Annotated in this window: 58 protein-coding genes (2 of these 58 cut by a window edge); 36 read left to right on the forward strand and 22 right to left on the reverse strand. The window is 71.0% G+C overall.

Annotation, left to right across the window (positions count from 1 at the left end; all coding sequences use genetic code 11):
- Positions 1–885, forward strand: the 3' portion of a protein-coding gene (locus BLV39_RS20120; protein ID WP_090794693.1) for a hypothetical protein. 756 nt of this gene lie to the left of the window's left edge; the window shows 885 of its 1641 coding nt (coding positions 757–1641); the start codon falls outside the window, past its left edge; its stop codon occupies positions 883–885.
- Between the two features lie 303 nt (positions 886–1188).
- Here the strand turns inward: BLV39_RS20120 and lexA are convergent, their stop codons facing one another.
- Positions 1189–1977 carry a transcriptional repressor LexA gene (gene lexA, locus BLV39_RS20125; RefSeq protein ID WP_239083831.1) on the reverse strand — a complete coding sequence of 263 codons (789 nt, stop codon included), beginning with the start codon at positions 1975–1977 and terminating at the stop codon, positions 1189–1191.
- Positions 1978–2289: 312 nt separating this feature from the next.
- Here lexA and BLV39_RS20130 point away from each other — a divergent pair, with 312 nt between their 5' ends.
- The 4 genes from BLV39_RS20130 to BLV39_RS20145 all read left to right on the forward strand — a co-directional run bounded on the left by BLV39_RS20130 (position 2290) and on the right by BLV39_RS20145 (position 8800).
- Positions 2290–2535 carry a LysM peptidoglycan-binding domain-containing protein gene (locus tag BLV39_RS20130; RefSeq protein WP_204082857.1) on the forward strand — a complete coding sequence of 82 codons (246 nt, stop codon included), beginning with the start codon at positions 2290–2292 and terminating at the stop codon, positions 2533–2535.
- Between the two features lie 1008 nt (positions 2536–3543).
- The gene (nrdR, locus tag BLV39_RS20135; RefSeq protein ID WP_090794703.1) at positions 3544–4047 is read left to right on the forward strand and encodes a transcriptional regulator NrdR; all 504 of its coding nucleotides are present in this window, start codon (positions 3544–3546) and stop codon (positions 4045–4047) included.
- A 38-nt stretch (positions 4048–4085) separates the two neighbouring features.
- Positions 4086–6968 carry a vitamin B12-dependent ribonucleotide reductase gene (locus BLV39_RS20140; RefSeq protein ID WP_090797582.1) on the forward strand — a complete coding sequence of 961 codons (2883 nt, stop codon included), beginning with the start codon at positions 4086–4088 and terminating at the stop codon, positions 6966–6968.
- A 203-nt stretch (positions 6969–7171) separates the two neighbouring features.
- Complete coding sequence (locus tag BLV39_RS20145) at positions 7172–8800, forward strand: hypothetical protein (protein ID WP_090794706.1); 1629 nt, start codon at positions 7172–7174, stop codon at positions 8798–8800.
- Positions 8801–8807: 7 nt separating this feature from the next.
- Here the strand turns inward: BLV39_RS20145 and BLV39_RS20150 are convergent, their stop codons facing one another.
- Positions 8808–9092 carry a DUF6582 domain-containing protein gene (locus tag BLV39_RS20150; protein ID WP_090794709.1) on the reverse strand — a complete coding sequence of 95 codons (285 nt, stop codon included), beginning with the start codon at positions 9090–9092 and terminating at the stop codon, positions 8808–8810.
- Between the two features lie 29 nt (positions 9093–9121).
- Positions 9122–9421: a hypothetical protein gene (locus BLV39_RS20155; RefSeq protein WP_090794714.1), complete on the reverse strand. Its 300-nt coding sequence runs from the start codon at positions 9419–9421 to the stop codon at positions 9122–9124.
- 172 nt (positions 9422–9593) lie between these two features.
- Between BLV39_RS20155 and BLV39_RS20160 the strand changes: the two genes are divergently transcribed.
- The 3 genes from BLV39_RS20160 to BLV39_RS20170 all read left to right on the forward strand — a co-directional run bounded on the left by BLV39_RS20160 (position 9594) and on the right by BLV39_RS20170 (position 11691).
- Positions 9594–9773: a C1orf53 family protein gene (locus tag BLV39_RS20160; protein WP_090797584.1), complete on the forward strand. Its 180-nt coding sequence runs from the start codon at positions 9594–9596 to the stop codon at positions 9771–9773.
- A gap of 10 nt (positions 9774–9783) precedes the next feature.
- A complete protein-coding gene (gene lhgO, locus BLV39_RS20165) occupies positions 9784–10968 on the forward strand; it encodes an L-2-hydroxyglutarate oxidase (RefSeq protein WP_090794716.1) in 1185 nt (394 codons plus the stop codon).
- Positions 10969–11064: 96 nt separating this feature from the next.
- Positions 11065–11691 (forward strand): hypothetical protein, encoded by a 627-nt coding sequence (locus BLV39_RS20170; protein WP_090794718.1) that lies wholly within the window; start codon positions 11065–11067, stop codon positions 11689–11691.
- 167 nt (positions 11692–11858) lie between these two features.
- Here the strand turns inward: BLV39_RS20170 and BLV39_RS20175 are convergent, their stop codons facing one another.
- A complete protein-coding gene (locus BLV39_RS20175; protein ID WP_090794721.1) occupies positions 11859–12542 on the reverse strand; it encodes an iron-dependent transcriptional repressor DtxR in 684 nt (227 codons plus the stop codon).
- A 90-nt stretch (positions 12543–12632) separates the two neighbouring features.
- Here BLV39_RS20175 and BLV39_RS20180 point away from each other — a divergent pair, with 90 nt between their 5' ends.
- From BLV39_RS20180 to BLV39_RS20190, 3 genes are all read left to right on the forward strand, one after another.
- Entirely contained in the window at positions 12633–13466 is an 834-nt protein-coding gene (locus BLV39_RS20180; protein ID WP_176984990.1) for a sulfurtransferase, read from the forward strand.
- A 25-nt stretch (positions 13467–13491) separates the two neighbouring features.
- Positions 13492–14670: an acetoin utilization protein AcuC gene (locus BLV39_RS20185; protein ID WP_090794728.1), complete on the forward strand. Its 1179-nt coding sequence runs from the start codon at positions 13492–13494 to the stop codon at positions 14668–14670.
- A gap of 67 nt (positions 14671–14737) precedes the next feature.
- Entirely contained in the window at positions 14738–17281 is a 2544-nt protein-coding gene (locus BLV39_RS20190) for a bifunctional acetate--CoA ligase family protein/GNAT family N-acetyltransferase (RefSeq protein ID WP_090794730.1), read from the forward strand.
- A 3-nt stretch (positions 17282–17284) separates the two neighbouring features.
- On the opposite strand, the gene BLV39_RS20195 is transcribed toward BLV39_RS20190, so the two are convergent.
- Both BLV39_RS20195 and sigB read right to left on the reverse strand, forming a co-directional pair.
- Positions 17285–17566, reverse strand: a complete 282-nt coding sequence (locus BLV39_RS20195) for a hypothetical protein (protein ID WP_090794737.1) — start codon at positions 17564–17566, stop codon at positions 17285–17287.
- Between the two features lie 79 nt (positions 17567–17645).
- On the reverse strand, positions 17646–18602 hold the full coding sequence (gene sigB, locus BLV39_RS20200) for an RNA polymerase sigma factor SigB (RefSeq protein ID WP_090794739.1): 957 nt from the start codon (positions 18600–18602) through the stop codon (positions 17646–17648).
- A 200-nt stretch (positions 18603–18802) separates the two neighbouring features.
- Between sigB and BLV39_RS20205 the strand changes: the two genes are divergently transcribed.
- A complete protein-coding gene (locus tag BLV39_RS20205; protein ID WP_090794741.1) occupies positions 18803–19591 on the forward strand; it encodes a sporulation protein in 789 nt (262 codons plus the stop codon).
- On the opposite strand, the gene dtd is transcribed toward BLV39_RS20205, so the two are convergent.
- Positions 19588–20010: a D-aminoacyl-tRNA deacylase gene (dtd, locus tag BLV39_RS20210; RefSeq protein WP_090794743.1), complete on the reverse strand. Its 423-nt coding sequence runs from the start codon at positions 20008–20010 to the stop codon at positions 19588–19590. The genes BLV39_RS20205 and dtd overlap by 4 nt on opposite strands.
- Positions 20007–21467 (reverse strand): DUF7782 domain-containing protein, encoded by a 1461-nt coding sequence (locus tag BLV39_RS20215; protein ID WP_090797588.1) that lies wholly within the window; start codon positions 21465–21467, stop codon positions 20007–20009. Before BLV39_RS20215 ends, dtd begins: the two co-directional genes overlap by 4 nt.
- Positions 21468–21543: 76 nt before the next feature.
- Here BLV39_RS20215 and BLV39_RS20220 point away from each other — a divergent pair, with 76 nt between their 5' ends.
- Positions 21544–21912, forward strand: coding sequence for a VOC family protein (locus BLV39_RS20220; protein ID WP_090794747.1), 369 nt, complete (start codon positions 21544–21546; stop codon positions 21910–21912).
- 41 nt (positions 21913–21953) lie between these two features.
- Positions 21954–23090 (forward strand): Fic family protein, encoded by a 1137-nt coding sequence (locus BLV39_RS20225; RefSeq protein ID WP_090794748.1) that lies wholly within the window; start codon positions 21954–21956, stop codon positions 23088–23090.
- Between the two features lie 41 nt (positions 23091–23131).
- On the opposite strand, the gene BLV39_RS20230 is transcribed toward BLV39_RS20225, so the two are convergent.
- Together BLV39_RS20230 and BLV39_RS20235 are read right to left on the reverse strand one after the other, a co-directional pair.
- Positions 23132–24742 carry a M28 family peptidase gene (locus BLV39_RS20230; RefSeq protein WP_176984991.1) on the reverse strand — a complete coding sequence of 537 codons (1611 nt, stop codon included), beginning with the start codon at positions 24740–24742 and terminating at the stop codon, positions 23132–23134.
- A 112-nt stretch (positions 24743–24854) separates the two neighbouring features.
- The gene (locus tag BLV39_RS20235) at positions 24855–25283 is read right to left on the reverse strand and encodes a cupin domain-containing protein (protein ID WP_090794750.1); all 429 of its coding nucleotides are present in this window, start codon (positions 25281–25283) and stop codon (positions 24855–24857) included.
- A 58-nt stretch (positions 25284–25341) separates the two neighbouring features.
- Here BLV39_RS20235 and BLV39_RS20240 point away from each other — a divergent pair, with 58 nt between their 5' ends.
- From BLV39_RS20240 to BLV39_RS20255, 4 genes are all read left to right on the forward strand, one after another.
- Positions 25342–25983: a PadR family transcriptional regulator gene (locus BLV39_RS20240; protein ID WP_090794751.1), complete on the forward strand. Its 642-nt coding sequence runs from the start codon at positions 25342–25344 to the stop codon at positions 25981–25983.
- Positions 25983–26642 carry a class I SAM-dependent methyltransferase gene (locus tag BLV39_RS20245; protein ID WP_090794784.1) on the forward strand — a complete coding sequence of 220 codons (660 nt, stop codon included), beginning with the start codon at positions 25983–25985 and terminating at the stop codon, positions 26640–26642. Before BLV39_RS20240 ends, BLV39_RS20245 begins: the two co-directional genes overlap by 1 nt.
- A 95-nt stretch (positions 26643–26737) precedes the next feature.
- Complete coding sequence (locus BLV39_RS20250; protein WP_090794786.1) at positions 26738–27319, forward strand: HhH-GPD-type base excision DNA repair protein; 582 nt, start codon at positions 26738–26740, stop codon at positions 27317–27319.
- A gap of 311 nt (positions 27320–27630) precedes the next feature.
- A complete protein-coding gene (locus BLV39_RS20255) occupies positions 27631–27876 on the forward strand; it encodes a DUF7455 domain-containing protein (protein ID WP_089248483.1) in 246 nt (81 codons plus the stop codon).
- Between the two features lie 172 nt (positions 27877–28048).
- Here BLV39_RS20255 and BLV39_RS20260 read toward each other — a convergent pair whose 3' ends face one another.
- The 3 genes from BLV39_RS20260 to BLV39_RS20270 all read right to left on the reverse strand — a co-directional run bounded on the left by BLV39_RS20260 (position 28049) and on the right by BLV39_RS20270 (position 31229).
- Positions 28049–29737: a DEAD/DEAH box helicase gene (locus tag BLV39_RS20260; protein WP_373315394.1), complete on the reverse strand. Its 1689-nt coding sequence runs from the start codon at positions 29735–29737 to the stop codon at positions 28049–28051.
- Positions 29738–30309: 572 nt separating this feature from the next.
- Positions 30310–30942 (reverse strand): trimeric intracellular cation channel family protein, encoded by a 633-nt coding sequence (locus BLV39_RS20265; RefSeq protein ID WP_090794795.1) that lies wholly within the window; start codon positions 30940–30942, stop codon positions 30310–30312.
- Positions 30943–30956: 14 nt separating this feature from the next.
- Positions 30957–31229, reverse strand: coding sequence for a DUF3039 domain-containing protein (locus BLV39_RS20270; RefSeq protein WP_090794797.1), 273 nt, complete (start codon positions 31227–31229; stop codon positions 30957–30959).
- 58 nt (positions 31230–31287) lie between these two features.
- Between BLV39_RS20270 and BLV39_RS20275 the strand changes: the two genes are divergently transcribed.
- Both BLV39_RS20275 and BLV39_RS20280 read left to right on the forward strand, forming a co-directional pair.
- Positions 31288–32187: a pseudouridine-5'-phosphate glycosidase gene (locus tag BLV39_RS20275; RefSeq protein ID WP_239083820.1), complete on the forward strand. Its 900-nt coding sequence runs from the start codon at positions 31288–31290 to the stop codon at positions 32185–32187.
- Positions 32184–33101, forward strand: coding sequence for a carbohydrate kinase family protein (locus tag BLV39_RS20280; protein ID WP_090794805.1), 918 nt, complete (start codon positions 32184–32186; stop codon positions 33099–33101). Before BLV39_RS20275 ends, BLV39_RS20280 begins: the two co-directional genes overlap by 4 nt.
- A gap of 163 nt (positions 33102–33264) precedes the next feature.
- Here the strand turns inward: BLV39_RS20280 and BLV39_RS20285 are convergent, their stop codons facing one another.
- Genes BLV39_RS20285 through BLV39_RS20295 form a run of 3 tightly spaced genes read right to left on the reverse strand, consistent with a single transcriptional unit; the run spans position 33265 to position 34528 of the window.
- Positions 33265–33924, reverse strand: a complete 660-nt coding sequence (locus tag BLV39_RS20285) for an NAD-dependent epimerase/dehydratase family protein (protein WP_090794808.1) — start codon at positions 33922–33924, stop codon at positions 33265–33267.
- 5 nt (positions 33925–33929) lie between these two features.
- Entirely contained in the window at positions 33930–34241 is a 312-nt protein-coding gene (locus BLV39_RS20290; RefSeq protein WP_090794813.1) for a hypothetical protein, read from the reverse strand.
- 2 nt (positions 34242–34243) lie between these two features.
- Positions 34244–34528, reverse strand: a complete 285-nt coding sequence (locus tag BLV39_RS20295; RefSeq protein ID WP_239083819.1) for a hypothetical protein — start codon at positions 34526–34528, stop codon at positions 34244–34246.
- A 70-nt stretch (positions 34529–34598) separates the two neighbouring features.
- On the opposite strand from BLV39_RS20295, the gene BLV39_RS20300 reads away from it, so the two are divergent.
- Complete coding sequence (locus tag BLV39_RS20300) at positions 34599–34970, forward strand: DUF3099 domain-containing protein (protein ID WP_090794819.1); 372 nt, start codon at positions 34599–34601, stop codon at positions 34968–34970.
- A gap of 9 nt (positions 34971–34979) precedes the next feature.
- On the opposite strand, the gene BLV39_RS20305 is transcribed toward BLV39_RS20300, so the two are convergent.
- Positions 34980–36560: an RNA polymerase sigma factor gene (locus BLV39_RS20305; RefSeq protein WP_090794822.1), complete on the reverse strand. Its 1581-nt coding sequence runs from the start codon at positions 36558–36560 to the stop codon at positions 34980–34982.
- A gap of 269 nt (positions 36561–36829) precedes the next feature.
- On the opposite strand from BLV39_RS20305, the gene BLV39_RS20310 reads away from it, so the two are divergent.
- The gene (locus tag BLV39_RS20310; protein ID WP_090794824.1) at positions 36830–37651 is read left to right on the forward strand and encodes an inositol monophosphatase family protein; all 822 of its coding nucleotides are present in this window, start codon (positions 36830–36832) and stop codon (positions 37649–37651) included.
- Positions 37652–37680: 29 nt separating this feature from the next.
- Here BLV39_RS20310 and BLV39_RS20315 read toward each other — a convergent pair whose 3' ends face one another.
- On the reverse strand, positions 37681–38196 hold the full coding sequence (locus BLV39_RS20315; RefSeq protein ID WP_176984992.1) for a LytR C-terminal domain-containing protein: 516 nt from the start codon (positions 38194–38196) through the stop codon (positions 37681–37683).
- 403 nt (positions 38197–38599) lie between these two features.
- On the opposite strand from BLV39_RS20315, the gene BLV39_RS20320 reads away from it, so the two are divergent.
- Positions 38600–38896, forward strand: coding sequence for a DUF4193 domain-containing protein (locus BLV39_RS20320; RefSeq protein WP_089248459.1), 297 nt, complete (start codon positions 38600–38602; stop codon positions 38894–38896).
- A gap of 119 nt (positions 38897–39015) precedes the next feature.
- Positions 39016–39834 carry a hypothetical protein gene (locus BLV39_RS20325; RefSeq protein ID WP_090794831.1) on the forward strand — a complete coding sequence of 273 codons (819 nt, stop codon included), beginning with the start codon at positions 39016–39018 and terminating at the stop codon, positions 39832–39834.
- Here the strand turns inward: BLV39_RS20325 and BLV39_RS20330 are convergent.
- Positions 39812–40288, reverse strand: coding sequence for a DUF3093 domain-containing protein (locus tag BLV39_RS20330; RefSeq protein ID WP_373315385.1), 477 nt, complete (start codon positions 40286–40288; stop codon positions 39812–39814). The genes BLV39_RS20325 and BLV39_RS20330 overlap by 23 nt on opposite strands.
- Positions 40289–40373: 85 nt before the next feature.
- On the opposite strand from BLV39_RS20330, the gene dut reads away from it, so the two are divergent.
- The 4 genes from dut to BLV39_RS20350 all read left to right on the forward strand — a co-directional run bounded on the left by dut (position 40374) and on the right by BLV39_RS20350 (position 42784).
- Positions 40374–40862 (forward strand): dUTP diphosphatase, encoded by a 489-nt coding sequence (gene dut, locus BLV39_RS20335; RefSeq protein ID WP_239083817.1) that lies wholly within the window; start codon positions 40374–40376, stop codon positions 40860–40862.
- Positions 40862–41596 carry a DUF3710 domain-containing protein gene (locus BLV39_RS20340; RefSeq protein ID WP_373315384.1) on the forward strand — a complete coding sequence of 245 codons (735 nt, stop codon included), beginning with the start codon at positions 40862–40864 and terminating at the stop codon, positions 41594–41596. Before dut ends, BLV39_RS20340 begins: the two co-directional genes overlap by 1 nt.
- Before the next feature lie 124 nt (positions 41597–41720).
- Positions 41721–42101 (forward strand): OB-fold nucleic acid binding domain-containing protein, encoded by a 381-nt coding sequence (locus tag BLV39_RS20345; RefSeq protein ID WP_090794844.1) that lies wholly within the window; start codon positions 41721–41723, stop codon positions 42099–42101.
- Complete coding sequence (locus tag BLV39_RS20350; RefSeq protein ID WP_090794849.1) at positions 42098–42784, forward strand: DUF3159 domain-containing protein; 687 nt, start codon at positions 42098–42100, stop codon at positions 42782–42784. Before BLV39_RS20345 ends, BLV39_RS20350 begins: the two co-directional genes overlap by 4 nt.
- 7 nt (positions 42785–42791) lie before the next feature.
- Here the strand turns inward: BLV39_RS20350 and BLV39_RS20355 are convergent, their stop codons facing one another.
- A complete protein-coding gene (locus BLV39_RS20355) occupies positions 42792–43478 on the reverse strand; it encodes a potassium channel family protein (RefSeq protein ID WP_090794852.1) in 687 nt (228 codons plus the stop codon).
- A 1-nt stretch (position 43479) separates the two neighbouring features.
- Entirely contained in the window at positions 43480–44163 is a 684-nt protein-coding gene (locus tag BLV39_RS20360; RefSeq protein ID WP_342342465.1) for a potassium channel family protein, read from the reverse strand.
- Positions 44164–44263: 100 nt separating this feature from the next.
- Between BLV39_RS20360 and BLV39_RS20365 the strand changes: the two genes are divergently transcribed.
- Positions 44264–46369 (forward strand): APC family permease, encoded by a 2106-nt coding sequence (locus tag BLV39_RS20365; RefSeq protein ID WP_176984993.1) that lies wholly within the window; start codon positions 44264–44266, stop codon positions 46367–46369.
- Positions 46366–47586: a class I SAM-dependent RNA methyltransferase gene (locus BLV39_RS20370; protein ID WP_090794856.1), complete on the forward strand. Its 1221-nt coding sequence runs from the start codon at positions 46366–46368 to the stop codon at positions 47584–47586. The genes BLV39_RS20365 and BLV39_RS20370 overlap by 4 nt, the downstream gene beginning before the upstream one ends.
- Before the next feature lie 51 nt (positions 47587–47637).
- On the opposite strand, the gene BLV39_RS42405 is transcribed toward BLV39_RS20370, so the two are convergent.
- Positions 47638–47859, reverse strand: coding sequence for a hypothetical protein (locus BLV39_RS42405; RefSeq protein WP_143049819.1), 222 nt, complete (start codon positions 47857–47859; stop codon positions 47638–47640).
- 468 nt (positions 47860–48327) lie between these two features.
- On the opposite strand from BLV39_RS42405, the gene dxs reads away from it, so the two are divergent.
- From dxs to BLV39_RS43065, 6 genes are all read left to right on the forward strand, one after another.
- Complete coding sequence (gene dxs, locus BLV39_RS20375; RefSeq protein WP_090797597.1) at positions 48328–50289, forward strand: 1-deoxy-D-xylulose-5-phosphate synthase; 1962 nt, start codon at positions 48328–48330, stop codon at positions 50287–50289.
- An 11-nt stretch (positions 50290–50300) separates the two neighbouring features.
- Positions 50301–51554 (forward strand): outer membrane protein assembly factor BamB family protein, encoded by a 1254-nt coding sequence (locus tag BLV39_RS20380; protein ID WP_090794859.1) that lies wholly within the window; start codon positions 50301–50303, stop codon positions 51552–51554.
- 7 nt (positions 51555–51561) lie between these two features.
- Positions 51562–52947, forward strand: a complete 1386-nt coding sequence (locus tag BLV39_RS20385; RefSeq protein ID WP_090794861.1) for an outer membrane protein assembly factor BamB family protein — start codon at positions 51562–51564, stop codon at positions 52945–52947.
- A gap of 44 nt (positions 52948–52991) precedes the next feature.
- Positions 52992–53663, forward strand: coding sequence for a response regulator transcription factor (locus BLV39_RS20390; protein WP_090794865.1), 672 nt, complete (start codon positions 52992–52994; stop codon positions 53661–53663).
- A 73-nt stretch (positions 53664–53736) separates the two neighbouring features.
- Positions 53737–54948, forward strand: a complete 1212-nt coding sequence (locus tag BLV39_RS20395; RefSeq protein WP_090794868.1) for a HAMP domain-containing sensor histidine kinase — start codon at positions 53737–53739, stop codon at positions 54946–54948.
- A gap of 31 nt (positions 54949–54979) precedes the next feature.
- Positions 54980–55329, forward strand: partial view of a VOC family protein gene (locus tag BLV39_RS43065; RefSeq protein ID WP_090794872.1) — the 5' portion only. 31 nt of this gene lie beyond the right edge of the window; the window shows 350 of its 381 coding nt (coding positions 1–350); its start codon is at positions 54980–54982; its stop codon lies beyond the right edge, outside the window.

Below are 55329 nucleotides of genomic sequence, written 5' to 3' on the forward strand. Positions count from 1 at the left end.
GCGTTCGAGTGGGACGTTGCCGAGGGCGGCGACGTGGTGGCGGCCCTGACCGGTGGCACCGCGCCCCGGATCACGGGCCTGACCGACCCGTTCGGCGAGGCGATCTCGTACACCACCGATGGCAAGCAGTTCGTCACGGTCTCCGACGGCGGCCAACTCGGTGATGACCCGGACATCGACATCCTCAGCTACGTACCCGCTTCCCCGGCCCCACCCACCGGCGACACGAAGACCGACGGCGCGGCCGGCGGTGGCGGCGGGTCCTTCTTCGACAACCTGTCGCTGAAAGACATCACGAAGCTGATCGCGGCGATCGGTGTGATCGGCCTGATCCTGGTCGGCGCCGGCGTCGCCGGCATCATCGTGGCCCGCAAGAAGAAGGCCGCAGGCGTCGGTGCCGAGCCAGTGGGCACGGGCAACGCGCGGGTCGGCCGCCAGACAGCCCCAGAACAGGCGACCTGGGACAAGGACGGCAACAGCGGCAACGTGTACGGCGGCCAGCCCAACGGCGGTGTCTACGGCGGCCAGCCAGCCCCGGCGCAAGCCGGCGGTGTCTATGGCGGTCAGCCCGCAGCACCTGGTGTCTACGGCGGCCAGCCCGCGGCGCCGGGCGGCGGTGTCTACGGCGGTCCGCAGCGCGGCGGTGGTGGTGGCGGCGCTTATGGCGGCGGCGGTGGCGGCCAGCGCGGTTCCGGTGGCGTTTATGGCGGCGGGCCCGGCGGCCAGGGTGATGGGTACGGGCCGCCGCAGCAGGGCGGGTCGCGCGGAGCCGGCTATGGACGGCCGCGGAACGCGCCGGACGACTACGGCTACGGCCCCCAGGACCAGCACGGCCGGGACGGCTACGACGGCAACGGCTACGTCGGCTCCGGTTACCGGGGCTGAGCTTTACTTCCGCTAGCGTGCTTTCGCGGTAGGGCTGGGACGGGTTTCGTCTGGCGTCCCGTGCGGCTCTAACCCCGCGTGCAGCCTTGACTGATGTGCCACAGGCATGCCGTATGGGATGGCCGCGGGGCTTGGCTCAAAGGGCGACCGGCGGCGACATGCTTTCAAGGCTCCAACGCGAGCAGCCTGCGCAGGAGGCGGACACCGGCCAGGTGCGTGATGACCGCTGTCTCCGTCGACGTTCTTGCCGCCGCGCTGGCGGCTGGCCCGCCGGTCTGGACCGGCGGGCCGAGCGCTGTTTCGTTAGATGCGGCGGAGGATCGCCACAACGCGGCCCATGATGGTGGCCTCGTCGCCGTTGATCGGGTCGAACGCCGGGTTGCGCGGTAGCAGCCAGACGTGGCCCTCGCGGCGCTGGAACGTCTTGACCGTCGCCTCGCCGTCGAGCATCGCCGCCACGATCTCGCCGTTGTTGGCGGTGGGCTGCTGCCGGACGACCACCCAGTCGCCGTCGCAGATCGCGGCTTCGAGCATCGAGTCGCCCTTGACGTGGAGCATGAAGACGTCGCCTTCGCCGACGAGCTCGCGGGGGAGGGGGAAGACGTCCTCCACGGCCTGCTCGGCGAGGATCGGACCACCGGCGGCGATCTGACCCAGCATCGGCACGTAGGCGGGCTTGGGGCGTTGCGTCCGCGCGGCCTCGTCGTCGAGGTCGGCCGGCGGCCGCACGTCGACGGCGCGCGGCCGGTTGGGGTCGCGCCGCAGGAAGCCCTTCCGCTCAAGCTCCTTGAGCTGGTAGGCGACGCTCGACGGCGAGACCAGCCCGACCGCCTCGCCGATCTCCCGGACGCTTGGTGGGTAGCCGTATCGCTCCACCCAGTCCCTGATGAACTCGAGGATTCGTCGCTGCCGCGCGGTGAGCTCGGACGCGGTCACATCGGGGAAGCTGCTGACCACGGGTGTGACGGCTCTGACCTCCGGCGTCGCCGCGCGAGCCCGCGCGGCGCCTCGCTTGCGCGCACTTGGCGACGCGGCCTCGGACGCGATCTTCTGCGGTTGGTGCTGCCGGCTCGCCCGGTCGTCGGTCGACACGTCCGTCCTCCCTGGTCGGCTGTGATGCCCTAATTCGCGGTTGGGGTGACCATGACCGTATCGGTGGGTTGAGACAGTTTCAAACATCTGTACGAGATCCGTGTCCGGCGTGTCGCGCCTTCTGGGCTCGACATCCGAACGCCTGTTCTGATACACCATCGTACGTCCGTACTATCGAACTGGCGTTCGATCTTGGGGGTCGGGATGAGCGTGGTCAGCATTTCGGGTGGTGCCGAAGGCGGGATTTCCAGGCCTCCCGCGAGCAGACCGAAGCCACGCCTGCGTCTCACGCGGCGTGGCCGGCTGGTTCTGGTGGGTCTTTTCCTGGTCGCGGTCGGTCTGTTGGCCGCGATCCTGTCCCCGGCGTCCCGCGCCGCTGACCACGCCGAGCCACCACCGGTCGCGGTGGTCCAGCCCGGCGACACACTCTGGTCGGTGGTCGCCCGGCACCGACCGAGCAACGCGCCGTTCAAGGTGATCGACGAGATCCGCCGCCTGAACGACATGGACGACTTCACGATCCACGCGGGCCAGAAACTCGTCCTGCCACCAGACTGACCGCCAGCCACCGGGTGCCGGAGAGTTCGTGGGGTTGGGGGACCCTGCGGCGGAACGACACGTCGTGCCCGGACCGGATTCGCACGGGGCTGTCCGCGCCAACACCCTTCACCGTGACGCGGCAAACGACCCCGACGTGCCGGGCCGGGCTCAGCGATCCAGGTCGCGCGCCACGACGCGTGCTGTTGGGGTGCCCGGGCACGGTCTGGGGGGCGCGTCGGGCGGTGTTGACGTGCGGTCCGGCGGCGCCCTGTCCTCGGGCCTAGGTGCCTGCGCGGTCCGAGTCGTGTCCTTCGACGTGGGCGTGGCAAGCGGCGTACCGAGCCGGATCCACTGCTGTTCAAGCCTCGATCCAGGTCGCCTGGGCCGAAGGGAGGCGAAGGTCGCGGGGCGTGGCAGCGGCCCGCTTCGTTGCCGCGTCCTTGTCGGCCGGGCGGTGCTTGTTCCGTTGCCGCAAGGGCTGGGAAGGCGTTGTTCCGGGTGGTCGTTTCGTTGGATTGGGGGTCCGCGTCGCCGGATCGGGTGCTTCGGCCCGATGTTTGCGTCGGCCCTCGGCCGGGGCTCATGATGGGCGGCTTGCGGGCCTGCCGGGCGTCCCTCCGGCGGGCCGAGACGTCCGCTCCCACCAGCCGTCGGTGAGCCTGCCGGACCGCCCGTGTGGCTAGTCACAGGAGCCACACGAATCACGTTGAGACCGAAACGTGGCACCAGCGACACGCCCGTCCAACTTGACCCCGGGACGTGGGCGGCCTACGGTCGAACCCCTAGATGTAGTAGTTACAGGTATGTAAGTTGTCCACAGGTAGGGGTAGACTCGACAGAGTTACCCACACCTTTCCCACAAGTTGTGCACAGCGGCGAACCTCGGGGCGCAGCCACCGCAGGTCGTTTGCCGTTGTCCACAGGTGTGCGCGGAATCGGCCGCGGGCCGGCGCCTAGCGCCGCCAAGAGTGTCAGAGGGTCGCACTAGCGTGACCCGCGAGATCAGTTCAAGAGAGGAGGTCGGCGATGCGCTGTCCTTACTGCCGACACCCCGACTCGCGGGTCGTCGACTCGCGCGAGGCCGACGACGGCCAGCTGATCCGGCGGCGGCGCTCGTGCACCGAGTGCAGCAAGCGGTTCACCACCGTTGAGGAGGCCGTCCTCGCGGTGGTCAAGCGCAGCGGCGTGACCGAGCCGTTCAGCCGCACCAAGATCGTCACTGGCGTGCGCAAGGCCTGCCAGGGGCGTCCGGTCGATGAAGACTCCATCGCGCTGCTGGCCCAGAAGGTCGAAGAGACCGTTCGGGCCAAGGGGGCCGCCGAGATCCCCAGCCACGACGTGGGGCTTGCCATTCTCGGCCCGCTGCGCGACCTCGACGAGGTGGCCTACCTGCGCTTCGCCAGCGTCTACCGCTCGTTCGAGTCGCTGAGCGACTTCGAGCGCGAGATCGAGACGCTCCGCGCGGCCGCGGTCGCGCGACTAGAGGGCACCGCCATCGCGGCTGTCAACGCGGAAACGCGTACCAAGTAAAGCTTTTGATCGAGTTCGTAAACGAGGGGGCGGGTGACATGGCGGGCGACGTTGCCGCTGGCAAGAGTCGAGCACGGGCCGTGGGGGCGACCGGGCTCAAGGTCGAGCGGGTGTGGACGACCGAGGGTGTCCACCCTTACGACGAGGTGGCGTGGGAGCGCCGCGACGTGGTGATGACCAACTGGCGTGACGGCTCGATCAACTTCGAGCAGCGCGGCGTTGAGTTCCCGGAGTCGTGGAGCGTCAACGCGGCCAACATCGTCACGACCAAATACTTCCGTGGCGCAGTGGGCACCGCGGAGCGCGAGTGGTCGCTCAAGCAGCTCATCGACCGGGTCGTGAAGACCTACCGCAAGGCGGGCGAGGACAACGGCTACTTCGTCAACCCGGGTGACGCCGAGGTCTTCGAGCACGAGCTGACCTACATGCTTCTGCACCAGGTGTTCAGCTTCAACTCGCCGGTGTGGTTCAACGTCGGCACGCCGTCGCCGCAGCAGGTCAGTGCCTGTTTCATCCTGGCCGTCGACGACTCGATGGACTCGATCCTCGACTGGTACAAGGAAGAGGGTCTGATCTTCAAGGGCGGCTCCGGATCCGGGGTCAACCTGTCCCGCATCCGCTCGTCCAAGGAGCTGCTCTCCTCCGGCGGCACCGCTTCCGGGCCGGTCAGCTTCATGCGCGGCGCTGACGCGTCGGCGGGCACGATCAAGTCCGGTGGCGCCACCCGGCGGGCCGCCAAGATGGTCATCCTCGACGTCGACCACCCCGACATCGAAGAGTTCGTGCAGACCAAGGCCCGCGAGGAAAACAAGATCCGGGCGCTCCGCGACGCCGGCTTCGACATGGACCTCGGCGGCTCCGACATCGTCAGCGTGCAATACCAGAACGCCAACAACTCGGTGCGGGTCACCGACGAGTTCATGCGCGCGGTCGAGGAGAACGGCTCGTTCGACCTGAAGGGCCGGCTCGACGGCTCGGTGATCGAGTCGATCGACGCCGGCAAGCTGTTCCGCACGATCGCGCAGGCCGCGTGGGAGTGCGCCGACCCCGGTCTGCAATACGACGACACGATCAACGACTGGCACACCTCCCCCGAGACCGGTCGGATCACCGCGTCCAACCCGTGCTCCGAATACCTCCACCTCGACAACTCGTCCTGCAACCTGGCTTCGCTCAACCTGATGAAGTTCCTCCGCGCCGACGGTGGCTTCGAGGTCGAGCGGTTCGTCAAGTCGGTCGAGTTCGTCATCACGGCGATGGACATCTCGATCTGCTTCGCCGACTTCCCGACCGAGAAGATCGGCGAGACCACCCGCGCCTTCCGCCAGCTCGGCATCGGCTACGCCAACCTCGGCGCGCTGCTGATGGCGTCCGGCCTGCCCTACGACTCCGACGGCGGGCGCTCGCTGGCCGGGGCGATCACCTCGCTGATGACGGGCACCGCCTACCGGCGCTCGGCCGAGATGGCCGGTGTGGTCGGCGCCTTCGACGGCTACGCCCGCAACGCGGAGCCGCACAAGCGGGTCATGCGCAAGCACGCCGCGGCCAGTGACGACATCAAGCCGTCCGGCACGGTGGCGACCGCGATCGCCCGCGAGGCGTCGAAGCAGTGGCAGCAGGCCATCAAGATCGGTGAGAAGTCGGGCTGGCGCAACGCGCAGGCCTCGGTGCTCGCGCCGACCGGCACGATCGGCCTGATGATGGACTGCGACACCACCGGTGTCGAGCCCGACCTGGCGCTGGTCAAGTTCAAGAAGCTGGTCGGCGGCGGCTCGATGCAGATCGTCAACCAGACCGTTCCGCGTGCGCTGCGCAGCCTCGGCTACCCCGAGGAGCAGGTCGAGGCGATCGTCGAGCACATCGCCGACCACGGCCACGTCGTCGACGCGCCGGGGCTCAAGACCGAGCACTACGCGGTGTTCGACTGCGCGATGGGCGAGCGTTCGATCGCGCCGATGGGCCACGTGCGGATGATGGCGGCCGTGCAGCCGTTCATCTCGGGCGCGATCTCCAAGACGGTCAACATGCCGGAGGCGGCGACCGTCGAAGACGTCGAGAAGATCTACTTCGAGGGCTGGAAGCTCGGCCTCAAGGCGCTCGCGATCTACCGCGACAACTGCAAGGTTGGCCAGCCGCTGTCGGTGGCCAAGCCGAACAAGGTCGCGGCCGAGGTGCCGGCCGTGGTGGAGAAGACGGTCGAGAAGGTCGTCGAATACCGCCCGGTCCGCAAGCGCCTGCCCAAGAAGCGCCCGTCCGAGACGGTGTCGTTCTCGGTCGGTGGCGCCGAGGGCTACCTCACCGCGTCGTCCTACCCCGACGACGGCCTGGGTGAGGTCTTCCTCAAGATGTCGAAGCAGGGTTCGACCCTGGCCGGCGTCATGGACGCGTTCTCGGTGGCGATCTCGATCGGCCTGCAATACGGAGTGCCGCTCGAGACCTTTGTCGCCAAGTTCACCAACATGCGGTTCGAGCCGGCGGGCATGACCGACGACCCGGACATCCGCATGGCCGCGTCGGTGATGGACTACATCTTCCGCCGGCTGGCGCTCGACTTCCTGCCCTACGAGCGCCGCGCCGAGCTCGGCATCTTCACCGCCAAGGAGCGCGCGGCCCAGATCCGCGCCGAAGCGGAGGCCGAGGCCGCGATCGACCTGACCCAGATGGCGTCGTCCGCGCCGATCGAGGCCAAGCCGACCGAGGACAAGGCAACGGAAGAGAAGGCGCCGTCGGCCAAGGCCGCCGACATCCCGGTCCAGATCGCGGCGCCGTCGCCGCGGGCCGGCTCCTCGATCGAACTGCTCGAGTCCGTGATCGGCAAGGCCGCCGACGCGCCGCTCTGCTTCACCTGCGGCACGAAGATGCGCCCGGCCGGCAGCTGCTACGTCTGCGAAGGCTGCGGCTCGACCTCCGGCTGCAGCTGACCCGAGAAGACGGCTGCGGCTCGACCTCTGGGCTGCAGCCGGAGCCCGAAGGACGTCTGATCGCCCGGTGAGCGATCGAGTCTGAAACAGCGACCGCCCGGTCCCGCCAGGACCGGGCGGTCGCTGCCGTTCTGGCAGGGGACCGCCTGGCCCCGGACCCAAAACCCATGCCGTTGGTTGACAGCGGGCAGCATCATCAATGCGTGAACGAGAGTGGCGACTACGTGCGGCTCGAGCGCGTGCTGGGAGCCGGGCCGTTCCGCGAGATCGGTCAGCCGCGTGCGGTTGCCACCTCGCCGAGCAGTGGTTTCATCGTGGTCGGGGGCGAGCCGGTCCAGCCGCAGTGGCACGGCCACGACGTCTCCGAGCGGTCGCGACCGCACGCGGGCTGGAATCCGGTGGCGGTCTACAGGTCCGACGACCTGACCTGCGTTCATCAGATCACCACCCTCTGGCCGGTCAACGTGATCGCCTGCCACCCGACCCTCCCGTTGGCCGCGATCGGCACGGGCCAATACGACGGAGGCTGGTTCTACGGGGGCGAGCTCCTCATGTTGGACCTGACCGCGGGCACCGCCGTGTCGGTGCTCCGCGAGTCCCGAGAGGTCCGACAGATCGTCTGGCGCGACGCGCAGACGATCGACGTGGTGTTGGCCATCGAGTGCGACGAGGACGAGGACGAGTTCGGCACCACCTCCCTCGCGTGCTCCTTCAGCCGGGCCTACTGGGGTGGCGCCACCAAGGGGACGCTCAAACCTCCGTACCGGGAGACCCCTGTCCCGGACGGACCGGAGACCGACCCGACGGTGGCGGCGACAGCGGCCATCGAGGCACTCTGCGAAGAGCGCGGCGTGAGCTGGACGCGACGACGCGGCGTGTGGGCGGTCGAATCGCTCCCTGACGGCCGCATCCTGGCCGCTCTAGAGGACGTCACCCTGGAGTGCTGGTCGCCGGACGCGGCGGAACCGCTGTGGCGGCTGCCGGCGGAGGGCACCGGCTACCAGGTGAGGACTTCGCCGGACGGCCGGACGGCGGTGGCGTTGGCCCAGTCGCCGCGCAGATCCCGCGCCGCTGACGTGATAACCGACCCGAGCGTCGTGACCGAGGTCGACCTCGATGCGGGTGCGATCCGGGCGACACGCGACGCCACCTTCCCCGCCGTCCTGATGTCCCGCACCGACGGTTGGTGGGCGCTGCGAGACGCCGAGTTCGTGCGTGGAGCGGCGACCGGTGACGTCGTTCTGTACCACCCGGACGGCACCCGCGGGGCGAGGGCAGAACTCGGCCAGTACGACGCGCTGAACCACTTCTTCGCCATCAGGTACGCGCCTGACCTGCTGTTTCTTCAAGGTCGGCCCGACCGTCACTGGCTCGACAAATGGGTCGTCGCGGTGGACGCCCCCGAGGGCACGGCCCACCGCCTGTTCCCCCTCGCGTGGGACGGCACCCACCTCTTCGGCGGCCGCGGTGCGTACCTGGACGACAGGTCAGGGCCGTCGCTCGTCCACACCGGTGGGGCGGTCGGCGATGAAAGCCCGCTCCTCGGCGGCAGGAAGGCGTTCGTGGTTCGCCGCGCCTACCCGACCGGCGAGCCGCAATGGGTGTTCACCGCGGACGACCGGGCCACCGACCTCGACCTCGACGGCGACCTCGTCTACGTCACGTTCAACTCGGGTGAGTTGGTGGTGCTGCGGGCGGCGGACGGCACGGTGCACGCCCGGCAGAACCTTCGGGTCGACGGCCGTCCCGTCATCCCGCTGTCCCTCGCCCGGCTGGGCCCGGGCCGCCTGGCGATCGGCACCCAGGACGGACGCGTTCTGGTCTGGGGCTGACCAACCCTTACTGCGAGGGCTTGCCGAGCTGATGCCAGTCCGTCTCCGACATGTCGATGTCGAAGTGTTTGGCGGCCTTCCTCAGGTTGCCGAACGCCTGCTCCCGCTCCTTGTCACTGGCGCCCTTGACCTGGTCGAAGCGCGCGATCGCATTGCGCACGTGGTCGGCGTCGACCAGCGGCTCCTTGCGCGACTCGGGAAACGCGAACGCCGAATCCGGAAGGCTGCGCTTCTCGCCGCTCGACAGGGTGCCGCTCTCGTCCTCGTTCACAGGCTTCCAGGTGGTCTCCATAAGACGACCGTTACCCACCCAACCTGGGGCTATGCGGCGCAGGCGGTCCAGTCGACCAGCACCCGATCCGGACGTTGGGGGTCGATCCGGGCGGCGAAGGCCACGCCGTCCTGCGCACGGCCGAGGAAGGGCTCGGCGATCGGACCCAGATACATCGCCGGGTACGGCGGCCCGCCGTCCACCCGGCGCACCGACATCAGCACCTCGAGCACCGGCTCCCGGTCGACGAACGCGCCGGTCTCTCGCAGGTCGAACGGCTGGGCCTGGGCCGGCACGCCGATCCGTGCGAGGTCGGTCAGGTCGTCGCGCAGGAGCTCGGTGGTGGTCATGCCGGTGGCGCCCTCTCGTCGTGCGGATGATGCCTCTTGGGATATAACCGGCGAAGGTCATTCAGGCAGCGGACGACCGGTCCGATAGGTCCGATAGGGTACGGGTGGTGGCGTGGCGACAGCCGAGAGTGAGCGTGCACCGCGGCCGTTGAGTCAGCCGCACGTGGACCGGATGCCCGCCGATCCCGCGTACCAGGCGGAGATCATCAAGGCCCACGACGGCGCGCTCGCCGCCGGTTCGGCCGGATATCTTGACCCGCGGACCGGGTTGTTCGTCCTTTCGGCCGGGTTCCTCGCGGCGCGCGGCACGTGTTGCGGTCGCGGCTGCCGGCACTGTCCATATGTGAAATAGGGTTCGCGCCATGACTCGGTATGTCGTCATCGGGGCCGGCATCGTCGGCCTGGCCACCGCGCACCGGCTCACGTTGGATCACCCGGATGCGTCGGTCACGGTGATCGACAAGGAGCCGCGGGTCGCCGCGCACCAGACCGGGCACAACTCGGGCGTGATCCACGCGGGCGTCTACTACAAGCCGGGCAGTCTCAAGGCGCGGCTCTGCGCGGCCGGGCGGACGTCCATGGTCGACTTCTGTGCCACCCACGGCATCGCGCACGAGGTCTGCGGCAAGCTGATCGTGGCGGCCGACGAGTCCGAGGTGCCGCGCCTGCACGCGCTCCACGAGCGCGCGGTCGCCAACGGCCTGCCGGCCCGACTGGTCAGCGCCGCCGAGGCCAAGGAGTTCGAGCCCGAACTGCGCTGCGTCGAGGCGTTGCGGGTCGAGTCGACCGGGATCGTCGACTTCACCGCCGTCTGCACCACGCTCGCCGACCTGGCCGAGAAGGCGGGGGCCACGCTCCGGCTGGGCACCGCGGTGACCGGCATCGAGGCGCGCGGCAGCGAGCAGATCGTGCGGACAACAGCCGGCGAGGTGGTCGCCGACGTCCTGATCAACTGCGCGGGACTGCACGCCGACCGGGTAGCCCGCCTCGCGGGCGTCGAGCCGCCGGCGCGAATCGTACCCTTTAGAGGTGAATATTATGAACTGACGCCCGAGCGGCGCGGCCTGGTCCGCGGGCTGATCTACCCCGTGCCGGATCCGCAGTTCCCCTTCCTGGGCGTCCACCTGACCCGCATGATCGACAGCACCGTCCACGCCGGACCCAACGCCGTGCTCGCGCTGGCCCGCGAGGGCTACCGCTGGAGCAAGATCAACCCGAGGGACATCGCGGACTTCATGGCGTACGCGGGCCTGTGGCGCCTGGCCCGCCGGCATTTCCGGTACGGGCTGACCGAGGTGCGCCGCTCGCTCAGCCGCCGCCTGTTCGCCGAGAGCCTGGCCCGCCTCGTGCCCGCGGTCACCGAGGCCGACCTGGTGCCGGCCGGCGCCGGCGTCCGCGCCCAGGCGATCGGCCGCGACGGCGCCCTGGTCGACGACTTCCTGATCGTCGCCCGCGACCGCCAGGTGCACGTGCTCAACGCACCGTCACCCGCCGCGACCAGTTCGCTGGAGATCGCGAAGCACATCGTGGCCCAACTCCCCGCCTGACCGACGGACAACCCGGACTTCCGCCCGCCCCGGCGAAGCCGTATCTTTTCGGGCGGCGCACTCCGTGCTGATCCGAGCGTCGATCGAGGAGTTGTTGTGGTCCTGTCGCGTAGCCGCCACAGCGACCTGGCCGCCCGACCGTCCAGGGTGGATGGCCGCCGGGCGTCCCGGCTGGCCTGCCTCGGCGCGGTCCTGAGCCTCGCCTGCGGCGTCGCGGGCTGCGCCGACGAGCCCGCCTCGGAGCAGACCCTCCCACCGGTCCGCGCGGACTTCCCGGCCGCGACCGCCGGCGGCGCCTGCGTCTACTTCGACTACGAGGCGATCGAGAAGGCGATCGGCGTGCGGTTCGGCATCTCCGCCGCCAGCCACAGCGGGCAGACCACCACCTGCGTCGTCCAGCCGGAGCAGGGCGACCTGCCGGACCTCGCCCTGACGATCAGCAAGACCACCGCCGACGCCGCCGTATTCAAGGACGACGTCGTGCCTGACAAGGGCGCGACGGCGGTCAAGGGCCTGGGCCTGGCGGCGTACCAGGCGCCGGTCGCCGCCACGGAGAAGTCCGGCCCGGGGCTCGAGCTCTGCTGGCTCACCAAGGACAAACGCCTCATGTCGCTGCGCTTCACCGACCTCCTGGACGCCCCGCCGCCGGCCAAGGAGCTCGGCCCGCAAATGGTCGCCCTGGCCAAACACGTCGAAGCGGTAAAGCCACCCAAGAAGTCCTGACCGACGCGGTCGCAGGAGCCGACATCCGCAGCCCGATCCGGGCGCGCGACACCGAGCGCGGCCGGGCGGGTCCAGGGCGTCACTCGCGTCGGGCCCTCGGGTGCGAACTGACCAGCCAAACGGCGAAAGGCCGGCCCCGGAGGGCCGGCCTTTCGAAGATCTGGAGTTCAGTGTGCCGCGACGAACACCCGGGAGGCGACCTCGCGGGGCAGGCGGACCTGGTCACCCGATCGGTCGATCATGACGCCGTCACGCTCCTGGGCGACGGTCACCGTCGCGCCGGGGTCGACGCCGGCCGCGTGGAGTTGGCGCAGGACGTCGGCGTCCGTCTGGACGCTCTCGCAGATGCGGCGGACGATCACCTGGCCGGTGAGGCCCGGGAACGCGAGGTTGCGCTCCTTGTTGTCGAAGCCGTCGGCTTCGGCCGGGAGGTCGCCCAGGGCGTCGAGGCCCGGGATCGGGTTGCCGTAAGGGGAGCGGGTCGGCCGGTTGAGCAGGTCGTAGACCTTCTGCTCGACCGCGTCGCTCATCACGTGCTCCCAGCGGCACGCCTCTTCGTGGGCCTCTTCGTAGGGCATGCCGATCACGTTGACCAGCAAAAGCTCGGCGAGCCGGTGCTTGCGCATCACGGACACCGCCTGCTCGCGGCCGAGGCCGGTCAGGAGTAGATGGCGGTCGCCCTCGACGGTGAGTAGTCCGTCACGTTCCATGCGAGCCACGGTTTGGCTGACGGTCGGGCCGCTCTGGTGCAACCGCTCGGCAATGCGGGCGCGAAGCGCTGGCACACCTTCCTCTTCCAACTCGAGGATGGTGCGCAAATACATCTCGGTCGTGTCGACAAGGTGATTCACGGCAGAAGGCCCTCCTAGCTGTCGATATTACCTCGCCACACCGACAACCCGGCGCCACGAAAGGCGTCGGGCGGGTGTTCACTGGAGCGCGTGGTTTCCGCCGATGATCTCACGATCGACCCTGATGGGTTGCGCGCCGGCCTGCCCGGCATGACCGTGCTCGATGCCCGCTGGCGGCTCGCCGGCCGGCCGGGCCGCGAGGACTACGTCGAGGGTCACATTCCTGGCGCCGTCTTCATCGACCTCGACACTGAACTGGCCGGCGAACCGGGACCCAACGGCCGGCACCCGCTGCCCGATCCGGCCCGGCTCCAGGAACAGCTAAGAGCCAAGGGCGTCAGGAACGACAAACCAGTCGTCGTGTACGACGCCGGCGACGGCCAGGCGGCAGCAAGGGCGTGGTGGATCCTCCGCTGGGCCGGCCACCGCGACACGAGGGTCCTCGACGGCGGCATCGCGGCCTGGACCAAGCAAGGTCATCCGGTGACGACCGAGGAACCAAACACCACCGAAGGCGATATAGAGGTCAAACCCGGCAGCATGCCCAGCCTGACGGCCGACGAAGCCGCCGCGACAGCCAACGCAGGCACGCTGATCGACGCCCGCGTCGCACCGAGGTTCCGGGGCGAGGTCGAGCCGATCGATCCGGTCGCCGGCCACATCCCCGGTGCCGTCAACCGCCCGACCACCGAGAACGCAGGCGACGACGGCCGGCTAAGGACCGCCGAGGAGATCAGAGACGGCTTCGCCAAAGCGGGCGTCCAAGACGGCGTACCCGTCGGCGCGTACTGCGGCTCCGGCGTCACCGCCGCGCACACCGTGCTGGCCCTGCACCGCGCCGGGCGTACCGACGCCGCTCTGTATGTCGGTTCCTGGAGCGACTGGGTCACCGACCCGAACAGGCCGGTGGCGACCGGCGAATAGCAAGACCGCATGGCACGATGGCGCCATGCCGGACGGCGCCGTGGTGGTGTGGGACGAAGACCTGCTCGGGTACGACCTGGGTGATCATCCGTTGAACCCGGTCAGGGTCGAACTGACCATTGCATTGGCCCGTGAGCTGGGCATTCTCGACCGCGCCGGTGTCCGCACGGTCAAGCCGACCCCCGCCGACGACGCCGCGCTGGCCCGGGTGCACCGCGCCGACTACATCGAGGCCGTCAAGGTCGCCCCGCACGACCCGTTCTTCCGGGGGTACGGCTTCGGCACGCCGGACAACCCGGTCTTCGACCACATGCACGACGCCTCCGCCCTCGTCGCCGGCGCGACCATCGCGGCAGCGGAGGCGGTCTGGCGGGGTGAGGCCCGTCACGCCGTCAACGTGGCCGGTGGGCTGCACCACGCGATGCCGGGCCGGGCGTCGGGCTTCTGCGTCTACAACGACCCGGCCGTCGCCATCGCTGGGCTGCTCGACCAGGGCGCCGAGCGCATCGCGTACGTCGACATCGACGTCCACCACGGCGACGGTGTCCAGGCGATCTTCTACGACGACCCGCGGGTGCTCACCGTCTCGCTGCACGAGTCACCGCTGACGCTGTTCCCCGGCACCGGCTTCCCCTACGAGATCGGCGGCCCGGGAGCCGAGGGCAGTGCGGTCAACATCGCGTTGCCACCGGGTACGGACGACCGCGGCTGGCTGCGTGCCTTCCACGCCGTGGTGCCGAGCGTGCTGCGCGCGTTCCGCCCGCAACTGCTGTTCAGCCAGTGCGGCGCCGACAGCCACCGGCTCGACCCGCTCGCCGACCTGCGGCTGACCGTCGACGGCCAGCGGGCCGCACACCTCGCGATGCGCGACCTGGCCGAGGAACTGTGCGAGGGACGCTGGGTGGCCACGGGCGGCGGCGGGTACGCCCTGGTCGAGGTCGTCCCACGCACCTGGACCCACCTGCTGGCCACGGCCACCGGCGACCCGCTCGACCCGCTGCTGCCGACCCCGGCCGGCTGGCGCGCCCTGGCGGCGACCCGGCTGCCCGGCCGGGAGATCCCGCTGCGGCTCACCGACGACGGCGACACCTCGTTCGAGCCGTGGCAGCCGACCAGCGAGGACGCGGTCGACCGAGCGGTGACCCAGACCCGAACGGCGGTCTTCCCGCTGCTCGGCCTCGACCCGTTCGACCCGCGCGACTGAAGTTCGCAAGCCGAACAGGCCCAACCCATAGGGTGGGAAACGGGAGACCGAGTCAACCGGAGCCGACGTGACGGAAAGAGCGGCCGACGTCCTGCTGAGTGACGGCACCACCGTCCATGTGCGACAGATCGAGCCGACCGATGCGCCCGCGATCGTGGAGACGCATGCGCGTTTTTCCGAGCGGACCCGCTATCTGCGCTACTTCTCGCCGTACCCCCGGATCCCCGAACGTGACCTGCTCCGCTTCGTCACCGTCGACCATCGCGACCGCGAGGCCTTCGTGGTCGAGGTCGGCGGGCGGATCGCGGCGATCGGGCGTTACGACCGGCTCGGCCCCGACGCCGGTGACGCCGAGGTCGCGTTCGTCGTCGAGGACGCGTACCAGGGGAGGGGCATCGGTCCGCTGCTCATGGAGCACCTGGCCGCCGCCGCCCGGGATGCTGGCATCACCAGGTTCGTCGCTGAGGTGCTTCCCGCCAACGCGACCATGTTGCGGGTGTTCAGTGACTTCGGGTACGAGGTCGAGCGCAAGTACGCCGATGGTGTCGTGCACCTCGCGTTCCCGATCGCGCCGACCGAGAGCTCGCTCGAGGTGCAGTGGCGGCGGGAGCACCGCACCGAGGCTCGGTCGATCGCCCGGTTGCTCGCGCCGCGCGGTGTCGCCGTGTACGGGGCCAGCTCCAGCGGTCACGGCGTCGGTGCGGCCGTGCTCGGGCATCTGCGCGACGGCGGGTTCGCCGGGCCGGTGGTGCCGGTGCACCCGAGCGCCCAGCGGGTCGGTGGCCTCGCGGCCGTGAGCCGCGCGTCGGACGCCGGGGTGCCGCTGGACCTGGGCATCGTCACGGTGCCGCCGGAGAAGATCGACGAGGTCGTCGACGACGCGGCGAGGGCCGGGCTGCACGCACTGGTCGTGGTCAGCGCGGGCTTCGCCGAGGCGGATCCGGCCGGCGTGGCCGCGCAGGCGGAGCTGATCCGCCGGGCACACGCGGGCGGCATGCGGGTGGTCGGCCCGAACTGCCTCGGCATCGCCAACACCGACCCGGCCGTGCGGCTCAACGCCACGCTCGCGCCGCGGCTCCCGGCGCCGGGCCGGATCGGCTTCTTCAGTCAGTCCGGTGCGCTCGGGGTCGCGCTGCTGGCCGAGGCGGACCGGCGCGGGCTGGGTCTGTCGACGTTCGTCTCGGCGGGCAACCGCGCCGACGTGTCGGGCAACGACCTGCTCCAGTACTGGCGGGACGACCCCGGCACCGACCTGATCCTGTTGTACCTGGAGTCCTTCGGAAACCCGCGCAAGTTCGCCCGGCTGGCCCGCGGCATCGGCCGGGACAAGCCGATCGTGGCGGTCGCCTCGCCGGTGCGCCCACCGGGCAGCACCGAACGCGGCCTCGACCCGGCGTCGGTCCGCGCGCTGTTCGCCCGCTCGGGCGTGATCCGCGTCGACACCGTGGGCGAGCTCTTCGACGTCGGCGCGCTGCTGGCCACGCAGCCCCTGCCGGGCGGCCCCCGGGTCGGCATCGTCGGCAACTCGCCCGCGCTGACCACCCTGGCCGAGGCCGCCTGCGTGGCCAACGGGCTGGTGATCGCCGACGGCTACCCGCGCGACGTGGGTCCGGTGGCCGGCGCGCACGAGTTCGGCGACCGGCTGGCCGAGGCCGCCGTGGACCGGGGTGTCGATGCGCTCGCCGTGGTGCTCGCCCCGCCGCTGCCGGGCCAGCTCCGCGCCGACGACGGGGACTTCGCGGCGGCCATCGCGGGTGTGGCGCTGACCGGCGACAAGCCGGTGGTGGTCACCTCCCTTGTGGACCGGGTGCCGCCGGGTATCCCCGCGTACCCGTCGGTCGAGGAGGCGGCGCGGGCGCTCGGCCGGGTCGCCTACTACGCCGAGTGGCGCCGGCAGCCTCCCGGCACGGTGCCGCCGCTGTCCGGCGTGGACCTCGAGGCGGCGAGGGCCGCAGCGACGCACGACGATCGGGAGGGGCTGCTCGCCGCGTACGGCATCCGGCTCGTGCCCGACGCCCTGGTCGACGCGGCCCCGGAGGCGGTGGCCGCGGCGCACCGGCTCGGGCTGCCGGTCGCGCTGAAGGCCGCCGGCCTGTCGTTGCGCCACCGCATCGACCTCGGAGCGGTCCGCCTCGACCTGCGCGACGAGGAGGCGGTCCGGGTCGCGTACCGGGCGCTCGCCGAGTCCTTCGGTCCGCAGGTGCTGGTGCAGCCGATGGTCCCGGCCGGCGTGGCGTGCGTGGTCGAGATGATGGAAGACCCGGCGTTCGGCCCTGTGGTCGGCTTCGGCCTGGCCGGCGTGGCCACCGAACTGCTCGGCGACCGCGCCTGGCGCCCGGCCCCGCTCAGCGACCGGGCCGCCGCGGCGCTGGTCGACGAGCCCCGCGCGGCCCCCTTGCTGCGGGGTTACCGGGGTGCCGAGCCGGTGGACCGAGAAGCCCTGGTCGACCTGCTGCTGCGGGTCGGCCGGCTGGCCGACGAGCAGCCGCGGGTCCGGTCGCTGTCACTGCACCCGGTGCTCGCCCGCCCCGACGGCGTGTCGGTCCTGCACGCCACGATGACCTTCGGCGCCAGCGGCACCCGCCCCGACAGCGGGCCTCGCCATATTTGAGGGCTACAACAGGCAGCCGCAGGCCGGCAGGTACGACAGCAGCAGCGCCACCACGGCCGCCGCGACAACGCCGGCAAGGCCCAATCCGCCGAGCAGACGGGTGCCCCGCACCTCGCGCACGTAGGCGACAACCCCGTATGCGGCGAGAAGCAGGATGCCCGCGGCGACGGACACCGTCAGATAGGGGGCGGTGCGGAAGCCCCACCAGCCGAGGACGAGCAGACCGCACGCGGCCAGCGCGACGAGCAGTTCCCCGAGGAAGTCTTCGGCGAGATCCCGCAACATCAGCCGAGTATCGGAGGGGGCCACCACAAATAGAAAGGCCCCCCGCCACCGCGGTGACGAGGGGCCAGACAAAGCGGGATCAGCAGGCGTACGCCTCCAGGCGCTGTGCCCGCGACGGGTGGCGGAGCTTGAGTAGCGTGACCTTCTCGATCTGGCGGATCCGCTCGCGGGACAGGCCGAACTCGCGGCCGACCTCGTCGAGGGTGCGCTGCCGGCCGTCGTCGAGGCCGAACCGCAGGCGGATCACCGCCTGCTCCCGCGAGGAGAGGGTGGACAGCACGATCTCGACTTCGTTGCGCAGCATGCCGTTGGACACCTCGTCGGCCGGCTCCTGCCGGGCGTCGACACCGACGACGAAGTCGCCGAGGGCGCTCTCGCCGTCCTCACCGACCGCCTGGTCGAGGCTGACCGGCTCCCGGTCGTACGAGATGAGCTCGATGACCTGGAATTCCTGCATGCCCAGCGCCGCGGCGACCTCGGCCACGAACGGCTCCCGGCCGAGCGAGACGGCGAGGTCGCGGCGCGCCCGGACCATCCGGTTGACCTGCTCGACCATGTGCACCGGAATGCGGATCGTGCGCGACTGGTCGGCCATGGCCCGGGTGATCGCCTGCCGGATCCACCACGTCGCGTACGTGGAGAACTTGTAGCCCTTGGCGTAGTCGAACTTCTCGACGGCCCGGATCAGCCCGAGGTTGCCCTCCTGGATCAGGTCGAGAAAGGCCATCCCGCGGCCCGTGTAGCGCTTCGCGATGCTCACCACGAGCCGGAGGTTGGCCTCCAGCAGGTGGTCCTTCGCGGCGTGCCCCTCCAGCGCGATGATCTCCAGATCAGCCCGGAGGCCATCGGGTGCGTCCGCCCCGGCGAGCTTCTCCTCGGCGAACAACCCGGCCTCGATCCGCCGCGCCAGCTCGACCTCCTCGACGGCGGTCAGCAGCTTGGTGCGGCCGATACCGTTGAGGTACGCACGTACGAGGTCGGCGGAGACGCCCCGTTCATCGGTGGCGTCCAGGTCGATCTGGTCGTAGTCGTTCATTTCTCGCTACCCCGCTTCCCGGCGACCCTCCGTGTGGTGCCGTGCGAAGAGCTTCTCGCAAAGGGCGTGAAGCGGGAGTGAGGAGAATCGTCGGGTGGCATGAATCCGGGAGGGCCTTCGCCCGACTCGCCCCGTTTGCGAGCCAACCCGTTGCAGCCTGTCGCTAGTCTGCTCGCAACTCCACACCAGAAAGGCACGTCGTGGTCTTCAAGCGAATGATGCAGGCGTTGGGCGTCGGCGGCCCGTCCGTCGAGACGGTGCTCAGCAACCCCAACTGCCGTCCCGGCGGTGTCCTCGAGGGCCAGATCCACGTCGAGGGTGGCGACCACCCGGTCGACATCGAGTACGTGGCCCTCGGCATGGTCACCCGGGTCGAGGTGGAGAGCGGCGACTCCGAGTACGACTCGACCACCGAGTTCCACCGCCAGCGCGCGACCGGCGCCTTCCGCCTGGAGGCGAAGCAGCGCTACGACATCCCGTTCCGCTTCGACGTGCCGTGGGAAACCCCGATCACCGAGGTGTACGGGCAGCACCTGCACGGCATGACGATGGCCCTGCGCACGGAGCTGGAAGTGGCCCGCGCGGTCGACAAGGGCGACCTGGACGCGGTGGCCGTGCACCCGCTGCCGGCCCAGGAGCGCATCCTGGAGGGCCTGCTCCGGCTCGGCTTCCGGTTCGCCCGCGCCGACGTCGAGAGCGGCCGGCTCTACGGGGTGCAGCAGAGCCTGCCGTTCTACCAGGAGATCGAGTTCCACCCGTCGCCCCAGTTCGCCTCGGCGATCAACCAGCTCGAGCTGACCTTCGCGGCGACTCCGCAGCACCTGCAGGTGGTCCTGGAGCTCGACAAGCGCGGCGGCGTGTTCACCGAGGGGCGCGACGCCTTCGGCCACTTCAACGTCGACTACGCCTCGGCCGAGCAGACCGACTGGGCCGCGCAGTTGCACGGCTGGCTGGAGCAGTCCCTCCGCAAGCGCGGCCTGTTCCGCTAAAGCTCCAGCAATACGGTTCGCGGGCCCACGTTCACGCTCTCCACGAGCATGTGGGCCCGGAACTTGCCAGTCTCGACATGCGCGCCACGGGTACGCAGGGCGTCGGCGAAAGCGGTCACCAGCGGTTCGGCCACCTCGGCCGGCGCCGCCGCTGACCAGCTTGGCCGGCGCCCTTTGCGCGCGTCCGCGTACAACGTGAACTGGCTGACCACCAAGATCGGCGCACCGACGTCGCTGGCCGACTTCTCGTCGTCCAGGATCCGCAGCTCCCAGACCTTGCGGGCGAGGGTGTCCGCCAGCGCGGCGGTGTCGGTGTGGGTCACGCCCAGCAGCACCAGCAGCCCGTCCGAGATCTCGCCCACGACGGTGTCGTCGACGGTCACCGAGGCGCGGGAGACCGTCTGGACCAGCGCCCTCACGCGACCGGCTCCACGATGCCGCGCTCGACCAGGTGCGCGACGATCGGCCCGGCGGCGTCGGCGAGATCCTCCTCAGCGACCTCGTGCGCGGCGGCCAGCAGGGCGAGCTGGTCGCGCAGCGGCACCTGCCCGTCCGCGCCGCTGACCAGGGCCAACACGAGCGGGTCGACCTCTTCGCTCCAGCGCAACCCTTCCGGCATTACGAGCACCTGGCGATCGACCGCCCACCCGTCGTCGCCGAGGGTCGCCTCCTGCTGGAGCTGGAGGCCCGGCGCGGTGCGATAGCGGGCGGCCAGCAGGTCGGCGTCCCGCACGAAGTCCTGCCGGCCGAACCACGCGGCGATCTGCTCGCCGAGCGGCTGCTGGACCTGTTGGCGCAGGTCCTCGACGCGTACCACCGGATCGTCGTGCCCGCCACGACGCAGCGTCACCAGACCGAAACCGATCGCGGCGACGTCGTTGGCGTCGAACCAGTCGAGCCAGGCGGCGGCCCGGGCCGGGTCGCCGTCCTCGTTGGCGTCGGCCAGCCAGAGACCGACGTACGACATCGGGTCGGCGACCTCGCGCTGGATCACCCAGGCGTCCAGTCCGGTGCCCTCGAACCAGCCCGCGACCCGATCGCCCCAGTCCTCGCCGGCGACGTGCTCCCAGTTGGCCAGGAACTGCATCACGCCGCCCTCGTTGAGCAGGCCCGGCGCGGCCGCGGCGAGCTCAGCGCAGACGGCGTCGCCGGCCCGGCCCGAGTCCCGGTACGTGTGCGTGGTGGTGCCCGGCCCGATCACGAACGGCGGGTTGCTGACCACCAGGTCGAACCGCCGGTTCTTGACGGGCGCGACGAGATCGCCGTGCAGCATCTCCCAGTCCTGGCCACTCAGCGCGGCGGTGGTGGCGGCGAACCGCAACGCACGCTCGGAGAGGTCGGTCGCGGTGACCGAGTCGGCGTGGGTGGCGAGGTGCAGCGCCTGTACGCCACAGCCGGTGCCGAGGTCGAGCGCGGTGGCCACGGGCCGCCGGATCGTGGCGCCGACCAGGGTCGACGAGGCGCCACCGATGCCGAGCACATGGTCGGGCCGAAGCGGCTGGTCGGGCCGCGCCGACGAGGGTACGTCGGAGAGCACCCACCAGGTGTCCCCGTACGGTTCGAGGTCGACCCCCTGCCGCACCAGGCCGCCCGGCGCCGCCTCGACCAGCCCGGCGTCGAACGCCTCGGCGAACTCGAGCGGTGCGAACGCGGCCGCGACCGCCTCGACCTCCTCGCTCTGCGCGCAGACGAACAGCCGGATCAACGTGGCGAGCGGATCCCGGTCCTCGGTGATCCGCAGCGCGGCACGAAAGTCGTTGCGGGCGACCGCGGCGGTGGCCGCCGGCCCGAGCCGTTCGGCGATCCCCGCCGAGGTGAAACCGGCGGCACCGAGCGCGTCCCGCAACCGCGCGACACCATCGGGGGAGAGGAGCATGTCGGACACGTACGGCATCCTGCCATGGCGCTCTCGCCACCCGGTGATCATGGTGCCCCGGTGTCACGCTGGCGGCATGGTGAGCCGCTTCGCGCAATGGACCCTGGACGTGCGCAACCCGACCCGAATGGCGGCGTTCTGGTCGGCCGCCCTCGGCTACGAGATCGACGCGGACGGCGAGCACCTGCGGCCGCCACGCGACGCCCCACCCGGCTCGCTGACCGTCTGGCTCCAACCGACGGCCGAGATCAAGCAGGACAAGAACCGCACGCACCCGGACCTGTACGCCCCAGCGGGTGACGTGTCCGGGGAGGTCGACCGCCTGCTCACCCTGGGAGCCATCCGCACGGACATCGGCCAGACGGGAGACGAGGGCTTCACAGTCCTGGCAGACCCGGAAGGCAACGAGTTCTGCCTGATCCACCACCCCTGGCACCGCACCTGAATCTGGTTGCTCCGATGCTACGATCGTCGTAGCATCAAGGCATGTTGTACGCCACTCCCGCGCTTGACCGCGATGACCAGCGGGTGCTCGCCGAGATCGACACCTTCTACACCGCGTTCGTCCAGTCGACCGGTGGTGCCAAGGCGGGCGAGTGGGTCGGCGGTGTCCGTAAGCGGCTGTTCGCCAACGCGATCCGCGGCTCCAACACCATCGAGGGCTATACCGTCTCGCCGAGCGCCGCCTCGGCGATCGTCGACCACGCGGCTGTCCCGGCCGACGTGCCAGAGGACACCCGGGAAGCTGTCCGCGGCTACCGCGACGCGCTCACCTGGGTCACCCAGACAGCAGACATGGACTCGTTCGCCTACAGCGAGGCCGTCCTGTCGGCGCTGCACTTCATGATGATGCGGTTCTGGCCAGGCCGGTCGCCCGGCCGCTATCGCACTCGCGGCATCGTCGTGACCGGCAGCGACCCGCTGGTCCCGGCGTACGTTGGTCCGGATGCCGACCAGATCCCATTGTTGATGGGCGAGTTGGTCGAGTGGCTCAACGGTGGCGACCTGTCGGCCCCGCTGCTTGTGCGGGCCGCGATGGCCCACCTCAACCTGGTACGGGTGCACTCTTGGCGTGACGGCAACGGCCGGATGTCCCGCTCCCTGCAAACCATGGTGATCGCACGCGGCGGTCGCCTGGCGCCGGAGTTCTGCTCGATCGAGGAGTGGCTCGGTTTCGAGATCAACACCCTCGACTACTACCGCGCCCTCAGGGAGACCGGCGGCACCTACGAGCCGGCCACCGACGTACACGGCTGGGTCCGGTTCTGCCTGCGTGCCCATCACTTGCAGGCACAGGTCGTCGACCGGCGGCTGAGCTACGGACGCGAGGTCTGGACCGCGCTTGCCGGCCTCGTGAGCGATGGCGGGTTCCACGAACGGTCGGTCGCCGCGCTCTACGCGTCCGCCACTGACCAACTGCGCCGCGAGGTGTACGCGACCGAGGAAGGACTGTCCCGCGACCAGTCCGTGCGCGATGTCCGCGCGCTGGAACGGGCCGGTCTGCTGACGCCGGTCGGCTACGGCGCGACCCTGGCGTACGAAGCCGCCGGCGCCGCACGGGAGATCGCAAACGAGGTCGCCGCCAGGTTGACCGCGCCGGCTCGGGAGCCGTACCCGAGCTGAAGGCCCCGTCCGACGTGGACGGGGCCCTCAGTCGGTTGGTGCTAGATCGAGCCTTCCTTGCCGATGTAGCTCGGACCCGCGCCGCGCGCTGTCGCTGCCGCCGTGCGGGCCGGGAGTGACGACGTGTCGAGGGCGAACGTGAGGACTGCCGTCGCGATGGCGTCGGAGTTCACGTCCAGGGCCTCGAGGTTGAGGTTGCCGAACATGTCGTACTGCCGGTCGAGTTCGCGGTACAGGGCCGCGTCCGCGCCGTTGCGCACCGGGAACAGGCTGTCGCACGGCTCGTGGTAGCACGGGTCGTACTGAGCGCCTTCCACGCCGCCGTAGTCGGCCACGTCCTGTGCCGTCTTCGGGACCTCCGCGCCGGTGAAGAGACCGCCGGACGGGATGCCGACGCCGGCCGCGATGAACGGGCCGTAGTCGGACCGGCCGCTGAAGTCGGCCGCCCGGGTGGGCAGGCCACGGTCGGCGAAGAAGTCCTGGAAGACCGCCTCGATCTCGGTCGATCCCGGCGGACCCGCGGGGGAGCCCTCGGCGGCCGAGTCGTCGCCGTCGTAGACGCCGAGGATGTAGTTCGGCGACGCGATCATGTCGAAGTTGAGGTAGAGGGCGATGTCGGCCCGCTGCTCGGGAGTCAGCGAGTTGACGTAGAACGTCGAGCCGATCAGGTTGGCCTCCTCGGCGCCCCACCAGGCGAACCTGGTCTTGTTGGGCGTCTTGGTCTTGGCCATTTGCAGCGCGACCTCCAGCAGCGCGGCCGAGCCGCTGCCGTTGTCGTTGATGCCGACGGTGTCGGGTTCCGCGTCGAGGTGCGCACCGGCCATGACGACGCTGCGCGCGTTGCCCTTCTTGGACTCGGCGATCACGTTCTCGGTCTGGCGTACCTCCGACGTGGTGTCGGCGGTGATCCGGACCGTCAGCCCGGCCGTGTTGGCGAAGGCCTCACCGGTCGCGTACGAGACACCGACCGACGGGATGCCGACCGGCGCGCCGAGCGTGCCCAGCAGCAGGTTGTAGCGGTCGATGTTGGCCACCGGGTCGCCGTTGCCCTGGTTCATCACGATGGCGCCGATCGCGCCGGCCGCCTCGGCGTTGATCACCTTGGTGCCGAACGGGCAGGTGCCGCGCTGCAACAGCGCGATCTTGCCCGCGACCAGGCCGCCCGCGAAGTCCTCGGCCTCGCAGCCCGACGTCGACGCCCGCGGCGGGGTCAGCGCCAGGTCGACGGGCACCACGAGCGCGGTCACGTCGCCCGCGCCGGAGTAGTCCATCAGGTCGTAGTCGGTGCCGCTCACGTACGTCGTCGGTGTCGGCGCCGTCTGGGCGAACGACGAGCCGAACTCTTCGAAGAAGTTGAACGGGAACGGTTGGCGGGTCACCTGGTAACCAGCCAGTCGCAGCAGCGTCGCCACGTAGTCGGCGCTGCGGTCATGGCCGGCCAGACCCGAGCCCCGGTTGCCGCCGCTCAGGCTGCCGATGGCCTGGAAGGCGATCTCGTGCCGGAGCACGCCGCCGACCGTGACCGCCTTGGTGAGCTTGCGGACGGAGTTGTTGTTTCCGGTGGCCTGTGCCGGGTTGGCCAATGCCAGGGCACCCACCAGGCTGGCCGCGCCTATCACAGCCAGGGTTTTGCGGACGGTGCGGAACACCACGATGTGAACTCTCCTCGCCGTTCGCCACGCCCGGCCTCCTTGCCCCCGTGCCGGGCGCCCCGACCATCGCATAGACGGGCGATGATCGACACGGACCGTTCGGTCGAGCGGATCACACCATTCTGAAATCGGCGAAGTCGAATCCGGGAGCTACTACGCAACTGACCAGGACCGGGTCATCGGTCGATGGCTTCGCTGACTGCCACACCCCACCGGGTACGCGCACCTGCGGCCGCGCCCCGCCGGCCAGGTCCGGGCCGAGCACCGTGGACTCCACGGTCGCCGCGGGCTCGTCGCCATCGCCGCCCAGGTGCAGGGCCAGCGGGCCGCCGGCGTGCCAGAGCCAGAGCTCGTCGGAGCGGACCACGTGCCAGGCGGACTCCTCGCCGGGGAACAGCGCGAAGTAGATGCCGGTGGCGGCCGATCGCGGGCCGGCGTACCCGGTGGGCGTGAAGGTGTGCGCGGACCGCCAGGTCTCGGCGAACCAGCCGCCCTCGGGGTGGGGCTGCAGGTCGAGCGCGGTGATCCAGGGATGCGTCATGCTTCCATATTATTTACTCGCGTGCGTATACTCGCATGCGAGTAAAGGAGCACCCGCCATGCCGCCACGCAAGATCTCCAACCTGCTCGCCCTCGCCGTCCTGGCCACGCTGATCGAGCGACCGATGCATCCCTACGAGATGGCGTCGCTGATGAAGGCCCGCGGCAAAGAGCAGGACATGGAGATCAAGTGGGGCTCGCTCTACCGGGTCGTCGAGAACCTGGTCAAGCACGGCTTCGTCGAGCCCGTGCAGAGCGAGCGGCAGGGTGGGCGGCCCGAGCGCACCGTCTATCGGATAACCGACGCCGGCCGCGCCGAGCTCGTCGACTGGACCCGGGATCTCGTCGCGGTCCCGGACCGCAAGCCCGGCCCGTTCACCGCGGGCCTGTCCGTGCTGGGCGTGCTGGCCCCGGACGACGTGGCCGTGCTGCTCGGCCGGCGGGCCGACCTTCTGGCCTCCGAGATCTCCGCGGCCGAGCGCGCACTGGCCGGCTACGAGATCCCTCGGCTGTTCCTGGTCGAAGGGGAGTACGAGCTGGCCATGCGCCGGGCCGAGCTGGCCTGGGTGCGCGCGTTCCGGGCCGAGCTCACGGACGGAACGCTGCCCGGCGTCGCCGACTGGCGCGCCTACCACGAAACCGGCGAGCCGCCGCCCGACATCGCGGAGCTGGCCGCCCGAGGCAAGGAGGAATCCCGGTGATGGAGACCAAGAGGCGCAAGCTGATCCCGGAGATGGAAGGGCCGATGGCCCGCTGGTACGCGAAGCAGCGCGGCTCCGAGCCCCCGTTGGCGGCGTGGCGCCGGCAGGCGGCCGACCTCGCCGCCGGCCTCGCGCCCGGCGCGGCCGTGCTGGAGGTCGCGCCCGGCCCCGGCTACCTGAGCATCGAGCTGGCCCGGCTCGGGTTCGCGGTGACCGGCCTGGACATCAGCCACACGTTCGTCGCGCTGGCCGCTTCCCGCGGCCGGGCCGAGGGTGTCGCGGTCGACTTCCGCCACGGCGACGTGGCCGACCTGCCGTTCCCGGACGACAGTTTCAACATGGTGGTGTGCCAGGCCGCGTTCAAGAACTTCAGCAGCCCGGTGACCGCTCTCGACCAGATCCACCGGGTGCTGCGCCCGGGCGGAGAGGCCGTGATCCTCGACATGAACCGCGGCGCGACCGACGACGACATCCGGGCCGACGTGTCCGGCATGCGGCTCAACACGTTCAACAGCTCGGTCACCCGGTTGACGCTCGGCTGGCTGCGCAGCCGCGCCTACACGGCCGCCGACTTCGAGCGGGTCGCCGCCGAGAGCGCGTTCCACGGCAGCGCCGCACACGCCGATGGGATGACCTTGGAAGTTCGCCTGACCAAATAGGCGTGCTTCGCGGATCAGGCCGGCAGCCGCCCTGGCGACGCCGCGTGGCCGGCCAGCCGTGGGCGGGTCCGACGAGATCGTGGGGGTGGGCCAAGATGGAACGCATGACGTTCTCGCTGCCCATCGCTCCGGAGGCCAACGCGCTGCTCGACCGCGACCCGTTGGCGCTGCTCGTCGGCATGGTGCTGGATCAACAGATTCCGCTGGAAAAGGCGTTTTCGTCCCCTTACGTGCTGACGCAGCGGTTGGGGCACGAGCCGACCGCGCAGGAGCTCGCCGAGTTCGATCCCGAGGAACTGTTGAAGATCTTCGCGACGCCGCCGGCGTTGCATCGGTTCCCCAAGGCGATGGCCGCCCGCACGCAGGAGGTCTGCCGCCAGATCGTGGCCCGCTACGACGGCGACACCGCGCGGCTGTGGAGTGAGGCGACCGACGGCCGGGAGTTGTTCCGGCGGGTCGCCGAGCTTCCCGGGTTCGGCCGGCAGAAGTCGCAGATCTTCGTGGCCCTGCTGGGCAAGCAGTACGGGGTGCGGCCGGAGGGTTGGCGCGCGGCGGCTGGGGCCTACGGCGACGAAGGATCCCACATGTCGGTCGCGGATATCGTTGACGAGGCGAGCCTGACCAAGGTGCGCGACTACAAGAAATCGGTGAAGGCGGCCGCGAAGTCTGTCGGGTAACCGCCGGATCCCTCGTTTGGGCGTGTCTGGCCGGTGCCACACAGGCGCTGTCAGGATACCGTGGCAAGGGCGCCTGACCCAACGCTGAGTCATCTTTTCGACACGTAGCGTCAATAGATCCACGTCAGAAGCGGGTTGTCCGACCGAGATCATTGACGCGGACCCCTTGGATGCCGGCACACTGTCATCAACCAAGGTGTGACCTGGGTCCCCCGGGGGCACAGTGGGAAGGCCGCAGCACCTAAGGGTGTTGCACGATAGGTGAGCAAAGACCGAAGAAGGATGTTCATCGGTGACGAAGGAGGAAGGCGATGACCCCCACTCTCACGCCGCCGCCTGGCACGGTGGTTCCCCCAGCAACCGATGAACGGTGCGATCGGTGCAACGCGGCCGGCAAGCTCCGCATCACGATGGCTGGCGGGGGCGAGCTCGTGTTCTGCGGGCACCACGCGAACAAGTACGCCGACGACCTGGTGAAGATCACCGTTCAGTTCGCGGCGGACCCGGACTTCGAGTGGCGCGGCGCCGACCTTATGGCGTCGAACTCGTCCAACTGATCCGACTCTTGGCTAGACCGGCCGGAACCCCTCAGGGGGCTCCGGCCGGTTCCGTCTCCCCACAAGCGCCGGTCGGAACCTCCCAGTTCCGGCCACCGCGGGTCGGAACCTCCCAGTTCCGGCCACCGCCGGCCAGGAACCTCCCAAGAGGGCCGGGCCGGCTCTTTCGTGCTCAGAGCGTCTGACAGGTGGCGATCCGCTCCTCGAGCTGCTCGATCGTGGCCTGTGCGCTGGGCGGACCCCCGCAGATTCGCCGCAGCTCCGCGTGGATCTTGCCGTGGGGTTGTCCGGTGCGGTGATGGTGCGCGGCGACCAGAGCGTTGAGCTGACGGCGCAGGACGACCCTTCGTTCGCCGGCCGACACCGGTGCCGGCGGCGCCGCGGTCATCCCCGCCACCCGTGCCCCACCGGCCCCGTCCGCCTGGGCGGTCGCCACCGACCGGCGCTTCTGCGCCGCGAGTTGGTCCGCCTGACGCTTGTTGAGCAGCGTGGCCACCTGGTCGGCCGTGAGTAGGCCGGGCAGGCCGAGGTATTCCTCCTCCTCGGGCGTGCCGGCCAGCGCGCCGGTGCCGAACGAGGCGCCGTCGAAGATCACCTGGTCCAGCTCGGCGGTCGCCGAGAGCATCTCGTGCCGCTTGAGTAGCTCGCCGCTGGCGTCCTCGGTCTGCTGCGCCTTCTCGAGCAGCGTGTCGTCGAGGCCGTCGTCCTCCTTGGGCGCACCGAGCACGTGGTTGCGCTCGGCCTCCATCTCGCTGGCCAGCCCGAGCAGGTGCGGCACGCTGGGCAGGAACACGCTGGCGGTCTCGCCGGGGCGGCGGGCGCGGACGAACCGGCCGATCGCCTGCGCGAAGTAGAGCGGGGTCGAAGCGCTGGTCGCGTAGACGCCGACGGACAGCCGCGGGATGTCGACACCCTCGGAGACCATCCGCACCGCGACCATCCACCGCTGGTCGGACGTCGCGAACGCGGCGATCCGGTCGGACGCGCCGGCGTCGTCGGAGAGCACCACGACCGCCTTCTCGCCGGTCACGCGCTCGATCAGCTTCGCGTACGACCGAGCGTTCTGCTGGTCGGTCGCGATCACCAGGCCGGCCGCATCGGGCATCCCGCCCGCACGCTTGACCTGGAGCCGGGCGTCAGCGGCCCGGAGCACCTGGACCATCCAGTCGCCGGTCGGGTCCAGCGCGGTGCGCCAGGCCTGCGCCACCAGGTCCTGCGTCATCGGCTCGCCGAGCCGGGCGGCCAGCTCGTCACCGGCGCTGGTGCGCCAGCGGGTCTCGCCCGAGTACGCCAGGAAGATCACGGGGCGCACGACACCGTCGCGCAGCGCGTCCGCGTAGCCGTAGACCGAGTCGGCCCGGGACCGCTGAAGCCCGTCGTCGCCCCGCTCGTAGTTGACGAAGGGGATCGGGTTGTCGTCGGAGCGGAACGGCGTGCCGGTCAGCATCAGCCGCCGGGTCGCGTTCTCGAACGAGGCCTTGACCCCGTCGCCCCAGGTCCGCGAGTCGCCAGCGTGGTGGATCTCGTCGAGGATGACGAACGTGCGCCGGGTCATGGTCCGCCGCCGGTGCACCTGAGGTGCCATGCCGACCTGGGCGTACGTCACCACAGCGCCGTGGAAGTCGGCCGACGAGTGCAGGTCGGCGTTGCGGAACGCGGCGTCGAGCTGGATGCCGACCCGGGCCGCCGCCTGCGCCCACTGCGTCTTGAGGTGCTCGGTCGGCGCGACCACGGTCACAGCGTCAACCGTGCCGGCAACGAGCAGTTCCGCGGCGATCCGCAGGGCGAACGTGGTCTTGCCGGCGCCCGGCGTCGCGACCGCCATGTAGTCCTCGGAGGGGCGCCGCAGATAGCCGACCATCGCCTTGCGCTGCCACGACCGCAGCGGCGGAAACGCCTCGAGCGACGGCTTCGCCACCAACCTTGTCGCCCCCCTCGTGTCACGAAAAACGCCCTCGCGGCGAGGCGAAGGCGGCTCTCAGCATAACCACGCGCGGACCGTGATCCCCAGCAGACACAAGGGTGATGCTTCTCTTGCCCTGAGCCGATCAACCCGCGATCAAACCCGATCAAATCTGTCTACTCGGGTCCGCGGTGGTCCGGACCGTTCCTCCCGCGAGAGACCGCTCCGCTTCGCTCCGCTGCCAGATCCGCGGTGGGTGCAGCAACGATCAGACCCCTTCACGGCCGCAACGCGCGCCGTCGCGCGCTGCCTCCGCGGGGGACAGCCCAGGCGGTTAGTAAGCGCTCACCAGCCATGTGGATGGGTGAGCGCTTACTAACCGCGCGGGTGGTGGGCGCTCATTAACCGCGCGGGTGGTGGGCGCTCACTAACCGCGCGGGTGGTGGGCGCTCACTAACCGCGCGGGTGGTGGGCGCTTACTAACCGGGTTGGATGGGTGAGCGCTTACTAACCGCGCAGATGGCCGGCGCTCACGCGGGGAGGTCGTGGCGTTCGTCTGGTCTCGGGGCGGCGTTCCAGTTGCGGCGCAGTGCGACCAGTCGGATCGCGAAGACCAGCACGCCCGCGCCGACCATCGGCCAGCCGGTCAGGCCCGCGCGGTGCAGGGCCATTACGAGGACCGCGCCCGCCAGTGCGGCGACCGCGTAGATCTCCCGGCGCAGGACGATCGGGATCTCGCCCAGCAGTAGGTCCCGGGCGACGCCGCCGCCGATCGCGGCGATCATGCCGAGCAGGCAGGCGCCGACCGGTGGTACCCCGGCGCGCAGGGCGACCAGGGTGCCGGTGACGGTGAACAGCGCCAGCCCGGCCGCGTCGAGGACGACCACGACGCGGCGAAGCCGGGCGAGGTGTGGGTGGAAGAAGAAGACCGCGACCGCTGTGAGAGCTGCCACAACCGCGTAGCGCCAGTCGTCGAAGGCCAGGGGAGGCGCTTGGTTGACGACGAGGTCACGGACGATGCCGCCGCCGAGAGCCGCCACAAACCCGACAAAGCACACACCGAACAGGTCCAGGCGCTTGACCACTGCGGCGGATGCGCCGGATGCGGCGAAGACGGCGACACCGAGGAGATCGGCGAACAGGAGTGCGGCGGTGGCTGACACCGCCGAACTCTAGATCACGCCTCGGGCTTGGGGTCCTTGTCGTAGAACCGGTGGTCGTCTTCGAAGATCTCTTTGCACTCGGGGCAGACGGGGAAGCGGCTCGGGTCACGCGAGGGGACCCAGACCTTGCCACACAGTGCCTTGATCGGGGTGCCGAGGATCATGGCCTCGGTGATCTTGTCACGGTCGGCGTAGTGCGAGAACCGCTCGTGGTCGCCCTGCTCGAACGGCACCTCAACGGGACGCTCGAGAATCGTGCCGCTGGTTTCGGGGCTAGGACTGGTCACCAATCAAGTCTGCCAGGTAGGTGCGGTTGTCGCACCTGGCCACCCGTACGGTGACAACGTGAACGACTTGGTATTAGCGCCGGAAGTGGCGGAAGCGCTCGCCGCTGGAAACCCCGTGGTCGCGCTGGAGAGCACGATCATCGCGCATGGGCTGCCCCGCCCCGAGAACCTCAAGGTCGCCCGCGAGATCGAGGCGACGGTACGGGCGGCCGGCGCGGTCCCGGCGACCATCGCGGTGCTCGGCGGCCGCGTGCACGTCGGCCTCGACAACGGCCAGCTGACCCGGCTCGCGGAGGCCGACGGGGTGGCCAAGCTGTCAGCGCGGGACCTCGCCGTGGCCGCCGCGAAGGGCGTCGACGGCGCCACCACGGTCGCCGCGACCAGCGCGGTGGCGGCGGCGGCCGGCATCCGGGTGTTCGCCACGGGCGGGCTCGGCGGCGTGCACCGCGACGCGCCCTACGACGAGTCGGCCGACCTGGTCACGCTGGCCCGTACACCGATCGCCGTGGTCTGTGCCGGGGTCAAGTCCATCCTCGACGTCGGCGCCACGCTGGAACGCCTGGAGACCCTTGGCGTCGCGGTCGCCGGCTACCGCACGCTGCGCTTCCCCGGGTTCTACCTGACCGACAGCGGCTTCCCGGTGGACTGGTCGCTGGACTCGCCCGAGGAGGCCGCCCGCGCGGTCACCGCCCGGGCCGCCCAGGGCGTGCACAAGGGCGCGCTGGTGCTGGCCAACCCGCTGCCCGTGGACGAGCAGCTCGACCCGGCCCTGCACGACCGCACGCTGGTCGAAGGGTTGGCCGCGCTGGAGGAGCAGGGGGTGACCGGCAAGGCGGTCACGCCGTTCCTGCTGGGCTGGTTCCACGAGCACACCGGCGGGGCCAGCCTGGAGGTCAACGTCCGGATCATCCTGCGCAACGCCGACCTGGCCGCCCGGATCGCCGCCGCGGCCGCATGAGAAAAGGGCCCGTCCGGGTCGCCGTGGCCGGCGACGCTGTCACCGACGTGGTCGCCGTGCTGGCCGGCCCGCCCGTGCCGGACACCGACACCGCGGCCGCGATCCGGTTCACCGGAGGCGGGCAGGCGGCCAACACCGCGGCCTGGCTGGCCTGGCACGGCGTGCCGGTCACGCTGCTCGCGACCGTCGGCGCTGACGAGGCGGGCGCGGCCCGGCTGGCCGAGCTACGTGCGGCCGGCGTGGACTGCCCGCTGCCGCCGCGCAGGGACGCACCGACCGGCACGGTGATCGTGCTCGCCGAGGGCGGGCGGCGGACCATGATCACGGATCGCGGCGCCAGCCTGCTGCTCGACCCGGACGAGGTGGCGCTGGCACTGGCCGCGGCGGGTGCGGGCCACCTGCACCTGTCGGGCTACCCGCTGCTCGACGACCGGTCCCGCCCGGCCGGGCTGCGCGCGCTCGCGACGGCCCGCGACCTCGGGCTGACGATCAGCGTCGACGCGGCGTCCGCGGCCCCGCTGCGGCAGGTCGGCGGTCCGGCGTTCCGCTCCTGGGTACGCGGCGTCGACCTACTGCTGGCCAACGCCGACGAAGCGGCGGTGCTGGCGGAGGACAGCGGCGCGGACCCGGTCGACCAGGCGCGCGCCCTCGCGGCCGACCTGAGCGCGGCGGTGGTGGTCAAGCTCGGCGGCGCGGGTGCGGTCTGGGCGGACCCGGACGGCACGGTGGCGACGGCGCCGGCTGTGACCGCTCTGGTGGTCGACCCGACCGGAGCCGGCGACGCGTTCGCCGCCGGCCTGCTGGCGACCCTGTTGGCGGGCGGCGACCCGGAGTCCTGCCTGAAAGCCGCAGCCGCGGCGGGTGCCCGCGCTGTGGTCGCGGTGGGCGCACGCCCTGTTGGGTCTTCTGTTTGAGGGTCAGACGCGAAGGCATGCGCACCCGCTCTCATCGAGGTCAGTAAGCGCTCACTAGCCCGTGGGGTGGTGAGCGCTTACTAACCGGTCGGGCAGTGAGCGCTCACTAACCAATCGGACGGACCGCGGCGGGTGCCCGCCCCAGGACGGCGCCGGACGGCGCCTAGGCGCGGGCCAGCGCGGCGATGTCAGGGTTGTTGAGGATGTGCTTGGGTGCGCCGGCGCGGGCCACCGCCAGCATCGCCAGGCCGATCTCCTCGGTCGTGACCACCTGGTTCGGCGCGAAGCGCCGATACAGCGGGATCAGGAAGCCGCCGACGGTCAGCATGATGCGGTAGGCCCGGCCCGACGGGCGGATGCCGTGCAGCGGCTCGATGAAGCCCGGCCGGAACATGTAGCCCTTGGGAAAGCGTTCCAACAGCTCGCGCTCGGTGCGGCCCTTGACCTGGGCCCAGCGCTGCCGGGACGTCTCCGAGGTGCCGGCACCGGAGACGTAGACGAAGGTCGGGTCAGGGGAGTGCGCGGCCAGCGCGTCGGCGACACCCATCGTCAGGTCATGGGTCAGCCGGAAGTACGTCTCGGCGCTCATCCCGACCGACGACACGCCCAGGCAGAAGAAGCAGGCGTCGATGTCGGCCAGCGCGTCCGAAGCGCCGTCGAGGTCGAAGAGGTCCGTCACGACGATGGAGCGGAGCTTCGGGTGGTCGGTGTTCAGTGGGGAGCGGCCCAGCGAGACCACTTCGGACACGTCCGGAGCGAGCAGGCACTCGCGCAGCACCCCTTGGCCGACCATGCCGGTCGTGCCGGTGAGCAGGACGCGCATGGCGGTCAGGCCGCGTTGTTGCGGGGCAGGGTGGCCAGCGCGCGGCGCAGGTCGGCCAGCGACACCGTCGCCGAGTCGTCGAGGTCGGCCAGGCCGGCCTCGATCCACTGGCGCATCAGCGTGGTGACGCCGATGCCGCGTGCGTCGGCCGCGGCCCGGACCCGTTCGTACGTGTGCAGCGGCAGTCGCACCGACCGGCTGACCATCGGTTGCTCGGTGTCGGGCACCGGCAGGTCAGCGGGTGTGCCCTCGCTGATCAGGTCGGCGAAGTCGTCGCCGCCTTCGTGGAACCGCTTGATGGCCTGGTCTCTGTCCACGGCTATCGCCTCCACCCGCGAAGCACCTCTTCGTAGCGTTTCACTTCGCTGTCGCTCATGTCGCGCGCCGAGAGGATGTCGAAGTCGTGATCGTCGTGGGCCGGCTCGGCGAGCAGGACCACGAGCCGCCGGCCGCGCCGGCTGACGGCGTAGACCACGGTGAGCTCGCCGAGGTGCCGGATGACCCGCCGGGAACCGTGCAGGGCCTCCCAGACCTCGCCGGGCGTCACGTCGTAGACCGCGAGATTGCTCAACGCGTCGTCGGTGAAGCTGTACCGGCGGCCCACACCAGGAAAGTACCACGCACGTAACACGGACCGTGCCGTCGTGCTCACCTCCGCCTGGTGAAAGGATGGGATGGTGAAGCGTTCGGCGGATCGACCCGTTCTGATCACCGACGCCGCGCGCAGCCAGGACGACCAGTTGCGGAGCAGGACTCGCCGCTACGTGCTGATGATGTTGATCCGGGCCGTGTGCGTGGTGGCCTTCGCCGTGCTCATCACGACCCGCCCACCACTGCTGTGGCTCTGGCTCGTGCTCTGTGGCGCCGGCGCGGTGGTGATCCCGTGGTTGGCCGTCATCCTGGCCAACGATCGCCCGCCGAAGGAAAAATATCGGCACCTGCACAAGAACAAGGGTGCCGACAAGAGCGGGCCGCCGAGCCTGCCGACTCAGCCGATGCCGGATGGTTCGGCGCCGCCGCACAAGACAATCGACGCCGAACCGTAACCTGACCGATCAGTCGAGGTAGTCGCGCAGCACCTGGGACCGCGACGGGTGGCGCAGCTTCGACATGGTCTTGGACTCGATCTGGCGGATCCGCTCGCGGGTCACGCCGTAGACCTGGCCGATCTCGTCGAGCGTGCGCGGCTGGCCGTCGGTCAGGCCGAACCGCAGCCGGACCACGCCGGCCTCGCGCTCGGAGAGCGTCTGCAGCACCTGCTGGAGCTGGTCCTGGAGCAGCGAGAACGAGACCGCGTCGACGGCCACGACGGCCTCGGAGTCTTCGATGAAGTCACCGAGCTGGCTGTCGCCCTCGTCGCCGATGGTCTGGTCGAGCGAGATCGGCTCCCGTGCGTACTGCTGGATCTCGAGGACCTTCTCCGGCGTGATGTCCATTTCCTTGGCGAGCTCTTCGGGGGTGGGCTCGCGGCCCAGGTCCTGGAGCAGCTCACGCTGGATGCGGCCGAGCTTGTTGATGACCTCGACCATGTGCACCGGGATGCGGATGGTGCGCGCCTGGTCGGCCATGGCCCGGGTGATCGCCTGCCGGATCCACCACGTCGCGTACGTCGAGAACTTGTAGCCCTTGGTGTAGTCGAACTTCTCGACGGCGCGGATCAGACCCAGGTTGCCTTCCTGGATCAGGTCGAGGAAGGCCATGCCGCGGCCGGTGTAGCGCTTGGCCAGCGAGACGACCAGCCGGAGGTTGGCCTCCAGCAGGTGGTTCTTGGCGCGCTCGCCGTCGCGGGAGATCCAGCCCAGATCGCGGTGCATCTGGATGGGCAGCTTCTCGTCGCGCTCGTCGGCGGCCCGCAACTGCTCGGAGGCGTAGAGGCCGGCCTCGATCCGCTTGGCGAGCTCGACCTCCTGCTCGGCGTTGAGCAGCGGGACCTTGCCGATCTGCTTGAGGTAGGCGCGGACGGAGTCGGCCGAAGCGGTCAGCTCCGCGTCGCGGCGCGCCTGCTTGAGCGCCTCGGACTCTTCGTCGTCCCACTCGAAGTCGTTGTCGGTCGCGACCGAGGCGGCGTCGGTGGCGGCGGCGCGGGCCAGCTCGACCGGCTCCTCGACCACCACGTCCTCGATCTCGGCGGCGAGTGCCTCGGGATCGATCTCTTCGCCGTCGGGGCCCTCACCGGGCTCAGCGGCACCTGGCTCACCCGGCTTGCCGGGTGCCTTGGTCGCCTTCACCGCGGTCTTGGCGCGGGTCGCCTTGGCCGGGGCGCCCGGCCGGGCCGCGCCCGCTGCCACAGGGGTGCCGTTGGCCCCAGGCGCCTCGTCGGCGGCCGGTGCCTGCTTGGGGGGTGCGGCCTTCTTGGCCGCGGTGGCCTTCGCCGTGGTCGCCCGCGAGGCCGGCGTGGTCGAGCGTGCCGCTGTGACCTTGCGCCGGGTGCTCGCCGAGCCGTCGACCACCACGGTGATGCCGGCATCGACGATCGCGCGGATGATCTTCTTGGCCTGGGCCGGGGTCACATCGGCCGACTCGACCGTGCGCTGGACCTCCGCAGACGTGATGTGGCCGCCTCCGCGCTGGGCGTGGGCGATCAAAATCTCGGTGATCGAGCGTACGTCTGCGCCGGTTTGGCGTGGCTCTGTCACGAATGACCTTCCGGAGGCGATCGAGCGGGCATAGCCGGCAAAAAACCAGCGATGCGGTGGGCCAGGTTTCAAAGGTAGTGGGCCCCCGAGCCACGAACCGGCCTGCGCGGGAAGTTCGTGACAGGTGGGCAGGCGTGAATTGTAACGCCGTCGGCGGCGAAACATCGCGCGGCGCACGCCGCCTGACGGCCTGGCCGCTCGTGGCGGCTGCCGGAGGGAAGCAAACGATGGACTTTGTCAGAATCGTAACCGGAGAGAAGGGGGACCAAATGACCGACACGACGCCGGATTTTGGGGCTCAGCCGGCAGAGCTCTTGGCCATCGCCGTGACCGTTGCCCGCGAGGCCGCCGACACGGCCCGCAGCATGCGAGCGGAGGGCGTCTCCGGTGTCACGACGAAGTCGACCGACACCGACGTCGTCACCGCCGCGGACCGTGCGGTGGAGCGTCAGGTGGTCGCCGCGCTGGGCGCGCTGCGGCCCGGCGACACGGTCCTGGGCGAGGAGTACGGAGGAACCGACGGTGACGGGGCGGTCCGCTGGGTGGTGGACCCCATCGACGGGACGGTCAACTACCTTTACGGGCTCCCGCAGTACGCCGTCTCGCTGGCCGCCGAGGTCGACGGGGTGGCGGTGGCCGCCGTGGTGCGCAACGCGGCGACCGGGGACGAGTGGACCGCCACCCTGGGCGGCGGCGCGTTCCGCGGAAAGAAGCGGCTGAGCGCCTCGGTGCAGACCGAGCTCGGGCAGGCGCTGGTGGCCACCGGCTTCGGCTACGACGCGAAACGCCGTGCCCACCAGGCAGAAGTGCTCACCCGGCTGATCACCCGGGTGCGCGACATTCGCCGGTTCGGCGCGGCGTCGCTCGACCTCTGCCTGGCGGCCGAGGGCGGCGTCGACGCGTACTTCGAGAAGGGGCTCAACCCCTGGGACCACGCGGCCGGCGGCCTGATCGCGGCCGAGGCGGGGCTGCTGGTCGGCGGCCTGAACGGCCGACCGGCAGGCCCCGACATGCTCGTCGCGGCACCGCCGGCCATCTTCGGCCCGCTGGCCGAGCTCCTTGCCGAGTTCGACGCCGCGGGCGGCCCGTAGGCGACCCGCGGCGACGGCCCGGTGCCCGTCTAGGGCGCCGGGCAGGTCTGCGGCGGCAGCTTCGGCTCGCCGAGCGAGGCGAGCTCCACAAGCGACTGGTTGACCTCGGTCGTGGTGGCCAGTTGCTTGAACTGGTCGCCGATGACGACGTCGACGATGTCGTCGGTGCGGGCCGGGTCGTACTCCGTCTTGGCCTCGTCGAGGAAGTAGGCCCGGATCACGTGGGCACCGGCGACCGCCTTGGGCCCGAAGCGGATCAGCGCCACCCCGTCGACCGCGTTCTTCGAGTTGCCCTTTTTGAGCACCTGGAACTTGCGGTTGGCGAAGTCGCTGCCGACCGACTCGGCGCGGCCCACGGCGTCGGTCGCGTTGAAGACATTGATCTTGATGTCTTCGGACTTCTTGAGTGTCAGATCGACGACCGGCCAACCCGCCGGACACTGGGCCGCGAGCGTGCGACCCTTCTGTGAGTCGTCGACCAGCGCGTAGACCACAAAGGCCACGGCCAGCACCGCGAGCGCGCTCACGACAACGAGCGCTCGCACCCGCGCAAAGGTCATAATTCGGCTCCCGTGCTGGTGACGGCGGAGGTGCACGGTTGGCATGCCGTCTGGCGTGGCCTCGGTCACCCGGTCTGCGACCGAGGTTAACGGTTGTCCGCTCGGCGCGCGGAAACACCCGTGACATCCCCGGCGCGCCGAACGTGATCGACGGCGTCAGACACCTATCTTCGTGTCGCCTGAGTCACATCGGGAACAACTTCGGGCCAAAGAGCGTCTTAGTGGGCCACGAGGGCGGTATACATGCCTCCCGCAGGGGCAGGTAAGGTACCGCGCTCGCGGGCGCCCGTCGTGCCCGCGCCCGAATGTTTCGCGGCCGACCGGGAACCGAAACACCGTCGTCTGGCGTTACACCTAGGCGACTTATCGATACGGGAGAGTGAGACCGATGGCCACCGACTACGACGCCCCGCGTCGCGACGAGGTCGACCTCGGCGAGGACAGCCTGGAAGAGCTCAAGGCCCGGCGGACCGACGCACAGTCGGGCGCTGTTGACGTCGACGAGGCCGAAGTGGCCGAGAGCTTCGAGCTGCCCGGCGCCGACCTCGCCGACGAGGAGCTGACGGTCAAGGTGCTGCCGATGCAGCAGGACGAGTTCCGCTGTGCGCGCTGTTTCCTTGTCCACCACCGCAGCCAGCTCGCGTTCGAGCGCAATGGCGATCTGATCTGCCGGGAATGTGCCTGACCGGCGATCGATGACCCCAAGGCGGCGGCCCGACCGGGTCGCCGCCGCCGACTTCGACCTGCGGGCGTGGCCATGACCTGCTTGACTCGTGTAATCGACACGAGGCTGGAGGGGCACAGATGAGCCACGCCGACCGGTCCGCGGGCGAGTCGGACTCCGCGGCCCCGCCGGAGTCCGTCCCCGAGGGCCAACCCAGCAATTCCGAGCTAGGTGACACTGTCGCCAAGCTCACCGCCGAAGACCTCGAGCCGGGCCAGCGCAACCGTCTGCTGGGCCGGCTGGTGGCGCAGGTCCGCGCCCGTGGCGTCGGCGACCTGTTCAAACCCCGTGCGGCGGTGAAGTGGATCGCCGACGCGGTCGGCGACATCGCGCCCTACGTGCCCGTGCGTGACCTCGAGACGCTGCGCCGGCACCACCCCGGCCTCGAAGGCGACCGGCTCGCCGAACGCCTGGTGCGCAACGCCAGTCGGGCTTCCGCCGGGGTCGGTGCTGCCGGTGGTGGCGTCGCGGCGATCGAATGGGCCGCCACACCCACCCTGCTGTCGGCGCCGGTGCTCCTGGCCGCCGAGACTGTCACCGTTGTGGCCATCGAGATCAAGCTGATCGGTGAACTGCACGAGGTGTACGGCCAGCCCGTGCCCGGCACCGGCGCGCAACGCGCGATCCCGCTCGTGATGGCGTGGTCACAGCAGCGCGGGGTGAACCCGATGGTGCCCGGCGTCGGCATCGGCGCGGTGCTCGGCACCGCCGCCCGCCGGGAGATGCGCGACCGGCTGCTGCGCCGGCTGGGCCGCAACCTGACCACCCTGGGCCCGTTCCTGACCGGTGCCGCCGTCGCCAGCTATCTCAACCGGCGCGCCACGAAGTCGATCGGCGAACAGGTGATCGACGACCTCAAGAAGCGTCAGCGCAAGGTCATCGAGGGTGAGGCGCGTTGACCGGCACCCGGGTGGCGATGGCCGCGGCCAGCTTCACCGGGTCGCGGGTGCTGACGACCCAGTAGGGCGTCGGGTCCGCCGGGTCGTCGATGACCACCTGCACCGCGCCGGAGATCCACGGCCGCTGCACCACGAAGGCCAGCTCGTGACTGCCGACGCCGAGCAGCTCACGCTTGCCGGCCGCGTCCAGCGGCACCGCGTCGGTGACGAACGAGAGCGGGATGTGCGCGTCGTCGACGGTCAGCTCGCCACCGCCGACCGCGACCCGGATCCGGCCGGCCCGCCACAGCCCCACCAGGGTGAGCGGGATCAGCACCACGAACGGGAGCCACGCGCGTACGCCGTCGGCGCCCATCCACACCTCGAGGGCCAGCAGCGTCGCGACCGCGAGCCCGCACAGCCACAGCCACCAGGGGAGCCGTAACCGCTCGGCGTAGTCATCGGTAGCCACGATGTCCGAGGGTACGGCGCGCCGTACCCTCGGCAACCGGCAGGATAGGAGGGGCCGCTCCCGCGGACCCATACAGAAAGCTGACACCGTGACCGACGCCGCCGTCCGGGTGGCCGTGCGCCAGCTCGACCCGGACCTTCCGCTTCCGTCGTACGCCCACCCTGGTGACGCGGGTGCCGACCTGTCGGCGGCCGCCGACGTCGAGATCCCACCCGGTGGCCGGGCGCTGGTGCCGACCGGCGTCGCGATCGCGCTGCCCGAGGGCTTCGTCGGCCTGGTGCACCCGCGCTCGGGCCTCGCCACCAGGATGGGCGTGACGGTGCTCAACGCGCCCGGCACCGTCGACGCCGGCTACCGCGGCGAGATCCTGGTCAACCTGGTGAACCACGACCCCACCGCACCCGCGAAGATCTCCCGGGGCGACCGGATCGCTCAGCTTGTCGTGCAGCGCGTCGAGCGGGCAGACTTCCACCTCGTCGAGGAACTTCCCGGGTCCGTGCGCGGATCGGGCGGCCACGGCTCGACCGGCGGGGTGGCGGCATCTTCGGCAGGAACGTGGGAAGGGCGGGCGGACTGATGTTCTCGCGAGGCGGATCGGGGCGGCACGCCCGAGACGAACGAGGTGACCGGTCCGAGCGTCCGGCCCGGGGCAGCGCGCGCGTGCCCCAACCCGAGGAGCGGCACTACGGGCCGTACGACGTGTCGGAGGCACCGTCCGGAGTGGAGCGGCTCGACCTGGGCAGCCTCCAGATCCCGGCGACGCCCGAGGTCGAGATCCGGGTGCAGGCCAACCCCGAAGGCAACGTGCAGCAGGTCGTGCTGGTCAACGGCGAGAACGCCCTCCAGATCGGGGTGTTCGCCGCGCCGCGGTCCGAGGGCATCTGGGAAGACGTCCGCGAAGAGATCCGCAAGTCGCTGTTCAGCGAGGGTGTCGCCGTGGAGGAGACACAGGGCGAGTACGGCCTGGAGCTGCGCGCCCGGGTGCGCACCGCGGACGGCCTGACCGACCTGCGCTTCCTGGGCATCGACGGGCCACGTTGGATGGTCCGCGGCGTGTTCCAGGGCCCGGCGGCAACCGACCCGTCCCGGGCCGGCGTGCTGGTGGAGTGCCTGCACGGCCTGGTGGTCGACCGCGGCCAGGAGGCCAAGCCGGTGCGCGAGCCGCTGCCGTTGCGGCTGCCCAAGGACGCCAGCGACCAGGTGCAGGAGCAGCAGGCCGAGCCCGCGCCGCCGGCAGCACCGGCCCCGCCGACCAACGGGGCCGGCCGCGGCCCCGCACCGCGTCGCCGCCCGTCACCGCGACCTCGCTGAGCGAATCGACGCCCCTCTCCGCGCCGGTCAACCCGGCGCGGGGAGGTGAGTGACCGCCGTCACGCGTACGCTGAAAGAGGCGCGCGCCCGGCCGGGGCGCCCGGGAGAGTGGAAGCCGAAGGTCATGGCAATCGACCAGAGCCGCACGTCGTTGCGCCGCTTCCTAGCCCGATTGACGGCGGACGAAGAGACCCTGGAGGCCGAGAGCCTCCAGCGCGAGAGCGCGAAGTCCGGCTGCATGCCGGCGGGGCTGTGCATGCGCGGGCAGTTGGTGGCGCTCACCGGGCGCCTCAAGACCGTCGTCTACACCCCCCGCACCAACCTCCCCACGCTCGAGGCCGACCTCTACGACGGCAGCGACGTGGTGACCCTGGTGTGGCTGGGCCGGCGGCACATCGCCGGGATCGAGCCCGGGCGACAACTCACCGCGCGTGGTCGCGTCGCGGTGCGGGATGACCGTAAAGTCATCTACAACCCGCACTACGAGCTGGAAGCCACCAGATGACCTCTTCTCCGCGTGCCGCCGACGAGTCCACCCGCGACCCCGACGGCGAGGAGCCGCTGCCCCCGTTCGGTGAGATGGTGTCGCAGCAGCTCGGCGGCTGGCGGGGGCTGGTCGAGTCCAGCATCCCGGTGGTGGTCTTCGTTGTCGTCAACATCGTCTGGGAGCTCAACCCCGCGCTGATCGCCTCGGTCGGCGTCGCCCTGGTGATCGGCGGCATCCGGCTGGCCCAGCGCCGCCCGATCCGGCACGCCGTCAACGGCCTGTTCGGCATCGGCCTCGGCGCGGTGATCGCCTGGCGCACGGGCGAGGCGCGCGACTTCTACCTGCCGGGCATCATCCAGAGCTACGTCTTCGCCGCCGCGCTGCTGATCTCCGCCGCGGTCCGGCAGCCGCTGGTCGGCTGGGGCTGGTCGGTCATCATGGCCGGCGGCAAGTCGGACTGGCGCGAGGACCGCCGGCTGATGCGCACGTTCATCTGGCTCACCGTGGTCTGGGCCGTCGTCTGGATCCTCAAGGTGAGCGCGCAGGCCTGGCTCTGGTGGGACAAGCAGGACGACCTGCTCGGCATCGCCCGGCTGGTGCTGGGCACGCCGCCTTACGTCCTGCTCGCGCTGTTCACCGTCGCGGTGGTCCGCCGAGTCACCCGCGAGCAGCCGCAGCCGCCCGCGGTCGAGGGCGCCTGAAGCACCGTCAGTGCTGGACTCGGCGCCCGGCGGCCTCCGGGCCGAGGATGACCGCTCGCACCGCGTCTTCCACCTCGGCCGTGCAGACGAAGATGAGCTCGTCGCCCGCCTCCAGCGGGTCGTCCGGGGTGGGCACGAGCACCCGGCGGCCGCGCAGGATGGCCACCAGCGCGGAGTCGCGGGGGAGCGGCACGTTGCGCACCGGCAGACCGACGTAGGGCGCGGTCGGCGGCAGCGTGATCTCGACCAGGTTGGCCTCGCCCTGCCGGAAGGTCATCAGCCGGACCAGGTCGCCGACCGTGACCGCCTCCTCGACCAGCGCGGCCATCAGGCGCGGCTTGCTGACCGAGACGTCGACACCCCACTGCTCGGTGAAGAGCCACTCGTTCTCGGCGCGGTTGACCCGGGCGACCACCCGCGGCACCGCGAACTCGGTCTTGGCCAGCAGCGAGACGACCAGGTTGACCTTGTCGTCACCGGTGGCCGCGACCACCACGTCGCAGCTCGCGACGTTGGACTCCTCGAGGCTGGCGAGCTCGCAGGCGTCGGCCAGGATCCACTCGGCGGCCGGCACCCGCTCCGGGCGCAGCATCTTCGGCGAGCGTTCGATGAGCATCACCTCGTGGCCGTTGCCGACCAGTTCCGCGGCGATCGAGCGGCCCACGTTGCCCGCTCCGGCGATGGCGACCCGCATGTCAGTGCCCCCCTTCCGGTGCGGCGCCGGCGACCTCGGTCACCGATGTGGCGATGTCGTCGGTGACCAGCATGAAAAGCTGGTCACCCTCCTGGATCACGGTCGAGGCGGTGGGCAGCGTGCCGATGCCGAACCGCATCAGGTAGCCGGTGCGAGCGCCGACCGCGTCCTCCAGCGAGCGCAGCGGGCGGCCGATCCAGTCTTTGTGCACCGGCACCTCGATGATCGAGACGGTGCTGGTGGGGTCACGGAAGATCTCGACGTGCCCCTCGGGGACCAGGTGCCGGATCATCCGGTCGGCGGTCCAGCGCACCGTGGCCACCGTCGGGATGCCCAGCCGCTCGTAGACCTCGGCCCGCTTCTGGTCGTAGATCCGGGCCGCGACCCGGGAGACGCCGAACGTCTCGCGGGCCAGCCGGGCCGAGATGATGTTGGAGTTGTCGCCGCTGGAGACGGCGGCGAAGGCGTCGGCCCGCTCGATGCCGGCCTCACGCAGGACGTCGCGGTCGAAACCGACGCCGGCGACGATGACACCGCCGAACTCCGGACCGAGCCGGCGGAACGCGTCCGGGTTCTGGTCGATGACGGCCACCGAGTGGCCGCGGTCCTCGAGAGTGTGCGCGAGCGTCGAGCCGACGCGACCACATCCCATGATCACGACGTGCACCGGTGACACCCCTTCCACGGCGGATTTGCGGCCGATTGACCGTACCGCTTGACAGCGGGTCCGCGGCGCCTGCCTACCGGACGACGCCGCTGATCAGCCCGCCGTACCCTTACCCGTTGTGGTGCGCCCCGCCTCGGTGATGAAGCGACTGCTGCTCGGCCGACCGTTCAGGTCCGACCGGCTGCAGCACACGTTGCTGCCCAAGCGGATCGCGCTGCCGGTGTTCGCCTCCGACGCGCTCTCCAGCGTCGCGTACGCGCCCGACGAGATCCTGCTGACGCTGTCCATCGCCGGCGCCTCGGCGTACGTGTTCTCGCCCTGGGTGGCACTCGCCGTGGTCGTGGTGATGCTCACCGTGGTCGCGAGCTACCGGCAGAACGTGCACGCGTACCCGTCCGGCGGCGGCGACTACGAGGTGGCCACCGTCAACCTCGGCCCCAAGTTCGGCATCGGGGTGGCCAGCGCGCTGCTGGTCGACTACGTGCTGACGGTCGCCGTCTCGGTCTCCTCCGGCGTCGCCAACCTCGGTTCCGTGGTGCCCTGGGTCGCCACGCACAAGATCCCGGTGGCGGTCGGCGCCGTGATCCTGCTGACCGCGATGAACCTGCGCGGCCTGCGGGAGTCCGGCACCGCGTTCGCCATCCCGACGTACGGCTTCATGATCGTCATCGTCGGCATGCTGTTGACCGGCTTCTTCCGGATCTTCGTTCTCGGTGAGGACCTCCGGGCTCCCAGCGCCGACCTGCACATCGCCGCCGAGCACTCGGTGACCGGCTTCGCGATGGTGTTCCTGTTACTGAGAACGTTCTCGTCCGGCGCCGCGGCCCTGACCGGCGTCGAGGCGATCTCCAACGGCGTGCCCGCGTTCAAGCCGCCGAAGAGCCGCAACGCCGCGACCACACTGCTGCTGCTCGGCGTGGTGTCGGTCAGCATGCTGGTCGGCATCGTCACGATGTCCCGGCTGACCCACCTCCAGTTCATGGAGGATCCGGGCCGGCAGATCATCGGCGGCGCCGGCGACTACGTGCAGAAGACCGTCACCACCCAGCTCGGCGAGACGGTGTTCGGCGCCGGCTCGATCCTGCTGTACGTGGTGGCCGGCGCGACGGCGCTAATCCTGTTCCTGGCCGCCAACACGGCGTTCAACGGGTTCCCGGTGCTCGGCTCGATCCTGGCCCAGGACCGCTACCTGCCCCGCCAGCTGCACACCCGCGGCGATCGGCTGGCCTTCTCGAACGGCATCCTGTTCCTCGCCGTCTGCGCCATCGTGCTGATCGTCGCGTTCCAGGCCGAGGTCACCCGGCTGATCCAGCTCTACATCGTCGGTGTGTTCGTCTCGTTCACGCTGTCCCAGGCCGGCATGATCCGCCACTGGAACCGGCTGCTGCCTCGCGAGCGCGACCCCGAGGCACGACGCCGCATGCAGCGGGCCCGCGCGATCAACACCTTCGGCGCGTTCCTGACCGGCACGGTCCTGGTCATCGTGCTGATCACCAAGTTCCTGCTGGGCGCCTGGATCGCGATCGCGGCGATGCTGGTGATCTACGTCGTGATGTTGGCCATCCGCCGGCACTACGACCGGGTCGCCCGCGAGTTGGCCCCCGACGAGGGCCGACCGACCCTGCCGGCCCGCAACCATGCCGTGGTGCTGGTCTCCAAGGTGCACATGCCGACCCTCCGGGCGGTGGCGTACGCCCAGGCCACCCGCCCGGACACGATCACCGCGGTGACCGTCAACGTCGACGACAAGGACACCCGCGTCGTCCAGGCGGAGTGGGAGCGGCGCCAGGTGCCGGTGCCGCTGACCGTCATCGACTCGCCCTACCGGGAGATCACCCGGCCGATCATCGACTTCGTCAAGCGGGTCCGCACCGACTCGCCGCGCGACGTGGTCACCGTCTTCATCCCCGAGTACGTCGTCGGCCACTGGTGGGAGAACATCCTGCACAACCAGAGTGCGCTGCGGCTCAAGGGCCGGCTGCTGTTCGAGCCCGGCGTGATGGTGACCAGCGTGCCGTGGCAGCTCGCGTCGAGCCAGAGCCGTGACCTCGACCGGCTGGACGCGACGCTGATCCGGGGTCCGGCGCGCGGTCCGCGTACCCGTGGCTCGGTCAAGCTCGACTCCTCGGGCCTGCCGGGTTCGACCGGTCCGGCCGAGCCGAGCCCGCCGGGTCCCGACGACGGCGGGGTGCCGGCGTCGACCGGGCAGGGGGACAGGCCATGACCGACGCGGAAAGCCCGGAGCGTCCGGTGGTCACCGAAGAAGAGCTGATCACCCTCACCGTCGGGCCGCCGGCGCACGGCGGACACTGTGTCGCCCGCCTGGACGGCCAGGTGGTCTTCGTCCGGCACGCCTTGCCCGGCGAGCGGGTCACCGCCCTGGTCACCGAGGTGCACAGTGGATACCTGCGGGCCGACGCCGTCGAGATCCTCGAACCGTCGCCGGACCGGGTCGCCCCGCCCTGCCCGTACGCCGGACCCGGTCGCTGCGGTGGCTGTGACCTCCAGCACGCGGCACCCGCGGCGCAGCTCGACTGGAAGACCGCGGTGCTCCGCGAGCAGCTCACCCGGCTCGGCAAGCTGACCGCCGACGAGGTCGACGCGCTCGGTGTCACGGTCCAGGCGCTGCCCGGCGGCGTGACCGGCTGGCGCACACGGGTCCGCTACGCGGTCGACGCGGCGGGCCGGCCCGGTCTGCTCAAGCATCGTTCGCACGAGGTCGTGCCGATCGACCGCTGCGTGATCGCACATCCCGCCATCCAGGCGCTGCCGGTGCTCGACCGCACGTGGTCGACGGCCGACGCGGTGGAGGCGGTGGCGACCTCGACCGGCGACGCCACGGCCTGGGAGCTTCCGGGGGAGGACCGGCCGGCCGTGCGCGAGCGCGCCGCCGGTCGCACGTGGACGATCGACGCCGAGACGTTCTGGCAGGTGCACCCGGCCGCGCCGGAGACGCTGGTCGGTGCGGCGCTCGACCTGGTCGACCCGCGCCCGGGCGAGCGCGCCTGGGACCTCTACGGCGGAGCCGGTCTGTTCGCGGCCGCACTCGCCGAACGGGTCGGGTTGGGTGGCCGGGTGACGCTGGTCGAGTCCGCGCCCGACGGCGTCGCGGCGGCCCGGGACAACCTCGCCGACCTGCCGTGGGTCGAGGTCGTGGCGGCCCGGGTGGAGACCGCGCTGGGCCGGCGCCGGGTGGCCGGGCCGGTCGACGTGGTGGTGCTCGACCCGCCGCGCACCGGTGCCGGTGCCAAGGTCGTCGAGGCGCTGACCCGGTCGGGCGCTCGCGCGGTCGGCTATGTGGCGTGCGATCCGGCGGCATTCGCGCGGGACGTGCGCACCTTCCGAGAGCACGGCTGGCGACTTGCGGAACTGCGCGGCTACGACTGTTTTCCGATGACGCACCATCTTGAGTGCGTCGGACTGTTCACACCGGAATTGTGAACCGGATTTGTTTTCGGAATCAGTTTCGGTGAATTGACGGCCGAACGGGGGTCACCGTTGCGCCGAGGCCATCGGGCGATCGGACGGGGCCACCGAACTGCCCTCCGTCTCGCGGCCGGCGGCGCGCGACGCGGCACGCCGGTCGCGGAGCCGGATCCAGCCGATGACGAGCAGGATCAGGGGAAGTAGCGGCAACGCGATGATCGCCACGACGATCAGAGCGATCACCTGGCCCGCCGCGTACCTCCCGGTGACGCGCGATGAACCAGACATGTCTCATACCTTTTTAGGGAGGGAAGAATCGCTGTCGCCATCGTACGACTTCCGCCCAATCATGGTGCGGAGGCAAAAGTCGGGCCGGGCCTTTCTCCGAATAACTTTCGGCCCATTGATCATGGCCTTATCGTGCGGCAATGAAGATCGGCGGCGGGTGGCACAAGGCCATTCGAGTGGTCCGCAGTGGTGCGAAGTGTCCCGCTCCCGTCAGTAAGACGTGCCTGATCGGCCCGGTGACTCACCCGAACGGGCGGGCATCCCATGCACGGGAGTGCCATCAGCGGCTGACAGCCGATCGGGGATCACCGAGCGCGCGCGCCGTGTCGCGCACCGTCCACATGGCGGGGAGCGCGGCTACCGACGGTGATCGCGCGATGCGTCGCACGCTCTGCGGAAAGGGAGATTCGGTGAAGACGATCTCGGATCGGGGTGCGGCAGGTGCGCACCCCGATACACTTGCCGGTCATGAGCGTTGAAGAGGGTCGGGCCAGTCTGTTGTCCGCGATCCGCGGCCCACAGGACCTCAAACGGCTCTCTGGCGAGGAGCTTGTCCTGCTCTCCGCGGAGATCCGTGACTTCCTCGTCGCGAAGGTCTCCCGCACCGGCGGGCACCTCGGTCCCAACCTGGGCGTCGTCGAGCTGACGCTGGCGATGCACCGGGTGTTCGACTCGCCGCGCGACCGGTTCCTGTTCGACACGGGCCATCAGTCCTACGTTCACAAAATCGTTACCGGCCGCCAGGCGGGCTTCGACCAGCTCCGCCAGCGCGGTGGGCTCTCCGGCTACCCCAGCCGGACGGAGAGCGAGCACGACATGGTCGAGAACTCGCACGCGTCCACCGCACTCAGCTACGCCGACGGCGTGGCCAAGGCGTTCGCGCTGCGCGGTGAGGACCGCAGCGTGGTCGCCGTCGTCGGCGACGGCGCGCTGACCGGTGGCATGTGCTGGGAGGCGCTCAACAACATCGCGACCGCCCGCAACCCGCTGGTCATCGTGGTCAACGACAACCAGCGGTCCTACGCGCCGACGATCGGCGGCCTGGCGGACCACCTCTCCTCGCTCCGGCTCAACCCGGGCTACGAGAAGGTGCTCGACCTCGTCAAGGAGTCGCTGGGCTCGACGCCGCTGGTCGGCAAGCCGCTCTACGAGGTTTTGCACGCGGTGAAGAAGGGCATCAAGGATGCCGTGGCGCCGCAGGCCATGTTCGAGGATCTCGGCATCAAATACGTCGGGCCGGTCGACGGCCACGACATCGCTGCCGTGGAGTCCGCGCTGCGCCGGGCCAAGGGCTTCCGTGGGCCGGTGATAGTGCACGCGGTGACCCGCAAGGGCTACGGCTACCGCCCCGCCGAGGAAGACGACGCCGACAACCTGCACGGTCCGAGCAGCGCGTTCGACGTCGAGACCGGCAAGCTGCTGGCCGCGCCGAGCGTCAAGTGGACCCACGTGTTCGCCGAGGAGCTCGTCGCGATCGCCGACGAGCGCCCCGACGTCGTCGGCATCACCGCCGCGATGGCCGAGCCGACCGGCATCTCCGCGCTGGCCCGCAAGCACCCCGAGCGCGTCTACGACGTCGGCATCGCCGAGCAGCACGCCGCGACCTCGGCGGCCGGCCTCGCGATGGGCGGCCTGCACCCGGTGGTCGCGGTCTACGCGACGTTCCTCAACCGGGCGTTCGACCAGGTGCTGCTCGACGTCGCCATGCACAAGCTCCCGGTCACGTTCGTGCTCGACCGCGCCGGCGTCACCGGCCCCGACGGCCCGAGCCACTACGGCATCTGGGACATGTCGGTCTTCGGTGTCGTGCCCGGGCTGCGCATGGCCGCGCCCCGCGACGCCGCCACGCTGCGCGCGGAGCTGCGCGAGGCGCTGGCCGTCGACGACGGTCCGACCATCCTGCGCTTCCCGACCGGCTCCGTCGCCGCCGACCTGCCGGCCGTCCGCAAGGTCGGGCCGGTCGACGTGCTCACCGAGCACCGCCAGAAAGACGTTCTGCTGGTCGCGGTCGGCGCCTTCGGCCACCTCGGTGTCGAGGTCGCGACCCGGCTCGCGGAGCAGGGCTACGGCGTCACCGTGGTCGACCCACGCTGGGTCCGCCCGGTGCCCGCGGAGCTCGTCACGCTGGCCGCCGCACACCGCCTCGTCGTGACCGTCGAAGACGGCGTGCGCACCGGCGGCATCGGCGACGCCATCGCCAAGTCCATGCGCGACGCCGACGTCCGGGTCCCGCTGCGCGACCTCGGCGTGCCCGTCGCGTGGCACCCCCACGGCACCCGCGCGCAGATCCTGGGCGACATCGGCCTGACCGCGCAGGACGTGGCCCGCGAGGTCACCGGCTGGATGTCCCGGCTCGACGACACCGCACCGGCCGAGCGTCTCGACGCCACCGAGCCGGCAACGCGCGACAACGTCGGTCCCTCCCGCTAGGCACCAAAGCGATGTCCGAGCGGCCGGGCGAGTGGGTGGTGATCGACCTCGGCACCGCGCACGGTTCGGTCGCGGACGATCGCGCTCCCACGTCACGGCAGCGCCGGCGCTCGAGGCGCCGGCGGCTCGCCGTGGCGGCCGTCGCGCTCCTACTGGTCTGCGGCGGCGCCGCCACCGCGAGCCCGCCGTTCCGGGCCACCGCGGCCGTCCCGGTCGAGCCCGGTTCGAGCGTCTCGGTGGCCGGTGACCTGCTGGTGATCGCCGACCCGGCACCGCCACCCGCGCCGGCCGGCGGTGGCGCCGGTGGTGCCGCGACCGACCCGGGCCTGGCCGAGTTGCGCGGATACGACCTGCCTACCGGCACCGAACGCTGGCGGCTGCGGCTGCCCGCGGCGATGTCCCGGTCCGCCACCCGGGTCGGCGACCTGGTGCTGCTGGCGTCCCGCGACTCGATCCGTCGGCAGACCGGCACCACCGCCGTCGACGCCAGGACGGGCGCGGTGCGGTGGAGCCGGGCCGACGCCGTGCTGACCGCGCCGGGCGTCGCCGTCGGCCTCGCCGTGCAGGAGGTGCGCAGCGCGAGCGGCGCGGGCCGGCGGATCTCCGGGCGGGTCGAGGCGATCGACCTGGCCACCGGGCGCCCGCTCTGGCACGAGCAGGTGCCGCTGACCGCCGTGGCGCACGTGGTGGCCGGCGACCCGCCGCTGGCGGTGCTCGTGCTCGACTCCGGCCGCACCGAGGTGCACGACCTGGCCACGGGCGCGTTGCGCGGCGTCGGCACGTTGCCGCCGGCCGACTACGCGCCCGACAACCCGCGCGTGACCGAGCACGGGCTCGTGCTCCGCCACCCGGACACCCGCCCGGGCCGGCGGTCCGCGCTCAGCGCCTACGACCTCGACGACGTCGTCCTGCGCTGGAGCCGCCCCGACCGGGCGCGGGAGGTCCAGTGGGCCGACTGCGCCGGCGACCTGTGCGGCCGTACCCCTGACGGGATCTGGACCCTCGACCTCGACAACGGCGGGCAGGTCTTCGCCACCGGCGACGGGTTGCCGTGGCTGCCTGTCCGGGGCAGCGCCGACGATCTCGTCTTCCGGCTGCTGCCGGACGAGCGGATCGCGGTGGCCGACAGCGGCACCAGCACGACGCCGCGGGCGATCGGCACACTGCCGGTCGGCAGCCGCGACTGCCGGGTCGGCGAGACGGCCCTGGTCTGCCGGGGCGGCAACGGCCGCCAGCTCGCGATCTTCACGCTTCCGCGGACGTAGGCCCGCGATGCCGGGCGGGACGATCGAGCTCGGCCCGATCACCGTGCCGCCGCCCGACGCCGTCGAGCGGGACCTGCCTCGCCGACCGCCGTTCTGGAGCTTCGTCACCGTGCTCGCCGTCGCGTTGCTCGCGCTGGGCGGCTCGCTGGTGCCGCAGCCGCCGCTGACCGAGACGGCCACCCGGTTGGGCGGCCCCGGCTCCTCGTTCGTGGTCGCCGGCGACCGCCTCTACGTGGTCCGCAGGGTCAACGAGGTGTCGCGCACGCTGACCGCGATGCGGCTGCCGGGCGGGGAGGAGCTCTGGACCACCGCGTACGCGCCGACCGGCGAGCGGATCATCCGGATCGACCTCGCGGGGCCGGTCGTGCTGGTCTCCGGTGGCGAGACGACCGGGCGGATCCGCCGCACCGACGCGTACGACCTGGACACCGGCCGGCGGCTCTGGTGGGTGCCGGCGGAGCTCGTGGTCGACGCGGACGCCAACACCGGCTACGCGAGCGAGGCCGACCCGCCCCGGCTGCGCGCGCTGGACCTGACGACCGGGCGCGAGCTCTGGTCGTCAGAGCCGCAGGACCGGTTCACGTTCACCGCGATCGGCAGCGCGACGCCGGTGGCCGGCCGGATCCCGCCCCGGGTGGCACCGGAGTCCGAGTCACACGCCGTCGGCGGCGCGGGGGCGGCACCGGCGGTCACCGGCACCTCCGGGTCCGGTGCCGGCCGGTCCGGGCGGCTCGCCGTCTTCGTCCGGTCCGGCCGGATCGAGCTGCGCGACGCCCGTGCCGGCACACTGCTGCGGCAGGCCAACCCGCTGGGCGACGAGGTGTTTCCGCTGTCCGGGCTCAGCATCGGCGGCGCCCTGCTGCTCTGGTACGCCGACCACGGCGGCACCGGCATCATCGGCCTCGACCCGGAGACCCTCGCCGTGCGCTGGCGGATGCCCTACGACATCGACGGCGGCGGCATCGCGCCCTGCCTGGCACTGGTCTGCGTGAGCAGCCAGGGCGACGTGCTGGCCCTCGACCCGGCCGACGGCCGGCTGCGCTGGCGGGTCCGGGACGCCAGCTACGTGGTCGAGGCGCGCGGGCAGTTGATCGCCCTCGGATCGGTGCCGGGCGGGCTCGGCCCGGTCCGCACGGTCGACCCGGACACCGGTGCCGAGCTCGCCGACCTGCACGGCTGGCGGACCGGCGGCCGCGGCGACCCGGTCGTCACGCGCATCCCACTCGGCGCACCCCGCACGGTGCTCGCCCTGGTCGGCCCGCCGACCGGCGTCCTGCGGCCGCTCGGCACCGCGCCCGAGGTGCTGCTCACCTGCCAGTCGGGATCGACCGCGATCGTCTGCCGCACGGCGAACGGCACACTGCGGATCTGGGCCGTTCGACCCGAGCGCTAGTTTTGCTCACACGGGCTTGACGTCGGGTGAGGGAGGCTATCGCGGTGCGGGTGCTGGTGGTCGAAGACGAGCGCAACCTGGCCGACGCGATCGCGCGTGGGCTGCGCCGGCACGGGCTGGCCGTGGACGTCGCCTACGACGGCACGTCCGGCCACGAGCTGGCCTTCGTGACCCGCTACGACGTGGTGGTGCTCGACCGCGACCTGCCCGGCGTGCACGGCGACCAGATCTGCGCCGACCTGGTCTCGTCCGGTGCCCTGACCCGGGTGCTGATGCTGACCGCGAGCGGCACGGTCGCCGACCGGGTCGACGGCCTCCAGCTCGGTGCCGACGACTACCTGCCCAAGCCGTTCGCGTTCGACGAGCTGGTCGCCCGGGTGCGGGCGCTCGGCCGGCGGGCCACCCCGCCCGCGCCGCCGGTGCTCGCGTTCGCCGACCTGGTGCTCGACCCGGCCCGCCGGGTGGCCACCCGGGCCGGCGCGCCGGTCGACCTGACCCGCAAGGAGTTCGGCGTGCTCGAGGAGCTGCTCAAGGCCCGGGGCGCGGTGGTGTCCAGCGAAGAGCTGCTGGAACGGGTCTGGGACGCCAACACCGACCCGTTCACCACGACGGTGCGGGTCACGGTGATGACGCTGCGCAAGAAGCTGGGCGAACCACCGCTGATCGAGACGGTGGTCGGCGCCGGCTACCGGATGCCCGGGGAGTTGGTCACATGACCGAGCCGAGGCGAGGTCATCATCAGCAGAGCCGGCCCGGGCAGGGCGGGTCACCACGCAGTGGGGAGCCGACATGACGGTCTACGCGGCTGCTCGGCAGCGCGCTCCTCGGCCCACCTTGCGGCTGCGGCTCACGCTGCTCAACGGCGTGGTGGTGGTCGCCACCGGGCTGGTGCTGATCCTGCTGGCCTGGTTGCTGGTCGGCGAGGCGATCCATCCGGCCGACCAGCTCCAGCCCGGCGCGTTCGTCGACCTCGCCGACGGTCGCCGGCTCGACGCCGCCGCCTGGCAGGCCCAGGTGGTCGACTCGGCGTCGCGCGAGCTGCTGTTCAAGGGCCTGCTGGCGCTGCTGGTGACGAGCCTGGTCGGGATCGCGGCGGCGTACGTCGTCGCGGGGCGGGCACTGCGCCCGCTGCACCAGGTGACGGCGACCGCCCGCCGGCTCGGTGAGCAGACGCTCGACCAGCGGATCCGCTACACCGGCGCCGACGACGAGATCGCCGAGCTCGCCCGCACCTTCGACGCGATGCTCGACCGGATCGGCTCGGCGTTCGAGGCACAGAAACGGTTCGTCGCCAATGCCTCGCACGAGCTGCGTACGCCGCTCGCCGTCATGCGCACCGAGATCGACGTGACGCTGGCCGACGACGAGGCCGACGACGAGGAGTTCCGCCGCATGGCCACCGTGGTGCGCGACGCCTCGGAGCGGGCCAACGGCCTGGTCGACGCCCTGCTCGTGCTCGCCCGCAGCGAGTCACAGCGGGGCCGCCGGCTGGGCCGCAAGGTGCCCGCCGACCTGGCCGACGGGCTGCGCTCGGCGATGTCGGCGATCCGCGGCGAGGTCGACCGGTTGGGCCTGTCGGTCACCACCGACCTGGCGCCGGCGCCGGTGGTGGGCGACCCGGGTCTGCTCGAACGGCTCGCCGGCAACCTGGTGGAGAACGCGGTCCGCTACAACCACCTGCACGGCCGGCTCTGGGCCCGCACCGGCACCGACGGCGACCAGGTGTTCCTGGTGGTCGGCAACACCGGCTTCGAGGTCGACGCGATCGACGTGCCGGGCCTGTTCGAGCCGTTCCGGCGCGGCGGCCGGGAACGCACCGGCGCCCGCGGTTCGGGCCTCGGCCTGTCGATCGTGCGGGCGGTCTGCGACGCGCACGGCGGCAGCGTGACCGCCGAGCCTCAGGAGGACGGCGGCCTGGAGGTACGGGTGACGTTGCCGGCGGCGAGCAGCACGCCGGTGGCCGCGGGCACGGCGACCGTGGCGGACCTGAAATCGTTTTGATCAGCGTCGGAGCGGCTGGCATGGTGGCGCGATGACCAACCGCATCCATCATCTCAACATCGACAGCCGTGACCCGTACGAGCTGGCCGGCTGGTGGTCGAAGGTGCTCGGCTACCCGCGGTCCGACGAGGACTTTCCGGGCGACCCGGAGGCCTTGTTGATCGCACCCGAGGGAACCGGTCCCAGCGTCCTGTTCTGTCAGATCTCGGACGAGAAGACCACCAAGAACCGACTCCACTTCGACCTGCAACCGACCGAGCGTACGCGCGACGAAGAGGTCGAGCGGTTGCTCGGCATCGGGGCCACCCTGGTCGGGGACCTCCGCCGGCCGGACGGCACCGGCTGGGTGACGCTCGCCGACCCCGAGGGCAACGAGTTCTG

This window comes from Asanoa ishikariensis (assembly GCF_900107455.1).
Taxonomy (GTDB): domain Bacteria; phylum Actinomycetota; class Actinomycetes; order Mycobacteriales; family Micromonosporaceae; genus Asanoa; species Asanoa ishikariensis.

Bases quoted from the DNA above. Each gene is read 5' to 3' on its own strand.
- BLV39_RS42405 (WP_143049819.1), bottom strand. From the start codon at position 47,859: ATGTCTGGTTCATCGCGCGTCACCGGGAGGTACGCGGCGGGCCAGGTG.
- BLV39_RS20195 (WP_090794737.1), bottom strand. From the start codon at position 17,566: ATGTTGCGGGATCTCGCCGAAGACTTCCTCGGGGAACTGCTCGTCGCG.
- BLV39_RS20325 (WP_090794831.1), top strand. From the start codon at position 39,016: ATGAGCCACGCCGACCGGTCCGCGGGCGAGTCGGACTCCGCGGCCCCG.
- BLV39_RS20240 (WP_090794751.1), top strand. From the start codon at position 25,342: ATGCCGCCACGCAAGATCTCCAACCTGCTCGCCCTCGCCGTCCTGGCC.
- BLV39_RS20395 (WP_090794868.1), top strand. From the start codon at position 53,737: ATGACGGTCTACGCGGCTGCTCGGCAGCGCGCTCCTCGGCCCACCTTG.
- BLV39_RS20225 (WP_090794748.1), top strand. From the start codon at position 21,954: ATGTTGTACGCCACTCCCGCGCTTGACCGCGATGACCAGCGGGTGCTC.
- BLV39_RS20150 (WP_090794709.1), bottom strand. From the start codon at position 9,092: ATGGAGACCACCTGGAAGCCTGTGAACGAGGACGAGAGCGGCACCCTG.
- BLV39_RS20245 (WP_090794784.1), top strand. From the start codon at position 25,983: ATGGAGACCAAGAGGCGCAAGCTGATCCCGGAGATGGAAGGGCCGATG.
- BLV39_RS20235 (WP_090794750.1), bottom strand. From the start codon at position 25,283: ATGACGCATCCCTGGATCACCGCGCTCGACCTGCAGCCCCACCCCGAG.
- BLV39_RS20155 (WP_090794714.1), bottom strand. From the start codon at position 9,421: ATGACCACCACCGAGCTCCTGCGCGACGACCTGACCGACCTCGCACGG.
- BLV39_RS20140 (WP_090797582.1), top strand. From the start codon at position 4,086: ATGGCGGGCGACGTTGCCGCTGGCAAGAGTCGAGCACGGGCCGTGGGG.
- BLV39_RS20355 (WP_090794852.1), bottom strand. From the start codon at position 43,478: ATGCGGGTCGCCATCGCCGGAGCGGGCAACGTGGGCCGCTCGATCGCC.
- BLV39_RS20345 (WP_090794844.1), top strand. From the start codon at position 41,721: ATGGCAATCGACCAGAGCCGCACGTCGTTGCGCCGCTTCCTAGCCCGA.
- BLV39_RS20320 (WP_089248459.1), top strand. From the start codon at position 38,600: ATGGCCACCGACTACGACGCCCCGCGTCGCGACGAGGTCGACCTCGGC.
- BLV39_RS20185 (WP_090794728.1), top strand. From the start codon at position 13,492: ATGCCGGACGGCGCCGTGGTGGTGTGGGACGAAGACCTGCTCGGGTAC.
- lhgO (WP_090794716.1), top strand. From the start codon at position 9,784: ATGACTCGGTATGTCGTCATCGGGGCCGGCATCGTCGGCCTGGCCACC.
- BLV39_RS20285 (WP_090794808.1), bottom strand. From the start codon at position 33,924: ATGCGCGTCCTGCTCACCGGCACGACCGGCATGGTCGGCCAAGGGGTG.
- sigB (WP_090794739.1), bottom strand. From the start codon at position 18,602: ATGAACGACTACGACCAGATCGACCTGGACGCCACCGATGAACGGGGC.
- BLV39_RS20260 (WP_373315394.1), bottom strand. From the start codon at position 29,737: ATGGTCGGCTATCTGCGGCGCCCCTCCGAGGACTACATGGCGGTCGCG.
- BLV39_RS20215 (WP_090797588.1), bottom strand. From the start codon at position 21,467: ATGCTCCTCTCCCCCGATGGTGTCGCGCGGTTGCGGGACGCGCTCGGT.
- BLV39_RS20370 (WP_090794856.1), top strand. From the start codon at position 46,366: ATGACCGACGCGGAAAGCCCGGAGCGTCCGGTGGTCACCGAAGAAGAG.
- BLV39_RS20385 (WP_090794861.1), top strand. From the start codon at position 51,562: ATGCCGGGCGGGACGATCGAGCTCGGCCCGATCACCGTGCCGCCGCCC.
- BLV39_RS20300 (WP_090794819.1), top strand. From the start codon at position 34,599: ATGGTGAAGCGTTCGGCGGATCGACCCGTTCTGATCACCGACGCCGCG.
- BLV39_RS20220 (WP_090794747.1), top strand. From the start codon at position 21,544: ATGGTGAGCCGCTTCGCGCAATGGACCCTGGACGTGCGCAACCCGACC.
- BLV39_RS20250 (WP_090794786.1), top strand. From the start codon at position 26,738: ATGGAACGCATGACGTTCTCGCTGCCCATCGCTCCGGAGGCCAACGCG.
- BLV39_RS20255 (WP_089248483.1), top strand. From the start codon at position 27,631: ATGACCCCCACTCTCACGCCGCCGCCTGGCACGGTGGTTCCCCCAGCA.
- dxs (WP_090797597.1), top strand. From the start codon at position 48,328: ATGAGCGTTGAAGAGGGTCGGGCCAGTCTGTTGTCCGCGATCCGCGGC.
- BLV39_RS20350 (WP_090794849.1), top strand. From the start codon at position 42,098: ATGACCTCTTCTCCGCGTGCCGCCGACGAGTCCACCCGCGACCCCGAC.
- BLV39_RS20340 (WP_373315384.1), top strand. From the start codon at position 40,862: ATGTTCTCGCGAGGCGGATCGGGGCGGCACGCCCGAGACGAACGAGGT.
- nrdR (WP_090794703.1), top strand. From the start codon at position 3,544: ATGCGCTGTCCTTACTGCCGACACCCCGACTCGCGGGTCGTCGACTCG.
- BLV39_RS20380 (WP_090794859.1), top strand. From the start codon at position 50,301: ATGTCCGAGCGGCCGGGCGAGTGGGTGGTGATCGACCTCGGCACCGCG.
- BLV39_RS20160 (WP_090797584.1), top strand. From the start codon at position 9,594: ATGCCCGCCGATCCCGCGTACCAGGCGGAGATCATCAAGGCCCACGAC.
- BLV39_RS20280 (WP_090794805.1), top strand. From the start codon at position 32,184: ATGAGAAAAGGGCCCGTCCGGGTCGCCGTGGCCGGCGACGCTGTCACC.
- BLV39_RS20310 (WP_090794824.1), top strand. From the start codon at position 36,830: ATGACCGACACGACGCCGGATTTTGGGGCTCAGCCGGCAGAGCTCTTG.